Raw genomic sequence first — 57,671 nt, forward strand, 5'->3', positions numbered from 1 at the left:
GTAGGAGCAGGTTTGGCCGGATCAGCAGGATCGGGCTGTATTGGTTCGGTAGGAGTAGGTGGTACAGGATCGGGTTTTGGAGTTGCAGTTAATACCCATGCATAATTTGTTCCTGTACCATATGTATCAGAATCGATTTTTTTCAGTTCAGCTTTAACAGCATTCGGAGTATACGCATCACCCCGAAAAGCCTCGTCAGTGGTCGTTCCATCTACATGAATAACAGTAGCAGAATGACGGGATATTTCTTTTCGAGATACATCTCCATAGATACCGTTGTGGGTGGATACAGTGGTTGGAGTGCCACTGACATTACCCTTAATATTAATGTAGTCGCTATAACTCTCACCATTATCATTCCAGAATGTATTAACAATTATCTTACCGCCGCCGGTATAGTCGCCTTGTACGGTGATATAGTGGTAATTATTTTCATTATTTCTGTCATTAGTTATTTGCGGAAATTCAATCTTGCCGGTATTTTGCAGCGTAGATAGTGTGGAATTTCCATTATTTATCCATGTACCTGTATTGTTAAGATTTAGCGAACCCTTAGGTTTATTATTCTGGGTAGTACCAGTGAAAATCCCTTCATTTTTGGCTTGAATCTTACCGTTTTGTTTATTATTGAGGCTACCAGTAAATTGACCAGTAGGATAATTTTTAAAATTAATAAATTCCCCAACAGAATCGTTTTCTACAGAGTTTTCTACAGAGCCTGTTAACGTTCCTGAATTCATTAAGAGTATAGGTGCGCCAGAGTAATTAGTTAAATTAATCTGGCTCTTACCTTTATTTTCAAAAATAAAACCACCCCTTTTAATGTTGATGGTGCTGTCTAGTTGCCCATGGTTTGTAATGCTTATATGACTACCCATCACGCTTATATCACTTTCAGGAAGATCAGCGTTACCAGTTATATTATTTTTAATGATTCCAGTTTCCTTATTTATTACGAGAATTCGACTTCCCTCATTTGTAAAGTCACCATCAATTTTACCGGAGTTGTTAATCTCAATAGAAGAGTCATTATAAGTACTTTGATTAAGGAAAGTGTGAGGTAATGTTGCTCCTTGTTGATTCTCAATCGTGATATTACCAGTATCTGTATTCTTAATCTCCTTGTCAACAACAGTAGTGTTTTGGCCTTTATTGGTAAGATGGATATTACCTTTACCTTGGTTTATGATGTTGCTTAAATCACCATTGTTGATAATTTCAATATTATTGCGGATCTTTGTACTACCAACGATATCTATAACATCTATAACTCGATCACCAGCATTAGTAATATCTCCTGACACAGTACCAGTATTGGTAATCTTGATGATACCAGTACCCTCGTTACGGATATTACCTGATAAGTTTTTGGTGTTATTAATGTTAATATGAATTGTGGGCTTATTAGCTTCATCATTAGCTGTGTTGATGATGGCACCAGAGATTGTATTATTATTGTTGATGTCTATAATGCCACTTGGATTTTTAATCCCATGTGAAATCTGACCGTTATTCGTTAGTTTGATTGTACCCTGAGTTTTGTTTGAAATAATTCCTTCAATAGTACCCTCATTATTAATCGTTAGCGTACCATTGGAATTGTGGGCAATGCTGTTAACATTATCATTGCTTTTAATGGTGCCAGTGTTGTTGACTGTTGCTTTTTCCGAATCAGTATTAGTTGCAATAACAGTATTCTTCCCGCCATTTACTTTAACTTCGCCGTTATTAGTAAATGTTCCGCCACTACCTAAAATTATTCCTGTTGCTGCAGTATTTTCTCTTGGACCATCATCATCTTCAGTATTTATGGTAATTAGGGCGCCACCGCCTGCTTGATATTGACCATTTTTAATGTAGATTGCTGAATTTTCCTCGTTACCATCATCAGGGGTTGTGAAGGTGTTAATAAAGGTTTGACCACCAACACTTATACTTCCAGATTCGAGTTGAATAGCTGATTTACCGTCAATGGTTCCAGTTGTAATCTCAAGTTTTTCCTTTACATTAATAGATGGTTGCTTGGTCCCGCTTGTCGATGATATTTGCTGAATTGCAAAGTTTTTCGTACCTTGGTCTATTTTTATATTTTTGGCTTTAATTTCCCCGTTTTGATTATATATAGATCCATTTCCAGTGGATGTTCTTTTCTCTGTTCGTTTAATATTGATAGTGCCGTCAACAAATATTGTGCTATCTTGGTTTTTAATAGCATTAGTAGTTCTATCACTATCATCTTCAATTTCTAAATTGTTATTAACAATTAATATAGAATTGTCTGAAATATTAATAATATCCCCCGTTGAACCTGAATTGGTTGCTGTAAGATTGTTTTGAATCTTTGCTTTTGAATTGTCCTGAATGTTTAACGCACTGCTGCTACTGTTTTTTGTCTGATTAATCGTTCTCACGTTGTCTGCTATAAGGGTTGAGGAACCTTGTAACCAAATTGTATGACTATCACTTCCTGCAGGTCGTACACCTGTTGCGATAATGGTTTCTCCTTCGATTGTTGCATTATCATTTACTGAAATCAGGTTGTGTGGATCGGTAGTTAATTTACATATACTATCAGAACCTGATACTGTTACATTTGGCGGAGGGGGATTATCATCATGTTGACAAGGAACAGCATCTGCAGCGTACGAGCTGATACTGGTTAATGCTAAAGCGATAGCCGCAGCTATTTTGATACAATTGTTTTTAGTTTTGCCACGTACCAGCTCTGAGCAGGCAACCCACGTGCAGGTAGATTCGTTCCATTTGGATTTATAAATGGTGTTCATCAGTTTTCCTTGATTTTTGTAAATAGCTAAATTTTACTCAATTTACGAGTTGTATGGTATTGGTTAATGAATAGATAAGAAGATATACAGTTAGGTATAGGAAATTAGTTTTGTTCTATTCGAGTAAGGTTAACTTTATGTAAATTATGTGCTGCGGGTGTGGTAGTGCCAGTCAGGGCGGAAATGCTTAAATAAAGTTAATGTTTTCATAATGGTAATTATGATTTATCCCGTGGGTTTTGATGTGTAGTGAACAGTTATAGCTGTGCTCAGCATAGCAATACTTTTTCAGTTTAATGTAGCCTAGCAATTATTAACGCAATTATAAGTGTTAACAAAATTATTGGGTTATTTTCTGAATAATATTTTTTATGTAATTTAAATATTATTTATGTTAGAGCTTGTACAGACGGTATCGAGACTCTGTATGTTAAAATTAGAAAATATTATGTTTGGGTGTATTAATTTTGCAACTGTAAATATTAAGTTTGCTATTTAATTTTGGGCTTGTTGTTATTGGCTAGTTTTTTGGGGCGGTTTAGTTGTATATAGGGTTTGGCTGGATTGGGTGAAATAGGTTTATTGATATGCCTGATATAATTAAATTTTTATTTATATGGTATTTTTGTTGAATTTTGGGGGAATAAATATATAACGATACGGTAGATGTATGGATATAGTCATGCTGAATAGGTAGGTGTAAGTTTGTTGTGATGATAATTATGGTACAAAAGGGTTTCTGGTATGGGTGTAACTTTGGAAAGGCAGGTTATTATCTGGATTTTTGGGTTATGGCTGTATGGGTAGGATTTTTATATTTTGCTGGTTATTGGCTGCTTGCTAATATGGGCGGTTGGTTGTGGCGGGGAATATGATCTGTATTTATTTTGGATGTATATGCTGGTTTGTACGCTTCGTGGCGATAAAAAAAGCCGCTTTAAGCGGTTTGGGATAATAATTCTATCAGTTGAAGAAATTTTGTGAGGTTTTTTTGGTGGGTCCAGTGGGGATCGAACCCACGACCAAGGGATTATGAGTCCCCTGCTCTAACCCCTGAGCTACAGACCCGATGGATGTGTATTTTAGTGAGTACGGGTTGATATTGCAAGGCTGTTGTTAAAAAAATCATCCGCATGAAGCGGATGATTCTGGTTTTAAAGGATAAATATTTTACTGTTTGTTTTCGTCGCTGTCGAGAAAACTTTTCAGCCGATCGGAGCGGGTAGGGTGGCGCAGTTTACGCAGGGCTTTGGCCTCAATCTGGCGAATGCGTTCACGGGTTACATCAAACTGTTTGCCGACTTCTTCGAGGGTATGGTCGGTATTCATGTCGATGCCAAATCGCATACGCAGTACTTTGGCTTCGCGCGGGGTAAGGCTTTCGAGTACATCTTTGGTTACTTCGCGTAAGCTTGAGTACATGGCCGCATCTGCTGGTGCTACGTTATTTGCATCTTCGATAAAGTCGCCCAGATGGGAATCATCATCATCGCCGATAGGTGTTTCCATGGAAATCGGTTCTTTGGCAATTTTCATGATTTTGCGGATTTTGTCTTCCGGCATTTCCATCAGTTCGGCCAGTTTGGCGGAATCGGCTTCTTCTCCGTTTTCCTGTAGGTACTGGCGGGAAATCCGGTTCATTTTGTTGATGGTTTCGATCATGTGTACCGGTATGCGGATGGTACGTGCCTGATCTGCTATTGAGCGGGTTATGGCCTGACGAATCCACCATGTTGCATAGGTGGAAAATTTGTAGCCACGCCGGTATTCGAATTTATCTACAGCTTTCATGAGGCCGATGTTGCCTTCTTGAATCAGGTCGAGAAATTGCAGGCCTCGGTTGGTGTATTTTTTGGCTATGGAAATAACCAGACGCAGGTTGGCCTGAATCATTTCCTGTTTGGCGGCAGCTGTTTCCTGCTCGCTTTTGATCATGTTTTTGTTAATCTGTTTAAGTTCGTCCAGTGAAATCTGGGCGGTTTGTTCGAGATTGGCCAGTTCTGTCTGTTTTTCGACGATGGCATACTGAAAGCGGCTCAGGGCTTCGTTCCAGACGCGGTTTAGGGAGAGTTCTTCATCTACCCAGCCCAGATCGGTAGTACGGTTGGCAAAGCTTTTGATAAAGTATTCGCGTTCCATATGTACGCGGTTGAGGGCGATGTCGCGAATTTCGCGTTCGAGTTGGCGTACCTGATTGACGCGCATGCGCAGGTTATCGCACAGGCTTTCAATCTGGCGGGTAGCGAAACGTACCTGTAATAGCTGTTCGGCAATTTCCTGTTGCAGTTTGAGGTAGTCGGCATGGCGGCTGCCTTTTTCCTGTAATACGACAACCATGGCTTCGTAGAGGCTTTGAATTCCATCGAAATGTTCGAGGGTTTTCTGGCGCAGTTCTTCGAGATTAGCTGATGCTACCAGTGCTGCGCTTTCTTCGTCGCTTTCTTCTTCTGTGTCGTCAACTTCAACGCTGTCATCGCTGTCGTCAATGGTTTCTGTTTCGTCGTTTTTGCTGTTTAGGCCGATTCCAAGTTCATCCAGTAGTTCTTCATGTGGGTCGACGATGGCTTCGACTACTTCATCTACTTTGATTTCATCTTTGCGTATGGCGTCGATGAGGGTAAGTATTTCTGCTACGGAACCGGGACAGGCGGAAATTGCCTGAATCATGTTGCGCAGGGCGTTTTCGATTTTTTTGGCGATGATTATTTCATCTTCGCGGGTGAGCAGATCTACTTGCCCCATTTCGCGCATATACATGCGTACTGGGTCGGTAGTGCGGCCGAATTCGTTGTCTGCATTGGATAATGCTGCTTCTGCTTCGGCTACTGCATCGTCATCGGTCATGTTGGCGGTATTGTCGCCCATTAACAGGCTTTCGGCATCAGGTGCTTCTTCGGTAACCTGTATGCCGAGGCCGGAAATCATGGATACGATGTTATCAATCTGATCCGCATCTGACATTTCATCAGGCAGGGCGTCGTTAATTTCAGCGTAGGTGATGTAGCCGCGTTCTTTGCCCTGAATAATCAGCTGGCGCAAGCGGGCGCGCTGTTCTTCGGCAGTTAACGGGCGGCTGTCATCCTGTTCCTGACTGGTACCAATGGTGGTCTTTTTAGATGTTGAGTTTGCCATATTTTACTCGATGTATTTGTAGCGACTGATCGCTGCAAGCGGTTGCAATGGCCATCATTCTATACTGACGGCATTTTGGACGGGCTTAAGAGTAGTAGCAGTAACTGTTTTTCGTCGGCACTTAGTGTTCCATGCTGGAGTTTGCGCTTCAACGCATCAATCTGCTGTGTCTTAAGGTTGTCCAGTAATTTTTGCATACCCTGTTTGAACGTGGTGCAGTCATCTTCATTTCCTGGCTGCATGACGTCCGGTGAATCCAGATAGTCATGGATAATCTGCCGGATGACGGGTTCAAATTCTGTGTTACGCATCAGTTCCAGCACGGCACCGCTGTTTAGTGGTGTAACGGAGGCTTGTATGCGTTCAGCCAGCGCGGCGAGGCATGCATAATCGCCGTGCAGGTCCAGATATTCTGGTAGCTCTATATATACGGCCCATTGTGGATTTATCAATAGTGCACGTATCTGCTTTTGTGCAAGTGACATGACTGGAGGCTGCCGGAATGTGTTCTGGGGTAAGCGGTAACTTTTTTGTTTGATGGCCGGCTGTCGGGGCTGTTCCTGTCCCAGTAGCTGTGCCAGATTGTGTTCATCTATGCCTACTTTCTGGCTAAGTTCTTGACGAAGCAGGTATGATAATGCCGGCGCTCTGATCTGTGCCAGTAAGGGGCTGGCTGTTTTAATCAGTTCGGCTTTGCCTTCTTGGGTATCCAGATTGATGTTTTCTGTCAGTATCTGCCAGAAGTAGGCTGATAGTGGCAGGCTTTGATTGACTAATGCGTCTTCAAAGGGTTTTAAACCATTGCTGCGTACATAGCTGTCTGGGTCGTGTTCTGCTGGTAGAAACAGGAAGTGTAAAATTTTGTCGTCTTTGAGCTGGGGCAGGGCGTTTTCTAATGCACGCCAAGCGGCTTTTTTTCCGGCTGTGTCGCCATCAAAGCAGAAGTAGATGTGATCGCTTTGACGCATCAGCAGGCGTATGTGTTCGGCGGTGGTGGCTGTGCCCAGTGCTGCTACGGCATAACCGAGGCCAAACTGAGCCAGTGCAACTACGTCCATATATCCTTCTACTACCAGTACCCGTTGGGCTTCTTTGATTGCAGCGCGTGCTTCATACAAGCCATACAGGTTGCGGCCTTTGTCAAATAAGGGTGTTTCTGGTGAGTTGAGGTATTTGGGTTCGCCGTTTTCTATGATGCGCGCTCCGAATCCGATTATCTGGCCACGGGTACTGCGGATGGGAAACATGATGCGATCACGAAAGCGGTCGTAATGGCGCTCATCTTTGGCTATGACCATGCCGCTGTTTACTAGTGCATTGCTTGGGTAGGGCTGGAAGATTTTGGCTAGTGCCTGCCAGTCATCCGGTGCATAACCTAGGCCGTAATGGGTGATGATTTCGTCGCTGAGGCCGCGTTGCTGTAAATAGTTTTGGGCTCGCGATGAGATTTTTAGCTGCTGCTGGTAGTATGTGGCAGCGGCTGCGGTGGTTTGTTCAAGGGTTTGCTGTTGTTGTTTGTGTATTTTCTGTGCCTGTGGATTGCTGTTACCGGTTTGTTTTGGTACGGTTATGCCTATACGGTCAGCCAGAAATTGTACGGCCTCCTGAAAACTCAGTCCCTGATATTCCATTATGAAGCCGATGGCGGAGCCGTGCACGCCACAGCCAAAGCAGTGATAAAACTGTTTGGTGGGGCTAACGGAAAAGGAGGGTGATTTTTCTTTATGAAACGGGCAGCAGGCCATGTAGTTGGCGCCGCTTTTTTTTAGCGGGACAAACTCTTCGATTACGTCGACGATATCAATTTTATTCAATATTTCGTCTATAAATTCGCTTGGAATCATGCCAACTACGCCTGTTTTCTGCTATGGTAAAGGTTCTGGATCTGTTATCAGGGGTTTGTTTGTGCTGCTGTTATTGCTCATCAGCCTAAAAGCTGTTTGATTTTTTTGCTGACTTCACTCATGTCGGCTTTGCCTGCCAGTGTTTTTTTCAAAACGCCCATTACTTTGCCCATGTCACTTGGTTGTGTGGCGCCTACGCTGGCGATGGCTTCTTTGATTGCTGTTTCGATTTCGGCGGTGTCCAGCATTTTGGGCAGGTATTGTTGCAGCAGGTTGATTTCTGTCTGTTCTTTTTCGGCCAGATCGTTTCTGCCACCTTCGGTAAACATGCGTACTGATTCTTTGCGCTGTTTGACCATTTTGCTGATGATTGCTGTGAAGCGGTTGTCATCTACTTCGATTCGTTCGTCTACTTCGATTTGTTTGATTGCAGCCAGTGCCATGCGAATGGTAGAAAGGGCGGCTGCATCATGGTTGCGCATGGCTGTTTTCATGTCTTCTTGCAGTTGTTGTTTTAGGCTCATTATGGATACTCGCAATAAATAGTTGTTAAGTGAACTGATGATTAGGCGTTACTGCTGGTATTTTGGTTTGTTACGGTTTGTGTTTTTACCCGCTAAAATACAAATACCGCAAGCAATAGCCTGCGGTATTGTTTTTGTATGGTGTTTACCCGGCTATAAGATTTCAGAAGCCGGCGATAACCGATTAAAAGTATTTGGGTGGTAATTGCTGGCTGCGCAAGCGTTTCTGTAAACGTTTTACGGCTGCTGCTTTTTTGCGTTTACGTTCGGTAGTTGGTTTTTCGTAAGCTTCGCGTGCACGCAGTTCGGTCATCAGGCCGGTTTTTTCTACAGAGCGTTTGAAACGGCGCATTGCAACTTCAAAGGGTTCATTTTCTTTTACACGAATAGAAGGCATGTTATTTCCTGAGTAAATTAATTGGTTACTGAATTATTTATCAGTATGGTCAATACTGAATTACTGCCATGTATGGCAAAGGCGGTGTTTACGGTACCGCATAACCGTGTACAACATCACCTCCCAAGGTGTAAATGATGGTTATATCTGTTTGTATAAAATTCTAACAAATATAAGGTTATTTTAAATAAATAGATTTTAATTATCGCTGATTAAATTTGTTTCGTCAAGATGATGTTTGATAGTCTGATGCTGATGTTTGCTACAAATGTTTGTGTTAGAGGCGGTTTACTCGGCGAATCTGGGGTATGGAATGCAGATCACGGGTAATGAGGTTGAGCTGGTCTAAGTTTTTTACTTGCAGTACAAAACGCAATTCGATAAAACCTTCTACGCCTTCAAGTTTTTTTGATGTGGTTTCTACTGATTTGATGTTGCCGCCATTAGAAGATATGGCTGCGGCTATGGTGGCTAGCAGGCCATGACTATCGATAGCATTCAGACACAGGGTAGTCTGGTAGTTGCTGGCCTGTAGGATGTCCCAGTTGGCATCCAGTTGCAGTTCGGGATCGGTTTTCAGGATGGTGTTGCAGATATCACGGTGTATGATGATTCCCTGATCTTTAATCAATAGGGCTTTGATGGAGTCGCCGGGAATGGGGTGGCAGCATTTTGCCAGATGAATATGGGCTGATTCATTGCCGGTGAGGTTAATCGGTGCCAGTTTGATGGTGTTGTTAAAGTGTTCTCCGGCCAGTTCGGCGATGTGCATGGCTACTGAAACGGGTTGCAGCAGCCCCATGCCAACTTCGCACAGGATATTTTCAAATGAGGTGTTTTTGAGGTGTAAATCGGCCAGATATTTGTCTTTCAGGCTGTCTGACAGTAAAACATTTTCTGGTAGCAGGCTTGAGAGTGCCTTTTGCAATAGTTTTTCTCCCAGACGTATGGCATCACTACGATCCATTTTTTTTATTTGGCTGCGGATGGCTGTGCGTGCATGGCTGGATACGGTAAAGTCTAGCCATGCCGGTGTGGGATGGCTATTGCTTGATGTGATGATTTCTACTATGTCGCCTGTGTGTAAGCGGGTGCGTAACGGCATCAGGTTATGGTTGATGCGCGCTGAAACGGTTCGATTGCCAATATCAGTATGGACTGCATAGGCAAAATCCACTGGTGTGGCACCTTCTGGTAAGGTGATGATTTTACCTTTAGGGGTAAAAATATATACTTCATTTGGAAATAGATCTGTTTTGACATGCTCCAGGAATTCGATGGCGTTGGCGCTGTGTGCCTGAATGTCCAGTATGCTTTGCAGCCACTGGTTGGTACGCATCTGGGCTTGATCAAAACTGTTCTGTTCACTATCTTTGTGCATCCAGTAGCTGGCAATGCCACGTTCGGCTACGGTATCCATTTCATGGGTGCGTATCTGTACTTCTATGGGTAAGCCATAGGGACCGACAAGTATGGTATGCAGGCTTTGATAGCCATTGTTCTTGGGAATGGCAATATAATCTTTGATTCGACCCGGTTTGGGCTTGTATAGATTATGTAGGACGCCTAATGCGGTGTAGCAGGCTGGTATGTTGTTGACGATAACTCGGAATGCATAGATGTCCATTACATCGGCAAAGTGCAGATTTTTCCGGCGCATTTTTTCATAAATGCTGTACAGGTTTTTTTCTCTGCCTCTTACCTGAGCCTCAATATTGGCGCTGACTAAGCGCTGGCTGAAAGCGCGCAATACTTTGCCCACTACATCGCGCCGGTTACGTCGGGATGATTGTATGGCTTTTGCTAATACTTCATAGCGATGGGGGTATAGATGCTGGAAGGCTAAATCCTGCAATTCTCGATAAACGTGATTTAATCCGATGCGATTGGCCAGTTGCGCATAAATTTCCATGGTTTCTTGGGCAATACGCCTGCGGCTGTCTGGCTTTTTTGCCGACAGGGTGCGCATATTGTGTAATCGGTCGGATAATTTGACGATAATTACGCGTACATCTTGAGTCATCGCCATTATCAGTTTGCGAAAGCTTTCGGCCTGTGCTTCCTGCTGGCTGTTGTATTCCAGTTTTTCCAGCTTGGATAATCCATCTACCATGTTGGCGATGGTTTCGCCAAATTCGGCAATAATTTCTTCTTTGGTTGTGCCGGTGTCCTCCAGTACATCATGCAGTACGCCGGCGCATAAGGCCTGTATGTCTACGTGCCATTCTGCCAGCTGGGTGGCCACAGCCAGTGGATGGGTAATATATGGCAGGCCACTATTACGAAATTGTCCCTGATGTGCTACGGCACCAAATTCACATGCTTTATTGAGCAGATGCAGGTCTTCTTTGCTCAGGTAAGAAGCAACATGCAGAAGTTTCTTCTGTGCTTCAGCAATAATGGCTTGATAGCTGCTTTCTATTTGTTGCTGGCAGCATTTCAGCTGGGTGGCGATACTGGTGTGTGATGAGGTATTAATGCTATCAAATATTTTCATGCCTACAGGTCCCATCGCCTGACTGGGCATATGTTTATCTGTGGCGGTGATTGATAAGTCTTCAAAGGCTATTTTGATTAAGACTGCTGCAAGTGCCTGTATGCGTTGCTGGTGTTGCGCCAGTGATGTGGTGATGTCAAAGCTGCGTTTAAGTAGCGCGGTTTTGCCAGTATGCTCAGCTAGGGTGTAAATGTAGGCGCAAGCCTGTTCCAGTAATTGCCAGCGTTCCTGTTTGTTCAGATACTCTGTTTGTGCAAACAGGCTATCCCGCCACTGATTAACAGGTGGTTTATAGGGTAGGCTGGGTGGGAACATGGCTATTTGCCTGTGTTATTTTTGTTTTTTGAGTAGCTCTGTTCCAATTTGGCCGCTGGCAATTTCACGTAAGGCAATAACTGTGGGTTTGTCATGATCTTCTTCAACCAGTGCGGTAGCACCATTGGCTAGTTGTCGTGCACGCAAGGCGGCAGTCATGGTGAGGTCAAAGTGATTGGGAATACGTCCGATGCAATCTTCTACTGTAATACGAGCCATAATCTGAATTCCATTCCTGATATTAAGTAATTAAGAAATAGTTGAAATAAATTATTCTCCGGCTAAAATCCGGGTAACTGTTTGACTTTGTGCTTGTGCACGTAATCCGACCGAACGGATAATTGCCAGTAAATCTTGCTCTGCCTGAGTAAGCTCCTGATTAACAATTACATAATCAAATAGTATGCTTTGTGCAATTTCTTCGCGTGATTTTTCCAGCCGGTAGGCAATCACGTCTTCGCTATCTGTGCCTCGGTTTTGCAGGCGCTCGGTTAGTTCAGTCATTGAGGGGGGTAAGATAAAGATGCTGGTTGCATCTGGCAGTAAGCGACGGATCTGTTCTGCCCCCTGAACATCAATTTCTAGAATAACGTTGTAGCCCTGCTGGGTTAATGATTCTACGGCTTTTAAACTGGTGCCATAATAATTGCCATATACATTGGCATGCTCTATAAAGGCATTGTCGGCAATCATTTCCTCAAATTCACTACGGCTGACAAAATGATAATGTACACCATTTTGCTCTCCTGCACGTGGCATTCTGGTGGTGTGGGAAATTGAAATATGAATATCCGGCTGATTGGCACTCAGGCGCGATACCAGAGTGGTTTTGCCTGTTCCTGAAGCAGCAGAAACAATAAAAATATGTCCAGATTGCAACATAATATAAATTTAAGGATTACGGTGACTAATTATGCCACAGCCGTGGTTGTTACGCCAATGTGAATAAAGCATTATTGCATATTCTTGCATTGTGTGAAGCCAGTAGTATCTTTCTTTTAGGGTTATTTTCAGCTAAAATGCTAAATTCAATTTCCTGCTGATTGTCATGACCAAGTTTATTTTTGTGACTGGCGGTGTGGTCTCTTCTCTGGGTAAAGGCATTGCCGCTGCGTCTACTGCTGCTATTTTGGAATCTCGTGGTCTGAAAGTGACCATGCTTAAACTGGATCCTTATATCAATGTTGATCCGGGTACTATGAGCCCTTTTCAGCATGGTGAGGTGTTTGTTACTGATGACGGCGCCGAAACGGATCTGGATTTAGGGCATTATGAGCGCTTTATTAATGCTACTATGCAAAAGCGCAATAATTTCACATCCGGACAGGTTTATGAAAGTGTAATTCATAAAGAGCGCCGTGGTGATTATCTGGGCGGAACGGTTCAGGTGATTCCGCATATTACTGATGAAATCAAGCGTAAAATTCATGAAGGTGCGGCCGGCTATGATGTTGCTATTGTGGAAATCGGTGGAACTGTAGGTGATATTGAGTCTCTCCCTTTTCTGGAAGCAATCAGACAGATGCGTAGCCAGCTGGGAAGAGCTAATACGCTTTTCGTTCATTTGTCTTATGTTCCCTTTATTGCCGCTGCTGGTGAAATCAAAACTAAGCCAACGCAGCATTCTGTTAAGGAATTACGTGAAATCGGTATTCAGCCGGATGTGTTGATCTGTCGTATGGATCGGCCGATGCCGGAAGAGGAAAAACGTAAGATTGCTTTGTTCTGCAATGTTGAAGAGCGTGCTGTTATTAGCTGTTATGATGTAAGCAGTATTTATGAAGTGCCGAGAATGCTGCATGATCAGGGTATTGACAGTATTATCTGTGATCAGCTGCAATTGAATGTGCAGCAGGCTGATCTGACTGCATGGAATAAAATAGTATACTCAGTACAGCATCCGAAGCATAAAGTAAAAATTGCCATGGTAGGCAAATATGTGGATTTAACTGAGTCATATAAGTCTTTGTCTGAAGCTTTAAAGCATGCCGGGATTCAAACGGAAACTGAAGTAGATATTCACTATATTGATAGTGAGGTTCTGGAAACAGACGGGGTAGCCAGTTTGCAGGATATGGATGCCATTTTGGTTCCGGGAGGCTTTGGTACACGTGGTGTGGAGGGCAAAATTGCTGCCGTACGCTATGCACGTGAACAGAAAATACCTTATTTGGGTATTTGTCTGGGTATGCAGATTGCTCTGATTGAATATGCGCGTGATGTGGCTGATTTGGAAGGTGCCAATTCAACTGAATTCAATTTGAAAACTCAGCATCCTGTTGTTGCTCTGATTAGTGAGTGGCAGGATCGTGACGGTCAGATTGAAAAGCGTGATATCAATGCTAATCTTGGTGGCACAATGCGTTTGGGTGCGCAGGAAGTTAGGTTGGCAGCTGGTACGCTGGCCAGAACTATTTATGGTAATGAGTTAATTCGTGAACGTCATCGCCATCGTTATGAGGTTAATAACTACTATTTACCTCAGTTACAGCAGGCCGGTTTGGTAATTGGTGGGGTATCTACAGGACATGAACAATTGGTGGAAACAATTGAATTGCCGGATCATCCTTGGTTTTTTGCCTGTCAGTTTCATCCTGAATTTACGTCAACGCCTAAAAATGGTCATCCTTTGTTCACGGCTTTTATTAAGGCAGCATTGACTTTTAAAAAGTAATTTAATATTTTCTGCTATGCTAAATAGGCTACTCGTTTTCTCGGGTAGTCTATTTTTTTGTTTAGGATTAGTAATATTTTTGCTATCTGGGATGACATTTTGTATGATGGTTTGAATGTTTATGTATGCAGATATCAATCTTTCAATATGAAGAATATTATTTTATTAGTCATGGTGGCTATCGGTTTTTGGTGGTTGCAGTATGGCGCGGAGGAGGAACAGCAGCAGAAAAGTCAAGCGCATGAGCAGATAGTAGATGCTTTTAAGTCAATTCGGAATAATTTTACTGGATCGCCTTCGAATAATAGTGCTTTGGTGGGGGCTATTCCTGTTAGGCGGGCTCAAAGTGAAAATCTTGATAAGGTGCAGGTATATGGAGAGGGCAAGGTAATGAAAACTTTGCCTGATGATAATAAGGGTGTGCGTCATCAACGATTTATACTCAATACTGACGACGGTACTCTTTTAGTAGTGCATAATATTGATTTGGCTCCTAGATTAGATGGTTTACAGCGTGGGGATAAGGTTGCTTTTGCTGGTGAGTATATTAGTAATAAACGGGGTGGTCTGATACATTGGACACATCATGATCCTTCGCATCGCCATGCTAATGGCTGGTTGTTATATCAGGGAAAGCGTTACCAATAAATTTGCTGGGATGGTGCGTTTTAAAAATTTACCATTTGTATTTTATATATTTAAATAGAGGAAAATATTGTGAATAATCTTTCTTTTCGTAATCCATTGGTTGATTTATTGTCTGAAAATTGGTGGATGGTACTAATACGTGGTGGTGCAGCTTTAATTTTTGGCTTACTCACGTGGTTCTATCCATTTATTTCCATTCTAATTATGGTGATGTTCTTTGGTATTTATGCTTTGATTGATGGGGTGTTGGGCGTTGTTATTGCTATCAACGGCCGCCGGACACATCAGGATTGGTGGCTGATGCTGATTTGGGGTATGGTGAGTATCTTGGCTGGAATAATGACCTTTTTTGTTCCGGGTATAACTTGGCTGGTTTTGATTACATTTATTGCAATCTGGTCGCTAGTTAGTGGAATACTTCAGATAATCGCTGCTATTCGTTTACGTAAATCTATTCGTGGAGAGGGCTGGATGATTGTTGCGGGTATGTTATCTGTTTTGGTAGGTATTATTTTATTTGTCAATCCTGTGCAAGGGGGAATAGCGCTCACTTGGGTTATTGGTGTTTATGCAGCTTTGTTTGGTGTGATGAATATTGCTCTGGCTTTTCGGTTACGCCGGTTTGCTGCTTCTGGAAATGATTAAAATTAATGATTCTTTAATATTGCCTTCGTTTATTTGTTAAAAAGCTGGCTGGTAATAATTGAAACCAGCCAGCTTATGTCATTTAGGAAATGATTTTATTTCAATACTTCTGCCATCGCATTGGCCACATATTCTATATTGCTGGTATTTAAACCGGCCATACACATGCGACCATTTTCGACTAAATACACTCCGAATTCATTTTTTAAGCGATTTACCTGTTGGGGGCTTAAGCCGGTGAAGCTGAACATGCCACGTTGTTTTATAAAATAGCTGAAATCGCGTTCTGGAATTTTAGCCTGTAATACTTCATACAAACGAGAGCGCATAGCACGAATGCGATCGCGCATGATATAAACTTCTTGCTCCCATTGCTGAAATAATTGGCTATTATTCATTACACGGTCAACTACGTTGCCACCGTATGCGGGTGGGTTTGAATATAAACGGCGAATAGTAAATTTAAGCTGGCTTTGTACCAGACGCGCTTCTTCTGCTGTAGGGCAGACTATACTCAGACCACCGACGCGTTCACCATACATGGATAGATTTTTGGAAAATGAATTACTGACATATATACATAAGCCCATATCTACCGCTTTGCGAATTGCATAGGTATCTGTATCTATATCATCCCCAAATCCTTGATATGCTATGTCCATAAAAGGTATTAGCTGCTTTTGCTGGATAATATCCAGTATTTCATCCCATTGCTGCTGTGTGGGGTCGATACCTGTAGGATTGTGGCAGCACGGGTGTAATAATATGATGCTGCCTGCTTCTAGTTGCAGAAAAAATTGTTTTAGTTCTGTAAATTTGATGCCAATGGTTTCAGGATCATAATAGGGATATTTATGTACTTCTATTCCTGCTCCTTCAAATATACTAATATGATTGCCCCATGTAGGATCACTAACGTAAGTTTTTGCCTGTGGGAACCACTGGTGGATAAATTCTGCACCAATGCGTAAGGCACCAGAGCCACCAAGGCTGGCAATAGTTGCAATCCTATTTGTTTTAATGGCTTCGTGTTCACTGCCAAATAATAATTTCTGGCAGGCTTGTCTATAACCGGGGAACCCTTCCATAGGTAGATATTCATGTGGCAGATGTTTTTCTACCATCTGCGACTCTACAGTTTTGACGCATTCCAGTACAGGTACGTGACCAGTATCATCATAATAAACACCTACACCCAGATTCACTTTTTGGCTGCGCGAGTCCTGTTTGTATTGCTCCATCAGACCCAGAATAGGATCACCCGGATAGTATTTGACGTTCTGAAACATCTCAGTTCCTTAGAAGACAGCAATGTTATTTGAGGGAAAGTGAATTGCCATAATGCAATCCAATGTAATTGTACCTCAAATGTTTTTACTTTCTATTGATTTGAACTGTTATTTCTTAACAAAGACCAAATCCCACACATTATGTCCCAGACGTTTGCCACGTGCCTCAAATTTGGTTTCCGGCCGATAGGCAGGTGTGGGTGCAAAATCGGTTGCTGTATTTTGTAATTCGGAGAAGCTGGTTAGTACTTCAAGCATTTGTTCTGCATACTCTTGCCAGTCAGTAGCCAGATGGATATAGCCGTTTTTTTGCAATTTTGGTAGCAGTTGTTCAATAAACGGTATTTGAATCAGACGGCGTTTGTGATGGCGTTTTTTATGCCATGGATCAGGAAAAAAAATATGTATGCCATGCAGGCTGTTGTTGCTGAGCATATGATTGACTACTTCTACTGCATCATGGCGCATGACTTTTATATTCTGGATATTTTGTTCCTGAATCAGTTTTAATAAATTGCCTACGCCTGGTCCATGGACATCAATAGCCAGAAAGTCATATGCAGGAAGATTTTGGGCAATGGCAGCGCTTGCTACACCCATACCAAAGCCGATTTCGAGAATTTTAGGTGCATTTCGATTGAATATAGTGTTTAAATCTACTATATTTTTATGGTAATCAATACCATATTGCGCCCATTGTGTATCAATGGCACGTTGTTGTGCAGCAGTCATGTGGCCTTGGCGAAGAACAAAGCTGCGGATACTACGGGTATGATGTTCATTGCTTTCCACTAGCTGATCGGGTTTGTTGGTCATACTTTATCTTGCGTTTAATATTAAGGTTGATGATTGAGCTGATAGCGATTCTAACATGCTTCATGAAATGTATTGCTTTAATGTCGCTGCAAGGGTATCTGCTGTAATATTGTCAGCTAGCATAGCCTGCCCAAGGGTTTTGATCACTACAAAACGCAAGTTTCCATCAATTACTTTTTTATCATGGCTCATATGGGTAAGCCATGCACTCATTGGCATTGCCGGTGGGACAACTGGCAGGTTGGCTTTAGATAATATTGCAATTACGCGTGCAGTATCTTCCGGATGCAGATAACCAAGTTGTTCAGACAATCGACATGCCAGTACCATGCCCGCAGCGACAGCTTCTCCATGTAACCAGTTGCCATAGCCCATTTCTGCTTCGATGGCATGGCCAAAGGTGTGCCCAAGATTCAGATAAGCGCGTATGCCGGCTTCTTTTTCATCTTTGCCAACAATATCGGCTTTCATCTGACAGCAGCGATAAATAGCCTCAGCCAGTACAGAGGGGTTTTGATCAATTAATGCAACAATGTTGCTTTCAAGCCATTGTAAGAATTCAATATCACCTAATACTGCATATTTAATAACTTCTGCTAAACCTGCGGAGAGCTCGCGAGAAGGTAAGGTTTGTAAGCTGTTTATGTCGATAAATACGGCCTGTGGCTGATAGAATGCGCCAATCATATTTTTTCCTAAGGGATGATTGATTGCTGTTTTACCGCCGACAGATGAATCTACCTGACTAAGAAGTGTGGTGGGAATTTGAATAAAAGGTGCACCACGCTGGTAAGTTGCAGCTGCAAAGCCTACCATATCGCCAATGACTCCTCCGCCCAACGCTAATAAAGTGGTCTGGCGTTCTGCTCGATGTTGCATCAAGCCGTCATAAATAAGATTTAGTGTTTGCCAGTTTTTATATTGTTCACCATCGGGCAAAATGATGCTGAAATGCTCATAACCTGACTGGGTTAGAATTTGTTGCCATTGAGATAAGTATAATGCTGCAACTGTGTCATTACTAATAATTGCAATTTTATTATTAAGATAGGGAGCAAGGATATTTTGTGCTGATTCAAGTAAGTGACTACCAATAAAAATTGGATATTGATGTGAGGCGGTGGCAACGGAAAGAGTATACATAATGGCTTATAACAGAAACAATTGTTGGGGAGGTTTACGCAGTAATCGTATTATTCGAGTAATGGTATGGGTACTATCAGGACTATCTACATCTATTATTGTATGTGCTGTGGTGCGATAAATAGGATCACGTATAGTATATAATTCCTGTAGTTTGGCTAATGGATCTGATACCTGTAGCAGCGGGCGGTTTTTATCATGTGCAATTCTGCCCAATAAGACCTCTGGTTGGGCATGAAGATAAACTACGTGGCCATTTTGTTGCAGTTTAAGCCGGTTTTCAATTTGTAAAACTGTGCCGCCACCCGTAGCGATCACAATATTTTTTTGTTGTACCAGATCGCTGATGACCATTGCTTCTCGACAGCGAAATCCAGCTTCTCCTTCAAGCTCAAAAATGGTTGGTATGGAAACACCGGTACGTTCGCAGATTACCTGATCACTATCATAGAAGGTACGACGTAATTTATTTGCCAGTTGTTTACCAAGAGTAGTTTTACCTGCTCCCATCAAACCAATCAGAATTAGGTTGCCAGCTATATCATCCATGTCTGTTATTGTAGCTGAGTACCGCAATTTATGCATTACTAGACTTGCGATAGATAGTTAATGGCTAGTGCTGAATCTATTTATATTATTCTATGCAAATTTTGATTCGTTGTTAGTTTATTAATAAGGGAATTGTAAATATTCCAAATTCAGTACAGAATTAATGCAGAAAAATTATGTTGCTTGTTTTTAGTGTTTAGCTCAATCAATGTCATATTATATGCCTTATGAGGTTTTTGGTGTTTTAAGCCCTCAGTCATTATTCAGTTACGTTCCTTGCTTTTCCAGATTGTTAAAGAGATATAAATCCGGCATTTCTGTGCGCTACGTACGTTTGATCTTTCAATATAGCTATTTTGATTTGGCTGCTAGGGTATTGTATTTTATCGCTATATTAGGAAATTATGTTCGGTTAGAGGATGTATTCCCGGTAAACGCCTGTCCATTATCTTCGTGTATTTTTAGAGGATAATATGGTAGTCAGCTCGTTTATCTAAATAACCGATAATCTACCTGTTGATAAACGGATTGTAATATTGATACCTAACACTTCACATTTATAGCCATCTATTACTTTAAATGTTGTAGTGTGCCGTTGATTGTGATTGATGTCACTCATAAATCTATTTATTAGTATTCATTTAGTTTGTAGGGTAGCAATAATTTTTTAGCTTTCGTGAGAGAATTCGTTGTTTACGCTTTGTCCTGTGGTTAAGCTGTAATTAGCCTTATACCTGATAAATGCATGGTAATTCCAGTGGCTATGCTTTATGAACTGAAGTAGGCACTTGAACTTTGCTATGATTTCTTTCTTAAGTTGAGATTTTATCCTATGCTTGACAAACAATAGGCCTCAGCTTCTTTTAAGTAGATACGATTTGATACGGTGTTTGCTAGTTACAGGTTTACATAAGAAAAGCCAGTCTGTTTTTGCAGACTGGCTGAATTGATATTGCTGGGTATAACTTAATATTTCAGCGGCGTATTAGTGGATTCAACTATACGTGGTGTAATGAAGACCAGTACTTCACTACGGTCCTGTCTATTTTTCTTGTATTTGAATAAGTTGCCGATACCTGGAATATCACCTAATAAAGGTACTTTACTAGTGCCGTATTCATTGTTTTCATTATAAATACCACCAATAATTAATGTACCACCATTTTCTATCATGGTCTGGGTGTTAACGGTTCTTTTTTGCAAACAAATATCACCAGAGCGAGTAACATCAGCGGCAACATTTGAACAAGCAACTGGATGATCATTTTGTACGTTCAATGTCATGATAATGTTGCCATCTGGGGTGATTTGTGGCGTAACCGTTAATCCTAATACAGCATCCTTGAAGCTAACAGAGGTAGCTCCGCTAGAAGTAGCTTCCTGATAGGGAACTTCATAACCAGATTCAATTTTGGCTTCCTTGCGATCCTGAGTTAATACTCTTGGTGACGAAATAACTTTTGTTATACCTTCAGACTGGGATGCTGAAAGTTCAAGGAACAATGCACCTGAAGCAAAATTATGCACCCAAGACACAATTGAAGTTGGATTGGCTACACCAAGATTAATATTTGGAGAGTCAAATGTAGCTGAACTGGTACCACCACCAGCATTACTCCAACTATTTTCTGTCATATGTCCCCCAATTATATTTTTGTTTGTATGCCGGTTATAACCGAACTTAGTACCTAATTCACGGGCAAAACTATCGGTAGTTTCTACAATTCGTGCTTCAATCAGTACTTGTTGGGAGGGAACATCTACTTGTGCTATTAGTTTTTCAAATTTTTTAATGACACTACTGATATCGGTAATAATCAGGTTATTAGTAGCTGAATCCAGTAATACACTACCTCGAGGGCTTAATATACTATGTTCTGGATCCAAACTTTTTCCATCTTCTGAAAGTTTAAGAGTTTTTCTGAACTCTTCTACGCTACGGTATTTCAGCTGGAAAGTTTGAGAAAGCAGTGGACCTAAATCATCAACTTTCTTTTGCTGTTCAAGAGTGGCTGTATCACGGGACAACAATTCCTCGCGAGGTGCAACATTAATTACGTTGCCATTACGACGCATATCCAGATTACGTGATTCCATTACCAGATTTAGTGCCTGATCCCAAGGAACATCTTTTAATGAAATAGTCATTTTCCCCTGAACACTGTCGCTGGCGACAATATTCATACCCGATTCTTTTGCCAGAATTTGTAAGATGGTACGAACATCAATATCCTGAAAGTCTAAAGAAACGCGTTTACCTTTAAAAGATTTATTGGTTTTTAACCCTTCGCTGTCTAAATCAAACTTGTGGGATACCTCTACAATCAGATTATTACCGCTTTTAATCTGATTGTATTCCCAATTACCCTGCATCTGGATATTAACTTCAGTATCGCTACCTAGTCGACGTAAGCGAATAGAGCGTACCGGTGTACTAAAATCGGTAACATCTAGATTGCGTTGCAATTCGGTTAATAAAGGTACATTTTTATAGGTTAATGTCAAACTGGATGGATTACGTTTGATCACAGGTTGAACTTTGCCATTTAGTCCGATTATGGAGACTACGCCGCTACCATTTTTACCTTTTTGAAAATCTACACTAATAGGAGCAGCTGCATTAGATGTATTGTTATCTCCAATAACGGATCGTTGGTTGATCACCTGTTCTGTTATCTTGTTGCTTGCTGGATAGGATGGTGAGTTTAATACGGGAGTAGTGTTGACAAGCGGAGCCCGTTTGCCTTTTCCTTTATTTTTTGCAGGAAGTGATTCCTGTACATAAATCCAGACTTCGTTACCTTTAATGGTGGCATTGTACTGAGCTGCTTTGGCTAGAGAAAGCAAAACGCGTGTACGGGATGAGGTCTGACCAGCTTTAATTTGCTGTAAAACTGAGTCATTAAATTTTAGCAGATTTTGTGGGACTGTTAATCCAGTGTCATCAAAATCCAGTGCAATCCGTGCCGGATTTTCGGTAGTAAAGCCTCGTGGCAGTGCAGGATCTCTATCAAACTGAATTTTAATCAGCCGCTGTTGATTTTGCAAAGTGCCGACATTGATAGCGGTAATATTTCCCGCCAGTAGACTCTGACTCAGTAAACCCAGACCCAGAGTGGATAAAATAGATATGGTTTTAATTTTCATAATGATACCTTCTTAATTTTAAATGGGTTACTTTTTTTCAGTTCTGGCTGGCTGTGTCCGCAGCAGAGTTATCTGTTGCTTGTAGCGGTAAGCTGGCGCGTCGGCCTGACCAATTGCCATATGTGTCTTCAACTAACTCTGTAATGACGATTTCATCCGGTGTTATGGCTGTTATACGTCCATAATTCTGTCCCAGATAATTACCGAGATTAACGGTATATACATGACCTTCTACGGCAATGAAAGCTGAAGGTGCTTTACCGGCGGTCTTAATTAGGCCGACATAACGTAATTCATCCAAGGAATAATTCTCCAGAATTTGTCTAGGACGGTTTAAATCAGGGATATTGTTTCCCTGTAATCCGGCTTTTAAACGTGCTGGATTAAAGATATTCATTTGTGGCTGTACTGGAGGAGTATATTGGGTCTGAGCATTTAGTTCAGCCTGTTTATGATTAATGGGTTTGGATTTTGCCTGCTGGCTGGTATTTTGCATCCATTCATGCAAATCTTCATTTGCTGCCGAACATGCACCTAGTGTCAGAATACAAAGGCAGAGTAGATATTTATTCATGTTTAATCCGTTGCTTATATATTTAAAAGTTCCGTTATTACTGCGAAAATAAGCTTATTTCTTATCTTTTTTTATCATCAGTTTGTGCTTTAATTTCAGCATCGGTTAACGCTTTGTAAGTATTGGCAACTGCATTTAAGGTAAGCATATTATTTTTATCATTCTGTTTCAGAACAATGGAGTTTAATGTCACAATACGTGATAATTTTCCCACATCGCGTATAAACTGAATGATCTGATTGTAGTTACCCGTCAGGGTGATGTGGTAGGGTAATGTCTGGATAACCTGCTGTTCGGCATTATTTCCTGAATCAGTATTTTGAATACCTGCGGGTGTGATACTATCCATATTTAATCCGTTTTTGGTTGCACATTCATGCAACTCCTGAATCAAATTAGGAATTTCTGCCTGTGTTGGCAGCTGCTTCAGTAATAAATGAAATGAACCATTTATATTATTTAGCTCTTCTTTCAAAGCATCCAGATTAGCAGCCTGCTTACTTTTTTCTGTATAAGTCTGTTTGAGTTCTTCCTCTTGCTGTTGCAATTGGCTTAATTGTTCATTTAGACCACTGTAAACAAAGAAGTAGGCCAGAACGAGAATCACAACGATAATACCCCCAGCTACGCCTAGTTGCACAGGTTGGCCTTGCCGGTATAGGGAATTTAAATCTATTGCTTTAAGATCAATGTTTTTTGCCATATTCAACTACTCCTTCAATTTGATGCTTCTGATGCACCAGATGCAACTTGGTTTTGTGGTTTTTCTGTTGCCAAATTTTGTTCGGCAGGTGTTGGATTTGAGCTAATGGCTTGATTAATTTCAAACATGTCTTCCTGCAGACCAATATTGCTATTCAAGCGGATTCGGATGCTGAATTCTTGTGTATTATTAACGCGTTTAATATTTAACAATTCAGGAGTGCTGAAAAGTCTACCTGGTAATGCACTCATAAATGCAGCAGTTTTGGCATCACTGAATGCTTTGCCAGTAACTATGTATGTATTGGCATCTTGAGCTTCGATGCTGGTTACATATAATCCCATGGGAGCAACAGCATTCAGTGTATCCAGTATACGAGCAGCTTCAAAACGTTTATGAGACAGTTCTGAAACTTTTTCCTGACGCGTCATAAAGTTTTTTCGTTCTTCTTTCAGTTTGGCAATCTCGCCTATCTGTGTATCCAGTTTGCTTATGCCATCTTTTAAAACCTGATTACGGCGTTCCTGACTGCTTACTCGACTATCAAACGCTGTATAGCCTAGAAAGGCCAGTCCGAGACCAATTATGGCTGCTCCTGCCAATAATGTTTGAAACTGTTTCTTTTGTTTGGCCTGTAATGCTTCGCGATAAGGTAACAGGTTAATTTTTAATAAAGGTAACATATTATAATCCTCTTACGGCCAGACCAAAGGCGACGGTTAATAAGCTACTGTCCTGTTGCAGTTTTGCCTGTTCGATACTATTACTGGGTTGTGCTAATAGTATGGGGTTTATTTGTTGTGCCGGTATATGGGTTTGCTGTCTGATATTGTCAGTAAATCCATTGGCACTATTGTTGCCATAGCCAAAAATCAGAATTTCATCAATTTCACTTTCCTGACTGGCAGAAGTAAAGTAAAACTGTAAAACACGTTGAATTTCCTGAATAAACTGCTGCTGAAATGGCTGTGCTACGGTTAAGTTATAATCTTCAGGCTTAGATGGGTTATAAAGCATGTCCCAAGCTTCTTCTTCGGTAAGCTGATAGTTGCGTCGTAAAGACTGCATTAGGTGATCATAGCCCAGATTAATTTCCTGTTTGTATAACAGTTTGCCATGGCGCATGATAATTGCCTGTGTCTCGTTGTAATCAATATTGAATACAGCAATACATTTATTGGCTAGGTCTGGTTGTCTGATATTGATCCATGTAATGGCGCAATTCATCACTGCCAATATATCTACATCCATTTGTGTGGGTGTAATTTCAGCATCAGTATATACATCCAGCAGGGTGTTCACATCCTCCCGCTTACTGTTAACCAATAGCAGATTTTCCCTGCCTTGATTATCGGTGCTAACGTTCTGGTAATCATAACTGACGTCATCAAGGGAGTCATATTGACTTAGTTCAGCCATAACCTGTTCTTCTTCGGTATACTCTGTATCTTCATCCCGAGTGAGGAACTGAAGAGAGGCCTGTTTTTGAGAAATGGCGACTGTAATGTTGCGGCAATTGCTTTGCAGCTTCTGTTTTGCCTGTTGTAAATGAGCAACAAGTTCTTCATGATTTTCGACGTTGCCATTACCAATTGTATTTTTTGGCAGAGGGACAACAACGTATTTTTCGAGACGAAATTGATTTAAACTGCGTGCATTCAATAGCACCATGTTAATGCTTTTATCAGTAATACTGATACCAAGACTCTGTCCCGAGGAAGTTGTGGCCACCTTCTTATTCTTTGAATTTATTTTGAAATTATTCAGTTTCATGAAAGGGCTTTCTGTCAGTTTATTTAACGAGTGTTATCAAGCTTTAAAAACTGCTGTTGTGTATTGTTAACTAAATGAAGAACAAAGTTTACTTTATTTTGAATATGTTTCGCAGCCTTTAAATGAAAATTAGTTGATTATGATTAGAAAATTATTACTATCTACCGTAGGTTTGTTGGTTGGGCTGGGGCTTTTTGCTGCTGGTCTGGTGGCGATTGCAATTTTGGTTACGTATCCTAAATTGCCGTCTCTGGAAGCTGTGACACATTATCAACCCAAGATGCCACTAACAATCTACTCTGCCGATGGTAAGCTTATGGGGCAGTTTGGTGAGGAACGACGTGCTTTTACCCGAATCAATGACTTTCCTCAGGTGCTCAAGGATGCAGTTATAGCAGCTGAAGATAAACGGTTTTATGAGCATAGCGGGGTTGATTTTATCGGTATTACCCGTGCACTAATTTATAATATAACGGGTGGTGTACAGTCAGGTGCCAGTACGATTACCCAGCAGGTGGCGCGTAATTTTTACCTTACCAATGAGCGCACATATACACGTAAATTTAATGAGGCTCTTCTTGCCTATAAGATTGAGCAAAATTTAACTAAAGATCAAATTCTTGAGCTTTATTTTAATCAGATTTATCTGGGGCAGCGTGCCTATGGCTTTGCTGCTGCGTCTCTGATGTATTTTAATAAACCGGTTCAAAAACTGGATTTGGCAGAGGCAACGATTCTGGCCGGTTTACCCAAAGCACCTTCCACTTTTAATCCTGTTGTAAATCCGCAACGAGCTAAGATACGTCAGCGCTATATTCTGAATAATATGGTGGAAATGGGTAAGATTACTGCTGCTCAGGCTGACGCGGCCTTTACTGAGCCATTACAGTATGTGCATTATCATCAGTCTATAGACCAGAATTCTCTTTATGTTGCAGAAATGGTACGTCAGCAGATGTATGAGAAATATGGTGATGCAGCTTATACCCAAGGTTTCCGGGTTTATACGACTGTTAACTCACAGGATCAGGCTATTGCTACACAGGCGTTGCGTAAAGCGCTGACTAATTTTGATAAGGGTTCGGCCTACCGGGGAGCAGAAGGTTTTTTTGATCTGAGTAAGATTCCAGAAGATATTCGTGATGAGCAAATAGAACAGTATCTGGCTAATCGTTCCGCAGTGGATGGTATGGTGCCGGCTGTGGTAACTGCGCTGGATTCAAATTCTATGACGGTATATATAGCTGGCGTAGGTGAAAGTCGTATTAGTGGTAATGGTTATAACTGGATTAGGCGAGCTATTAATAATCCCAAATTAGGAGAGGCTTCAATCCGTATTGGTTCGGTGGTACATGTGCGCGATGACGGTAAAAGCTATCGTGTGGTGCAGCAGCCGGAACTTCAAGGCGCTATTGTTGCTTTGGATGCACAGACTGGTGCGGTAAGGGCTCTGGTTGGTGGTTATGATTTTTACCGGCGTAGTTTTAATCGTGCTACTCAGGCCAAGCGGCAGCCAGGTTCTTCTTTTAAACCATTTATTTATTCAGCGGCCATTGCAAAGGGTTTTACGCCTGCGACTGTGGTAAATGATGCTCCTTTAATTTTGCCGGGGATGGGCGCGGGTGGACGTGCTTGGACACCTAAAAATTCTGATGGACGTTATGCTGGATTTATTACGCTACGTCAGGCATTAACAGCATCCAAGAATATGGTTTCGATTCGTATATTGATGGCGATGGGTGTTGACTATGCCAGACAGTATATACGGCATTTCGGTTTTCGCCCGGATCAGATACCCAACAGTTTATCTATGGCTTTGGGTAGTGGTGAGGTGACACCTATGCAGATGGCGGAAGGTTATGCTATTTTTGCCAATGGTGGTTTTAAGGTTTCCAATTATGTGATTGACCGGATTTACGATGGCCATGGTAATTTGCGGGCGCAGATGCAGCCATTGGTAGCCAATCAGAATGCACCACTGGCTATTGATCCTCGTAATGCATTTATTATGTATAGCATGATGATGGATGTGGTTAATCGTGGCACGGCATATGGTGCCCGTGCACTGGGAAGAAATGATATTGCAGGTAAAACTGGTACAACCAATAATAATAAAGATGCATGGTTTGTTGGTTTTAATCAGAATGTGGTCAGTGCTGTGTTTATTGGCTTTGACCGACCTCGCAGTATGGGGCGTTCAGCCTTTGGTGGAACTATTGCTTTACCGGTGTGGGTAGAATATATGCGCTATGCCTTGAAAGGTAAACCGGTGGTTAAACTCTCGGTTCCAGCTGGTATTGTACAGAAGTCTGGCGAGTATTTTCTTAAAGAATATCAGTCAACTAATCCTAATTTGCCGCTGGATAATCGTGCAGATGGTCCGGTTACAGCCGGCACAAATAATACTACTACCAATGATAATGGTGGTACTGATGATACAGGTGAAATTCCAATAGCTCCTCAATCAGGTAATAATAGTCAGTTAGACTCTCTGTTTTAGTCATCTGTGGTATTGAAGTTTATTGAACGGGTAATCAGTTTTGATTATCCGTTTTTTATTGGTACGTTAGATAAGCATTTATGCTGACTAATCTGTTAGGCTTTATTGTGTAAATGGGAGCATTTGCAGGCAATTATGTTGTTGCTTAAGCAAAGAAGTTATGCTGTTATAGATTAGATATTCATTTAATTAATTATATTATAACGACTTATTTGGTATATAAGTACGAGTTTGGGTTACAATATTTATTCAGATTATCGGATTTCTTAGAAAAGAAAGTTTTGGTTTACTCGGAGCCAGAGAGGAAAGGAATAATATGAGTGCGCAGCAATTGCAATCTGATCAGGTTACTGAAAGTAACGTTCAGGATAAAGATGTTAAATTAAATGTTTTTGATGAAAGTGTGTTGAAGTATCAGGGCAAACATTCTGATGAAGATTCTTCTACTGCTCCTTTACCTGCAAGCTATCCTTATCGGACACGTATGCGACGTGCAACATATGAACGTGAAAAGGCTAGATTGCAAATTGAATTGCTAAAAGTGCAAAACTGGGTTAAGGAATCTGGTCAGAAAATTGTATCTTTGTTTGAGGGGCGTGATGCAGCGGGTAAGGGGGGCACGATTAAACGCTTTATGGAGCATCTTAATCCGCGTGGTGCCCGGGTTGTGGCACTGGAAAAGCCCAGTGAGACTGAAAAAGGTCAGTGGTATTTTCAGCGCTATATTGAACGTTTACCTACTAGTGGCGAGATGGTGTTTTTTGATCGTTCTTGGTATAACCGTGCTGGTGTGGAACGGGTAATGGGCTTTTGTCAGCCTCATGAATATTTACAGTTTATGCGTCAAACGCCAGAACTGGAACGTATGCTGGTGAACAGTGGTATTTATTTGTTTAAGTTTTGGTTTTCGGTATCAAGAGAGGAGCAGTTACGCCGGTTTATTTCCCGACGTGACGATCCGTTAAAACACTGGAAACTTTCTCCTGTTGATATTCAATCACTAGATCGCTGGGATGATTATACGGCAGCTAAAAATGATATGTTTTTTCATACGCATACTGGTGATGCACCGTGGACAGTGATTAAGTCTGATGATAAAAAGCGAGCTCGTCTTAATTGTATTCGCTATTTTCTGACGGAACTGGATTATCCAAATAAGGATATTAATGCGATTGGTGCTGTTGATAGTCTGATCGTATTAAAACCGCAAACTCAGTTTAAAGTTTCAACTGATACGCTTATTGATTAGTTTGGCAGTGCTTTGGTATTTTTTCTAAACGTAATAATGTTTACGTATAATTTGGATATTGGGTGATATGCAAGGATTATTGTAGTTGGGTAAATGTGTCTATTGTGATTTTATATGAGAATAAGAATGATTTTTGCGTTACTTGCTGGAAAGTAAATTTGCATGGGATTGACCAAATATATTACTGAGATGGCTAAAGCAGCTAAAGAGGCTTATTTTGCTTTAACTACTGTTTCTGCTGCCCAAAAGAATCAGGCCTTGTCTTTTATTGCTGAGGGCTTGGCTAAACAGCGGGAAGCAATTCTTGCTGCCAATGAAGTTGATATGAACTTAGCTCGTTTGCAGGGTCTAGATGCCGCATTGCTGGATCGGCTGCAATTAACTGGGCGTGGTATTGATGCCATGATTGATGGTGTGCATCAGGTAATTGCACTTGCTGATCCTGTGGGGGAGATGGATGAATTCCGTAGGCTTCCAAGTGGTATGATGCTAGGTAAAATGCGTGTGCCATTAGGGGTTATTGGCATGATTTATGAGTCGCGACCGAATGTTACGCTTGATGCTGCAATTTTATGTCTGAAATCTGGTAATAGTTGTATTTTACGTGGCGGATCTGAGGCGATTAATAGTAATCGGGCAATTGCGGCGGTTGTTACATCTTCGCTAATAAGAGCAGGGTTACCGGAAGCTGCGGTCAATCTGATTACTGAGACTGATCGTGCTGGTGTGGATATTTTGGTGAATTTGCCTGATTATGTGGATGTGATTATTCCCCGTGGTGGTAAAGGATTGGTGCAACGGGTAAATGAGAAAGCTCGTGTGCCTGTGATTAAGCATCTTGATGGAATATGTCATGTGTATATTGATGTATTTGCAGCAACAGATATGGCGATTAATATCGCTGTAAATGCTAAAACTTCTCGTTATGGTACCTGCAATACTATGGAAACTTTGTTGGTTCATGCAAATCGTGCAGCAGAGTTATTGCCTTTACTACAGCGAAAGTATGATGAAAAAAATGTTGAGCTACGCGGTTGTGAACGAACTCAGCAAATTTTAGGTGATAAAATTATTCCGGCAACGGAAGCAGATTGGTCAACTGAATATCTGGCTCCGATTCTTTCGATTAAAGTTGTGAATGATGTTAATGAGGCTATTAGTCACATCAATCACTATGGCAGTCATCATACTGATACTATTGTTACTGATAATTTACCTCATGCTCAGTTATTTTTACGTGCGATAGATTCAGCTAGTGTAATGGTTAATGCATCGACTCGCTTTGCTGATGGATATGAGTATGGTTTGGGCGCTGAGATTGGTATTTCTACTGATAAAATTCATGTGCGTGGCCCTGTAGGCTTACAAGGACTGACTAGCCAGAAATGGATTGTTTTGGGTCATGGTGAAGTGCGTCTATAAAGCTTGGCGGTTTTTGGTATTTTAGTATTATAAAGATATATGTGAATTGCTTGATATGGCTCAGTTGTGATGATTTGGATGGTTAAATTCAATATCTTTGGTCTTTTTTGATATTACTCAAATGAGAATTCTGCTTTGTTTTATACACCAGCCAGTGTGATTACAAATTGATTATTGATGATTAAATATGTCACTAATATTGTGCTGACTAAATTTTGCAGAAATTAAAAGGGCATAATGTGAAACGTATTATATTGTTTATTGTTACCAATTTTGCAGTCATCATTGTTATTAATGTTGTTCTGAATATTCTTTGTGCGCTTTTGGGAATTAAGGTTCATGGCAGTGCTCTGTGCAGTTTGTTATTGCTGGCCACTGTAGTTGGCTTTACTGGATCTGTTGTTTCTCTGATTATGTCCAAAACGTTGGCACTCAATTCGGTTAATGGTCAAATAATTGGCCAGCCAAAAACAGCTGCTGAAGCTTGGTTGTTGAATACGGTTGCGAATCTGTCCAGTCAATGGAATATTTCTATGCCGGAAGTGGCTATTTATGATTCGCCTGAACCAAATGCTTTTGCCACCGGTGCCACATGTAATAGTTCGCTGATTGCTGTCAGTACGGGTTTATTGCACGGTATGTCGCAGGATGAGGTAGAAGCAGTACTTGCCCATGAAATGGCTCATATTGGCAATGGTGATATGGTGACAATGACATTGTTGCAGGGTGTGGTTAATACTTTTGTTTTCTTCTGGGCTCGCCGTATTGCAGAAGCTGTGTCCAGAAATGATGATGGTGAGGTGTCCTATAATACTTATTACATGGCGAGTATGATTTTACAGATAACTTTTGGTTTTCTGGCCAGTCTGGTTGTGATGTGGTTTAGCCGCCATCGCGAATATCGTGCTGATGCTGGTGCAGCCCGACTGGTGGGGGCTCCGAAAATGATTGCTGCTTTACAGCGTTTGAAAGGTGAGGTAAGTCATCTGCCAGCCGGTATGTCTGCTATGGGAATTGCCAGCGAAGCTGCTGATTCACTTTTTAGTACTCATCCTACACTGGACAACCGGATTAATCACTTGCGTCATATGTGATTTATTGACTCACTTTACCAATGGGAGCGTGAGTCAATCCTATGAAAACAGCTATTTATGCAATAAGGAAAGCGGATTCACGAAGGTATTCAGTTCGAATCGGTAAACTTGTATAAATTTCATCTGGTGGTAAAACACGATACCGATGAGGTTTGTTAACGCTGATTTCATTTGCAGGCAAAATGTTTGATAACGTATTCTTGAATTAATTGGTCCATATTTTTCCAGATTTGCGATATTGGCAAAAAGTATTCCGATATTTTTTTATTAATATATTCAGCAATTTGAGTTTGGGTAACCGGCCGTTAGCTGAGTAATCTGGCTGAATATGGTGGTTATCCGTTAAACGTAAGAGTAGATTATGAATCGACGCTTAAGGAAATAGTGTATATCAACTGAGGAAGTTAAATGGTATACCTAATGATTATATTCAACTTTAGCAGCCCATAGCAAAACAGGCATATTAAACGGTTTAATTATACGGATTAGGTTATATCTTTTAACTGGTTTGCCATAAACAAGAACGGTAACTAATTAATGGGTTATAGTTCTGGAAGACCTTGTAAGGTATTAAATAATGTGACTCTGATTGGATATAAGGTGCTAAAACAGGTAGCATGTCTCACTAGGGCTATTTATACTATACGTTATTAAATATTAATAAATTTTTTATTTATCGGCGTGCTGTTGCATGTATTTTTGTACGGTGTCAACGATTGCTTGTGTTTGTGCGTCTAGTTCCAGATTAATGCAATCATTTACTTGGCAGCTTCCAAACAGAGTTCGGTTTATGGTTTCGGGAATGAGGTGTACATTAAATTCAGTTGCGGTTACTTCACCGATAGTAAGGCTGCAACCATTGAGGCCAATAAAGCCTTTGGTGAGGATATAGGGCTTGGTATTGTCGGGGAGGTTAAACCAGATGGTGCGGTTATTCTGGGTATCTTCAATCCGGCTGATGGTGGTGGTGGTGAAAATATGGCCGCTCATGATATGTCCACCGATTTCATCACCATAACGTGCGGCACGTTCAATGTTGACTGCATCGCCTACTTGCAGCAGCCCCAGATTGGTTTTAGCCAGACTTTCTGCCATGATATCGAAACATACTTCGTTTCCTTTGATAGCTGTGATGGTGAGGCAGCAGCCGTTGTTGGCGATGGAGGCGCCAATACTGAGGTTATCGCTGGCGTTTTCTGGCAGACGTACTTGTAAGGTACGTAGCTGGTGGTGCTCATTAATGGCGGTGACGATGCCTAAACCCTGAACGATGCCTGTAAACATTTATTTCAACTTTCAATAATAATCAGTGTATGGTTTGTGTTTGGTTTCCGCAGTTTTTAAACGCGCTTCTTTGCGAAAAATGCCTTTCTGAAAAAGACAAGCCTGTTTTTTACTGTTGATACATAGTAGGGGTACTACTGTGGGTTGCTATTTTTATCAATGGTTACGATATTGAAATAGCTGCTATTGGTATGGCGGACGGAGCATTGCAGACTATCCTGTGGTTGAACCCAGATGCCAGTGTCTATGCTGGTACGTTTGACATGGTTAACAGAGACGTAAAAGGTAAGGTGTTCGCTGGCGTGTATGGATACCTGTTCGACGAATAATGTTACTACAAATTTGCCAGAATAACGACTGGGACAGGCATAAACTACCTAAACCAGCAGTTTGTGTATATTGCTGCTATGTACGTCACTATAAAAATTTGCTCATGCTGAGGAATATAAGAACGGACATGGAGGGTGGATGTTGCCACTTTATGGTGGCAATGACGTTGTTATCATGAGATTACCTCTTGAGATTGCCTCTGATGTATGCGTTATTTAATGTCTCTCTGTGAATGCTGTTTGTTTTGATAGAATCCGTAGTTATAACCAATGTTTTCTATAAAAATATGTTAGTAGGCTAATGATTAAAGTTGCCATAAGGCTGAGTACTACATAGTAGCTATAGTGCCAGTGCAGCTCAGGCATGTTGTCAAAATTCATGCCATATATGCCGGTTAAGACATTCAGTGGCATGACGATTATGGTAAACACGGTGAGCATGCGCATTTGTTCATTAAGGTGGTTGGATTGATAAGACAGGTGAACATCCATCATGCCCATTACGGTGTCGCGCGCGCTGTCAAGGGTTTCCATTAGTTGCTGGGTGTGGTCGTAAACATCCAGTAAATAGACGTGTATGTCTTTGGTGAACAGTGGAAATTCATTATGTACGATACGGCCGACAATATCTCGAATGGGGGACAGGGTACGCCGTAAGTTGATGGCATCACGTTTCAGTTGATGGATGGAAACCAGCAGGTTTTTATTTTTGTTGCTAAATAGCTGTTTATCCAAACCTTCGACACGATTATCAAATTCATCTACTGTAACGAAGTAATCATCAACAATTCGATCCAATAATGAGTAAGCAAGAAAATCAATGCCTTTGTTATAGATTTCGCTGTAATTGTACTGGATATATTCGCGGATTACTTCTAGTAGTCCCAGGGGTTCGAACTGAAAGGTGATGATGTAGTTTTGGCCGATGATGATGTATATCTGGTTGTATTGCAGTTTCTGTTTTTTATAGGCAAAGACACGTGCAGCCACAAACAGATAATGTCCGTAATTTTCGATTTTAGGACGTTGTTTGCGACTAAGTATGTCTTCCATTGCCAGTTCATGGATGTTGAATGTCTGTAATAGCTGGTGTAGCTGTTCATTATCGGTAATGCCGATTAAATGAATCCATGTAAGGCTATCTTTTGTAGGAGCCGGGATATTTTTATTGGATATATCCGCGCCGGTATAGCTGTGACTATGCAGTTGTCTGGATGTAATCCTGATAATAGACAGTGATTGTGTTGGCATGCCGCTGACGTTGCTGCGATGTGCCAGACTGGGCAGACTGTGTGTCTGAGCTAGTTTATTACTGGAAGCATGTGGCGGTATATTCATAGGACATCCTTGACTAAATAGGGATCAAATAGCCCTGATTTCTAGCTGTAAGCCAATTTTGTGCCATAAAGCTGATTCCTGCAATAAGGCACTTGCGGTCAGGGGGTTGTGAGTGAGCCATTCTGTGCCTGTGCTGATTACTAATTGTTTGGCGCCTTTGTGATAGTAGATATTGCAATGGTTTATAGGTATCTGAATATTTTGCCGAGACCGGCAGAATAATGCAGCTAGCCGCAGTGAAAGTATGCTTAGCCACAACATTTCCTGCTGGATAAATTCGGCAATTTTACGTAGATCTCCACGTTGTCCCAGTACCATAGTAGCAAGTATGTGTTGTTCTTTACGAGAAAAGCCGGGCATATCAGCCTGCTCAAGGATATAGGCGGCATGTTTGTGAAAGCCGGTATGGGAAATGTCCAGACCGATTTCGTGTAGTTGGGCAGCCCAGCGTATATACTGTTGCCACTGTTCTGGATGATCCGGTGTCACGGTGGCAGTTAGATGGCTGAATATCATCTGCGCCAGAGTGGCTACTCTGTGTGCCTGAGCAGTATCAACATGGTAACGTTTCTGAAAATCGGTAATAGTTTGGTTGCGCATGTCGTCGCCAAGTTGGCGCCCGATCATGTCATAAAATACACCATCACGTAGTGCTGCATCAGTGATGGTCATTTCGCTGATGTTCAGTTCGGCAAAAGCTGCAATCATAACGGCCAGACCACCAGCAAAAACATCCATCCGGTCTGTTTTTAATCCTTCCAGTTTGGCTTTTTTGATGCTGCCTGCTGCTATGATGTGATTAGCGATTTTGTGCATTTGTGTGGCGGTGATGGCATCAGTGGATTCGTCACCAATAGCAATAACATCGCGAATGGAACGTGCCGAACCAGATGTACCGATAGCATATTTCCAGCCTATATTTTTTAGTGCAACAGAGATACGCTGAATTTCAGCACGGGCACTGTTAACTGCTGCCTGAAAATTCTTGTTATTTATTTTACTGCGAGGGAAGAAACGCATACTGTAGGATACGCAGCCTAGGTTGAGGCTTTCGGTGATGGCTGGCTGTAAGTCATGCCCGATGACAAATTCAGTTGAACCACCACCGATATCGATTACCAGCATGTTTTCATCTTTGGGTGGGAGGGTATGCACAACGCCGGTGTAAATCAGGCGTGCCTCTTCACGCCCGGCAATAATATCAATGGGAAAACCTAGTTTTGCTTCTGCCTGCGGGATAAACTGGCTGATATTTTTGGCCACACGAAAAGTGTTGGTTGCAACAACCCGTACCTGATCGGGTTTAAAGCCACGTAGCCTTTCTCCGAATCTGGCCAGACAGTTTAATGCACGTTGCTGAGAAGCCTGATCAAGATTTTTTTGCTCGTCTAGCCCGGCAGCTAAACGCACCATTTCTTTGATGGAATCTACTACTTGTAGGTGCCCGCTCTGATTATGGCAAATCTGGAGCCGAAAACTATTGGAACCAAGGTCTATAGTGGCGAGCATGTCTTGCGCTGTCATAATGAAAATGTTTTAGCTTCAGATAAGTATAATGTTACCGTATAGTAGACATCATCGCTATGAATCCCTGCGCTGTACTATGTCAATAAGAGAAAATACACAAGTAATAGTCTGCTATTGCGACGGTATGAATTGTTTTATTATTAAGAAGATTGATGATCAGTGATAGGGAAAATTGCTGAATTAAGCAAATAAAAGATTTTTGCAGGCGATATGTGGCTATAAAGTTATTTTATCGGCTGGCAGAATAAACAAATGTAAATAAGACCGTTACACTGGCAGGATAAACTTACCGGTTTGGCTTGTATCCTGAGTAACGGTCTTGATGAGTTAGCTTGATGCTACTATGGCTGATTACAGGCTGTAATACATTTCAAATTCAAGTGGGTGCGGAGCCATGCGTATACATTTTACATCTTCGCTCTTGAATTCGATGTAGCTATCGATCCAGTCTTGGCTGAATACTCCTCCACGGGTAAGAAATTCGTGGTCAGCTTTGAGGGCATCCAGTGCTTCTTCCAGAGATGCACATACGGTTGGTACTAAGGCATCTTCTTCTGGTGGCAGGTCGTACAGGTTTTTATCTGATGGGTCACCCGGATGAATTTTGTTCTGGATACCATCCAGACCGGCCATTAATAGTGCAGCGAAAGCCAGATAAGGATTAGCGGTAGGATCTGGAAAGCGTGCTTCGATACGGCGTGCTTTTGAGCTGGCTACATACGGAATGCGGATAGATGCCGAACGGTTTTTGGCAGAGTAAGCCAGTTTGGTTGGCGCTTCAAAATGCGGTACCAGACGTTTGTAGGAATTGGTTGATGGGTTGGTTAATGCATTCAGTGCTTTGGCATGTTTGATGATGCCACCAATGTAATATAACGCTAAGTCAGACAGACCTGCATAGCCATCGCCGGAAAACAAGTTCTGTCCGTCTTTCCAGATAGATTGATGCACATGCATTCCAGAACCATTATCTCCCATAATGGGTTTTGGCATAAAGGTAGCTGTTTTACCAAAGTTGTGCGCTACATTCTGAATGACGTATTTCATGTCCTGAGTCCAGTCAGCCCGACGCACCAAGGTATTGAAGCGGGTGCCGATTTCCATCTGACCAGCCGTTGCAACTTCATGGTGATGTACTTCAACGGGGATACCTATGGCTTCTAATGTCTGGGTGCAGGCGGAACGTAAATCCTGACCGGAATCAACTGGTGCAACTGGGAAATAACCACCTTTAACACCTGGGCGGTGGCCGGTATTCTGGCCATCATAAGATTCGCCACTAGACCATGCTGCTTCTTCGGAATGAATTTTGTAACGTGTGCCACTCATGTCGGTTTGCCACTCTATGCCGTCAAACACGAAAAATTCTGGTTCTGGGCCAAAGAAAGCGGTATCACCGATGCCGGTGGATTTCAGGTAGGCTTCAGCACGTTTGGCGATGGAGCGCGGATCGCGATCATAACCTTGTCCATTAGCTGGATCGATGACATCACAGGTTAAAACGACGGTAGTATCATCGTAAAATGGATCAATGAATGCTGTTGATGCATCTGGTTTCAGAGTCATATCAGAAGCCTGAATACCTTTCCAGCCACCGATAGATGAACCATCAAAAGCCTGACCGTTTTCAAACCATTCTTCAGGGTCTTCCAGTACAATCCGGGCAGGTACGGATACGTGTTGCTGTTTGCCTTTGGTATCGGTAAAACGCAAATCTATAAATTTGGCTTCGTTTTCTTCAATCAGGTTAACTACATTTTTTACTGACATTTCAGGACTCCCATTAAGGTCTGGAGAGTAGGGTACTCTCTTTTTAAGTTAATTTGATTCTGCCACAATCGCTTTGTAAAAAAAATGCACTGATGTAAAAAAAAAGCCTTTTTTTATCGTCTCTTAAATTATTTTTTTTAAAACAATTTGTTATATATCTTCACTCTGGTTTGTATCAGATTTCGTAAACTATCGGCTGATGTTATTAGGGGGTAGTGGCTGTCTGTCTGTTTTAAGTAGATGCGATAAATTATGGGCTGAGTTGGTTTGTTTCAGTTTTGATCTGTTGATGGAATGTGTCACTTTGTATTTGCTGATGAATGAGAAGCAGAATTAGTGAGTGATGTGACCGGATAGCAGTCATCATAGGAGGCTGCGCCACTATTTCAGCGATGAGCTGGTGGTGTTTGAAACGCTGCATCTGTGCAAGACAATACACTGGTTTGAATTTAATCTATACATCAAAATAATTGATTTTTCTTCGCGCTGTGCTGATTCTGATATTCTGAATCTTAGGTAATCAATTATTGTATGATAAAGATGGCTTTTTGCTATTCGTGAGCGTAGGCTGGATAATAGGGACAATTTTTACACATGAGGGGAGAAGAAAGGTGTTTGTCGTTTTTGGTAATCCAATAGCACATAGCCGTTCTCCGCAAATACATCAGGCTTTTGCTGCTCAGGAGAGACGTAAGTTAATTTATGAGCGATGTTTGGTTCCATTTGATGAATTTGCAAAAACTGCACGCGATTTTTTTGTTACAGGCGGAATTGGAGCCAATGTTACAGTGCCTTTTAAACACGAAGCTTTCGAATTGGCTGATATATTAACAGCACGGGCACAGGCGGCTAAAGCGGTTAACACGCTGTTTTGGCGCGACGGGCATTTATTAGGGGACAATACTGATGGTATCGGGCTGGTTCGGGCAATTGAGGAGTTAATGTCATTCTCGTTGCATGACAAGCATATCTTATTGCTAGGTGCCGGTGGGGCTGCCTGTGGGGTGATTCAGCCGCTTTTGCAGCAACAGCCTGCGTCGCTAACTATTGCCAACCGCTCTGTAGATAAAGCACAGGCATTGGCACAGGCGCATCAGGTGAACTGGTGTAAATTAAACCAGATTGAACCGCATTATGATGTGATAATTAATGCGACCTCTGGCAGTTTACATGGACAGGAATTACCTGTGCCGTCCGCTGTACTGGCGCGGGCACAACTGGTATTCGATATGATGTATGCGCGAAAGCTCACTCCTTTTTTGCTTCAGGCACAGGCCGCCGGATGTTCTCAGTTGGCTGATGGTCTTGGTATGTTGGTCGCACAGGCTGCGGCTTCGTATGAGTTGTGGCATGGATTCAGACCAGATATCAGATCGGTGACTAGTCAGATTCGTGTTGAGATGGAGCAGGCATGAGCATAGTGCGCAATTTGTTAATTATACTGGTAACGATATTTTTGCTATTTAATGCTTATGTGTATGGTAGTCTGTTGACATATCGTGCTGTGGCGCCACACCGTACTATGTTTATGCTATTGCGTATGCATGAGCTGGCTACAACTCATCCTGATACTCAATTAAATTATCAGTGGGTAGCTTATAACCGGATTTCGCCTAATCTGAAAAAAGCCCTGATTGCTTCGGAAGATGCTCGCTTTGCCGAGCATGATGGTTTTGACTGGAATGGTATTCGCACAGCAATTAAGAAAAATGAACATCAGGGCAGGATTAAGGCTGGTGGTTCAACAATCAGCCAGCAATTAGCAAAAAATCTGTTTTTGTCTGAAAGTCGACATTACTGGCGCAAGGCAGAAGAAGCGGTGATTACTTCTTTGCTGGAGGCTACGACTAATAAAGACCGAATTTTTACTTTATATCTGAATGTAATAGAATGGGGCTATGGGGTATTCGGAGCAGAAGCTGCGAGTGAAACCATATATGGGCGGACGGCAATGCAATTGTCTGCGCAACAGGCAGCGAAGCTGGCTGCACGTGTACCCAGACCACTTTATTACGTCGATCATCCACACGATCAGGAAATCCGTCGTAAAGCCAATGTGATTTTACGGCGGATGGGGTCAGCGCAATTACCGGATAACGATCAGTAATAAACGGTATATATAATAATAATTTGAACCGAATTAGCTGCGCCGGCGCAGATCTTCCAGCTCGTCGAGCAGTTGCAGGATAAGGGCTGTTGCACTGGCACTGGCATTGAAATCACGATGGATGCGCCATGCACGGCGGGCTATAGCCATGTGATAGCCGGTATAACGTGCCAATTGTGGTTCCTGTTCAACGGGAATAACGCTTTCGGCTATCAGGCTTAATATCCAGTTACTTTGATTGTCGCAGGCGCGAACCAGATCATCAAAGCTTAATTCTACATCTTGGTGGTTGTTATTCATTTTGCGCTCCTGCTATCAATCGTGGTTCTGTGGCTGAAAAGCAGCATAATGCGAGGCTAATGTCTGCCATGCGGCACGGTCGGCTTCGGTACTGGCTTGTGGCAGCACAATATTAATCAATAAATATAAATCACCTGCTTCTTTTGCTGGTATGCCTTTTCCTTTTAAACGCATTTTCTGACCGTTATGACTATTGGCAGGAATATTCACGCTTAACGCGCCGGCAGGAGTGGTTATATCGGTTTTGCCGCCCAGAGCAGCTGTCCACGGCGCAACATTGATGCGTTGGTAAACATCTTTGCGATTCTGGACATAGAGATTTTCTTCATTACGAAAGCTGATTTTCAGGTATAAATCTCCGGCTGTTCCGCCATTAAAGCCGGGTAGTCCTTGACCACTAAGCCGAATCTGCTGTCCTTCGGTAATGCCTGCTGGAATTTTTACATTCAGGGTTTTGCGTGCATATGTCATTTGCCCTTGAGCATTCAGTGTGGGCATATCCAGTGACAGGTTACGCTGCGCACCCTGATAGGCCGCAGCAATATCAATTACCAGCTCGGCATGCTGGTCTTCACCGCGCATCGGGTCGGTATGATTCTGCTGAAAGCCATGCCGGTTACTGCTGCCAAAAGCAGAAAACAAATCATCAAAGCGAAAGTCTCCGCTGCCAAACGCTCCGTTCTGACTAAAATGGCTTGGATCAAAATCGTATTGCTGATATTCATAGCCATTACGGCCTGCACCATTTTGCTGGCCGCCCTGCCGGAAAGGGTTAGCCAGCATATCATCGTACTCTGCGCGTTTTTCCTTATTGTGCAGGGTTTCATAGGCGATGTTGATTTCGCTGGTTTTGGCTACGGCATCCGGGTCTTTGCTGACATCGGGATGATATTTGCGTACCAATTTGCGATAGGCTTTTTTGATATCGTCATCACTGGCTTTGCGGTCTACACCCAGAATTTCATAATAGTTACGTTCAGCCATGTCCTGTCCTTTGCGGAAATTTCTTTAAATTTTAAATTACTATTTAATTTAAATTAAGGGCATACAGTTAAAATTTAAAGGGTAAGTATCGTAGCTATAGTAGATGAATTTGGTGATTTATGCTGCTGTCTCTTACTTTTCATTCACAGGTAACGCCATTTATATTGCTAAGTTTTGGGTTGATTAGCCATAGTCAGAATATGCGCAGGAATAATGTTTTTTACAGTTAGCTTATGTAAGACCTTGTATTGCAATACTGGGCTGATTTTTCTAAGAAAAACATCAATTAGTGATAGATTTTATTAATGATGAATATGTATTGGCTTAAATTATATTATTTATATTTACTTTTATTTGATTCAATTATCGATATTTTTCATTTAAAAAAAATGGTAAACGGTTGATATGGCTTAATTTGTGACAATCCATTGATTTGTTTTAAATCAGAAAATTGGTGTAAAAAAACATTGCTGTTTACGTCTCACACTGGTACGATTTGAAAGTAAATACAGTATGTTGCGCCACAATAATATATGCTTTTGTTCAATTAAGATTATGCAGATTTATTGTAAGTTGTTTGAATTTTATGTATTTTTTCTAATTAATTTGGTAAAGCAATTGATTAAAAAAAATAATAGATGAAATAACAACAACATAAAGTGTTTTGTTCATGACTCAATCCCATATGAAAGAGGATATTGCTATGTCTGCTGACTTCCATGATCAAGATATCGATCCGATTGAAACCCAGGAATGGCTGGATTCGCTCAGCTCGGTGCTGAAAGAAGAGGGACCTGAACGCGCTCATTATTTGATGGAAAATCTGGTGCGTTATATACGTCGCAGGGGCATTTATATGCCGTTCAGTGCCACTACCGCTTATTTAAATACTATTCCTGTTGGTAAAGAAAAGAAATCACCGGGTAATCATGAATTAGAACATCGCATTCGTTCACTGGTGCGCTGGAATGCAGCAGCACTGGTATTAAATGCCAGCAAAAAAAATCTAGAGCTTGGCGGACATATTGCTAGCTTCCAGTCTTGCGCTACTTTGTATGATGTTGGTTTTAATCATTTCTGGCATGGTAAAACAGAGAATCAGGAAGGTGATTTGGTTTTCTTCCAAGGTCATAGTGCTCCAGGCTTTTATGCCCGTGCTTTTGTTGAGGGACGCCTGACTGAAGAACAAATGCGTAATTTCCGTCAGGAAGTTAATGGCAATGGTCTGTCTTCATATCCTCATCCATGGCTGATGCCTGATTTCTGGCAATTCCCGACTGTATCTATGGGACTAGGTCCAATACAGGGTATTTATCAGGCACGTTTGCTGAAATATCTGGAATCCCGCGGTCTGGCCAAGACTCAGGGGCGTAAGGTATGGGTGTTCTGTGGCGATGGCGAAATGGACGAACCAGAAAGTCAGGGTGCTATAGCATTGGCTGCCCGCGATGGTCTGGATAATCTGATTTTTGTCGTCAACTGTAATCTGCAACGTCTGGATGGTCCAGTACGTGGTAACGGAAAAATTATTCAGGAACTGGAAGGCAACTTCCGTGGTGCGGGCTGGAATGTACTGAAAGTAATCTGGGGCAGCAAATGGGATGCTTTGCTGGCACAGGACAAGGATAATCTGCTGAAGAAACGCATGGAAGAGTGTGTTGATGGCGATTATCAGATGTATAAATCACAAAATGGCGCTTATGTGCGCGAACACTTCTTCAATACGCCTGAGCTGAAAGCTATGGTGGCAAATATGTCAGATGATGAGATCTGGTCACTGAATCGTGGTGGTCATGATCCGCATAAGGTGTATGCGGCATACTATGAAGCAGTAAATAATCCAGATGGTCGTCCCACAGTGATTCTGGCTAAAACCATTAAAGGTTATGGTATGGGTGCGTCTGGTGAAGCACAGAACACTGCCCATCAGGCCAAGAAAATGGATATGAAGTCTTTGAAACAGTTCCGTGATCGTTTCCAGATTCCGGTAACTGATGAAGAGATGGAGCATACGCTGCCATTTTTCCGTCTGCCTGAAGACAGTGAAGAAATGAAGTATATGAAAGAGCGCCGTGCTCAGCTCGGTGGTTATCTGCCATATCGTCATCCTGATTCTGAACAATTACCGATTCCTCCGCTAAGTGAATTTGCTCCACAGTTGCAGGATAGTGGTGATCGTGAATTTTCTACTACAATGGCATTTGTGCGTATTCTGAGCACACTGTTGAAAGATAAGAATATTGGTAAACGGGTAGTACCAATTGTTCCGGATGAAAGCCGTACTTTTGGTATGGAAGGTCTATTCCGTCAGTATGCTATCTGGAATCCAAAAGGCCAGATTTATACGCCTCAGGATCATGATCAACTGATGTTCTATAAAGAATCTAAAAATGGTCAGATTTTTCAGGAAGGCATTAACGAACCCGGTGCTATGAGCTCGTGGATTGCAGCAGCTACAAGCTATTCCAATAATGATTATCCGCTGATTCCGTTTTATATTTACTATTCAATGTTTGGCTTCCAGCGTATTGGCGATCTGGCTTGGGCTGCTGGTGATCAGCGAGCACGTGGCTTTATGCTGGGTGGTACTTCTGGCCGTACAACCTTGAATGGTGAGGGTTTACAGCATCAGGACGGTCATAGCCATATTCAGGCTGAGCTGATTCCTAACTGTATTTCTTATGATCCGTCTTTCTCTTATGAAGTGGCCGTGATTATTCAGCACGGTATGCACCGTATGTATGTAGAACGTGAAGATGTGTTCTACTACATCACGCTAATGAATCAAAATTACAAACATCCGACCATGCCACAGCGAGAAGGTATTGAGCAGCAGATTCTGAAAGGTATGTATCTGTTACAGGAAGGAACTGGTGGCAAGCACAAAGTTCAGCTGATGGGCTGTGGTGTGATTTTGCAGGAAGTGATTGCTGCTGCCACACTGCTGAAACAGGATTTTGATGTAGATGCGAACATCTGGAGTGTAACTTCATTTAATGAACTGTATCGCGATGGTATCAATATTGAGCGCTATAATCGTCTGCATCCTACTGATACGCAGAAGGTGCCTTATGTGACTCAACTGCTTTCTGGTCACGAAGGTCCGATTGTGGCGTCAACTGATTATGTACGTCACTTTGCAGACCGTATCCGCGCCTATGTACCACAGGATATATTTACGGTGCTGGGTACTGATGGCTTTGGTCGCAGTGATTCCCGTGACAATTTGCGTGAGTTCTTTGAAATCAACCGTTACCACGTGGCGGTGGCTGCCCTGAATGGTCTGGCTGATGAAGGCAAAATCAGCAAACAGGTTGTACAGGATGCCATCAATAAATATGGTATCAAAGCTGATGTAGAACCGAGCTGGACACGCTAATGAACCGACTGCCTGAATGCATATGTCTTTCAGGCAGGTTTGGCTATAGCAGCTAACGATTGTCAGACGCAGGTATATGCCTGCTGTCACCAAAGGACATAATGATGAGTCAGATTGTAGAAATAAAAGTGCCTGATATTGGTAATTATACTGGTGTCGATGTTATTGATGTGGCGGTCAAGGTTGGCGATAGTATTGCGGTAGATGATACGCTGATTACGCTCGAAACCGATAAAGCCACTATGGATGTACCTGCTGACCATGCTGGTGTGGTTAAAGAAGTGCTGGTTAAGGTGGGTGATAAGGTTTCAGAAGGCAATGTAATTGTAAAAGTGGAAGCTACTGATGCTGCCAGTGCTGCTGCGCCGGCAGCTGAAGCACCAGTCACACCAGCCATTGCCACGACCAACACATCTGCACAATCTGTTGCAGTGAAAGTGCCTGATATTGGTAATTTCTCTAATGTAGATGTGATTGAGGTGGATATTAAAGTCGGTGATGAAGTGGTTGTTGATCAGACACTGGTTACACTTGAAACCGACAAGGCTACTATGGATGTACCGTCTACAGTTGCCGGCAAGGTTACTGCGGTGCATGTGAAAGTAGGTGACAAGGTTTCTGAAGGCAGTGCCCTAATTGAAGTGGCTGCTGCATCTGCCAGCACTGCTGCGGATACTTCAGCAACACCAGCACAAAACGAGGTGGCAGAAATCAAAAAACAGGTTGCTGCAACGCCATCTGCAGAGAACAATGATTTGCGTGCTGAAATCAAGAGCCAAGTTCCACAAGCTTTTGGTAGCTCTGATATTGATGAAAAAGGCTTTGCAAAAGCCCATGCCAGCCCGTCTGTACGCAAACTGGCTCGTGAACTGGGTGTAGATCTGGCACGGGTAACCGGCAGTGGCCGTAAAGGGCGTATTACACCGGTAGACCTGCGTAGCTTTGTTAAATCTGTGATGCAGAAAGTTGAACAGGGTGGTGCAGGTGCTTCTCTTGGCGGTGGGCTGGATTTATTGCCGTGGCCTAAGGTGGATTTCAGTAAATTTGGTGAGATCGAAGTCAAAGAGCTGTCGCGTATCAAGAAAATATCCGGTCAGAATCTGGCGCGTAACTGGGTAATGATTCCTCATGTTACTTTGCATGAAGATGCTGACATGACTGATCTGGAGGTATTCCGCAAACAATTGAATAAAGAATGGGAACGAGCTGGTATTAAAGTATCTCCGTTGGCGTTCATTATTCTGGCCTGTGTGAAAGCTTTACAGGAATTTCCGGAATTCAATTCTTCTCTCGATGGCGATAACCTGATTCTGAAGAAATACATTCATATTGGCTTTGCTGCTGATACGCCGAATGGTTTGGTGGTACCGGTTATCAAGAATGCCGACCAGAAAGGCTTGAAGGAAATCACGCAGGAACTGTCCGACATGAGTAAACGGGCTCGCGAGGGTAAACTCAAGCCACAGGAAATGCAGGGCGCTTCCTTTACCATTTCTTCTTTGGGCGGCATTGGTGGTACTGGCTTTACGCCAATTATTAATGCACCGGAAGTGGCTATTCTGGGCGTATGCAAATCTCAGGTTAAACCGAGCTGGAATGGGAAAGAATTTGAACCGCGCTTGCAGTGCCCGCTGTCTCTGTCTTTTGATCACCGTGTGATTGATGGTGCAGCCGGTATGCGTTTTCTGGTATTTATCAGTCAGTTGTTGGCTGATTTCCGCCGCGTATCTCTGTAAGTCTTCAATTAGAGGCTGCCTGAAAACAGATAGGTTTCTGGCAGCCTGAATGCATGAAATACAGGTAATTGCTGTTGTATTGATTGCAACAGTCAGGCAAAGGGTTAGACCATGAGCTTAATTGAATTAAAAGTACCGGATATTGGCAATTATCAAAATGTCGATATTATTGCAGTAGAAATCAAACCGGGCGATACCGTTGCGGTAGATGATACGCTGATTACGCTGGAAACAGATAAGGCTACTATGGATGTACCGGCTGAGGTAGCCGGGGTGGTGAAAGACGTTAAAGTTAAAGTTGGCGATAAAATTTCTGAAGGTGGTGTGATTGCGGTGATAGAAGCTGCAACCAAAGCAGAAGTATCCGCAGCTACGGCAACAGAAAGTGCGCCAGCAGCCGCGCCACAGGCCGCCAGTTACAGTGGCAGCAGTGATGCTGAATATGATGTAGTTGTGCTTGGTGGAGGCCCGGGTGGCTATTCTGCTGCTTTTGCTGCGGCTGATGAAGGATTGAAAGTTGCCATCGTAGAACGTTATGCTACTTTGGGAGGCGTGTGTCTGAATGTGGGTTGTATCCCTTCCAAAGCTTTGCTGCATAATGCTGCGGTAATTGATGAAGTCAAAGAGCTTAAAGCCAATGGTATAGAATATCCGGCACCGAAAATCGATATTGATCAGTTACGCAGCTATAAGGAAAAAGTTGTAGCCAGAATGACTGGTGGGTTGGCGGGTATGGCTAAAACCCGTAAAGTAGATATTATCCGTGGTAATGGCCGTTATATTGACCCGCATCACATTGAAGTTAAATTGACTTCAGGTGAAGGCAAGGTTGAAACTGGTGAAACGACAACACTGGCTTTCAAAAATACCATCATTGCTGCCGGTAGCCGTGTGGTTAATTTGCCATTTATTCCTGAAGATCCTCGAATTGTCGATTCAACTGGTGCGCTGGCATTGAAATTTGTGCCTGAGAAAATGCTGATTATCGGCGGTGGCATCATCGGTCTGGAAATGGGTACCGTGTACAGTACGCTTGGCGCACGTCTGGATGTGGTTGAAATGATGGATGGCCTGATGCAAGGTGCTGACCGGGATATGGTTAGAATCTGGCAGAAGAAAAACGAACATCGTTTTGATAATATTATGCTGAATACCAAAACCACGGCTGTTGAAGCCAGAGAAGATGGTATTTATGTTACGTTTGAAGGAGCCAAGGCGCCAACTGAACCACAGCGCTATGATTTGGTACTGGTAGCTGCTGGTCGTGCCCCTAACGGTAAACTGATCGGGGCTGAAAATGCCGGTGTAGCTGTAACTGATCGTGGCTTTATTAATGTTGACAAGCAGATGCGTACCAATGTGCCACATATATATGCTATTGGTGATATTGTCGGTCAGCCGATGTTAGCGCATAAAGCTGTGCATGAAGCTCATGTGGCCGCAGAAAACTGTGCCGGCCATCAGGCTTACTTTGATGCGCGCGTGATTCCGGGTGTGGCTTATACCAATCCGGAAGTAGCGTGGGTAGGTATGACGGAAGATCAGGCTAAAAAAGAAGGTGTGAAAATCAACAAAGCAGTATTTCCGTGGGCAGCTTCCGGCCGTGCTGTAGCCAATGGATGCAGTGAGGGTGCTACCAAACTGATTTTTGATGCAGACAGTGGCTTGATTATTGGTGGCGCTATTGTTGGCCCGAGTGCTGGTGATATGATTGGCGAAATCTGTCTGGCCATTGAAATGGGTTGTGATGCAGACGATATTGGCCGCACAATTCATCCGCATCCGACATTGGGTGAATCCATAGGAATGGCTGCTGAAGTGGCAATGGGTACTTGTACTGATTTGCCACCCCAGCGTAAAAAATAAACAGTAAATGCTTTTATTGCCGGCTGTTCGAGTATTTTCGAACAGCCTTTTTTCTGGCTAGAAATGAGCTATAGCTGGAGATTAACTTTTATTTTCTTATGGGTAATTATATTTGCAAATAATATATAATTTTAACCTAATAGCGGCACTTTACCATTCCAGTACTGTATTTATTCAGTTATTATCAGAATTAATGTGTCACTAAATTATTGGCAACAGGTTCTGTAAGCTTAAATTTTTATTGATAAGTTTGAGTGCAAAATTAATGAATATCAACAGCAAGAAGCCTTCAAATATTACGCCGTGGGTTATTGGCGGACTGATTCTACTGGTAACCATCGGTCTATTCATCGGGCTGAAACCCATTTTGATGCCCTTTGCAGCCGCCGGCGTGCTGGCTTATATTCTGAATCCGCTGGTAGAAAAACTGCATCGTCTGAAAATTTCCCGTTCGGTAGCAGCTATGCTGGTCATGTTGCTCGGGCTGAGTGTAATTGTGATGCTACTGCTAATTGTGGTACCGATGCTGATTAATTTGTTTGACAGTATTTATGCTAAATTGCCTGATTTTCTTAACTGGGTTCATCATAAGCTTCTTCCTTGGCTGAATCAGACTTTTCATATCCGCATTCGCTGGGATATGGATTATATGTCCAGATATGTAGGAGAATGGATTCAAACTCATAATGCCAGCATTAAGGATGCTGCATCGAAAGTCTTGCCCATGGTGTGGGAGCATGGCAGTGGCATGGTAGAATGGATTACCAATCTGCTGTTATTGCCTTTTCTACTGTATTATTTTCTACTGGACTGGAATCGCTGGACATCAGGTATCCGCCATCTGATTCCTCGCCGTGCTTTACCCACCTATAACCGTATAGCCACCAATATGGACACCGTACTGGGCGCATTTCTGCGCGGTGAGTTACTGGTTATGGTAATCATGGGGCTGGTATACGGGTTGGGACTGGCGCTGGTAGGGCTGGAATCTGGATTCGCAATCGGTATGGTTGCAGGTTTGCTGGTGTTTGTACCTTATCTGGGAGCTTTTACCGGTCTGTTGCTGGCAACGCTTGCTGCTTTATTGCAGTTTGATGGCTGGACAGGATTATTAATGGTGTGGGGCGTTTTTGCAGTTGGTCAGTTTCTGGAAAGTTTCTTTGTTACCCCGAAAATTGTGGGTGACCGGATTGGGCTGTCTCCATTCTGGGTGATTTTTTCATTAATGGCATTTGGGCAATTACTTGGTTTTGTCGGTATGCTGCTGGCGCTGCCGTTGGCGGCGGTGTGTCTGGTGCTGATTCAGGAGGGGACACAGGCATACTGGCGCAGTGATTACTTTTGCCGGCTACCAGAAAATGCCATTATTAAAGATGATAAACAAGACTAAGACAAGTATTCTTAATTACTTGTCTGCATTGATTACCAGCTAAAAAACAACAAGGGCACTTGCTTTTATGCTGCGAAGTCATTAAAATTCTGCGTTTCATGATTTGTATATGTATGTTAGGAGATATTGATGGCCAATAGTGCACAATCTCGTAAGCGCGCTCGTCAGGCACTGAAACAACGTGCTCACAACGCCAGCTTGCGTACCGCTTTTCGCACTGCGGTTAAAAAAGTATTGAAAGCCGTTGAAGCAGGAGATAAAGCTGCTGCTCAAGTGACTTACAGCGAAAGCGTTAAAGTGATTGATCGCATTGCTGATAAAGGTGTTTTCCATAAAAACAAAGCAGCACGTCATAAAAGCCGTCTGGCTGCCAAAATCAAGGCTATGGCTGCCTAAGCTGACTTCTGTCATCGCTTGAGACGATTCTCGTGATTGCAATCATTACAAGGCTGTTCCCATTGTGGGCAGCCTTATGTTCTATTTTCGCCTATTATAATCCTACCGTTTTTATTCCGTTAAAACCCTATATTTCTGAAATGTTAATGCTGGTGATGTTATCCATGGGCATGACACTGAGAATTGAGGATTTTACGCGAGTATTGAAGCGTCCGGCTCCTATAGTGGCTGGTATTGGCTTGCATTACCTGATTATGCCACTAGCAGCATGGCTGATTGCCATGTTGTTAAATATGTCGCCTGAATTGCAGGCAGGTATGGTGTTGGTTGGGTGTGTGGCCAGCGGTACAGCTTCCAATGTGATGGTGTTTTTGTCTAGAGGTGATGTGGCACTATCAGTAACGATCAGTGCTTTGTCTACCATTGTGGGTATTTTTGCGACACCACTACTGGCAAAAATGTATATTTCTGCCTCCATTGCCGTGCCTGTGGTAAATATGCTGAAAGAAATTTTGCTGATCGTGGCTTTACCTATTGCTTTTGGGGTAACAATTAACTATCTCGTGCCTCAACTGGTAAAAAGAGTTGTGCCTTCACTACCATTGATTACTATGTGTCTGATTATCTTAGTTTTGTCTACTGTGGTGTCGTTAAGCAGTGATAAAATCGGGATTGAAACAGCCATTGTTGTTATCGGTGTGATTCTGCATAATGCCTTGGGTCTTATTGGCGGCTATTGGGGTGGTCGTTTATTTGGTTTTGACAAATCTATCTGCCGCACGTTGGCATTGGAAGTAGGTATGCAGAATTCTGGTCTGGCCGCCGTACTGGGTTCTAATTTCTTTGGGCCGATGGCAGCCTTGCCCGGTGCAATATTTTCATTGTGGCATAATATTTCCGGTTCATTTCTGGCCAGTTACTGGTCTGGTAAGCCCACAGGCACCAGTAACGACCATCTGAAACGCGAAGATGTCAGTTTGCATTGAGGTTAGGTATTGATAAAAAAGCCCGGTTATTTAACCGGGCTTTTTAGATAATGATTTCCTGAATCAAAGATGCATGTCTGATTCATCATGGGTATACATGAAGTCTGAGATATCTTGTATTTATCCTGCTGCTATTGCCAGTATTCATCTTCATCGGGCAGGGAAATATCTGTCCATGCCTGCTGGATTGCCGCATGAATAATATCCATACTAAAACCACGATAGGCAAGAAAATGCATATATTTATGTTTTTCTTTCAAATCAGCCGGTGGTTTACGATATTTTTTCTGCAATACAATCACAGCATTACTTATTTGCGTGTCTTTGTCTGGTAAATAGTCTGCAATCAGCTCAGCATCCACTCCTTTTTGTTTCAGGCTTTGTTGCAAACGCAGATTGCCATGCAGCCTGCTTTTACTGTTGATATAAGTTTCTGTATAACGTGCATCTGACTGCCAGTGCCGCTGTTCTAGCTCATCCAGCAAGGCTTCCAGATTATCACCCTCGCCAACATGGGGACGCAGTTTACGTGCCAGTTCGGCACGGCTGATTTCCTGCCGTGCCAGTATGGTGATGGCACGGGCGCGTAAACTGATTTTTTGCTTCATGCACGGATATCACTATTACCGTGATGACGCATACCATCATCTATTTGTGGCAGGTTATCGATAATAATGTCTGGTTTGGTTTGGGCATTTTGTGCTAGCTGCCCCATGTCGGCATAGCCCCAAGTTACTCCACAGCTTAATGCGCCGGCAGCCTTGGCAGCCAGAATATCATTAGCTGAGTCGCCCACCATCAATAAATTCCCGATTGGTACGCCTAATACTTCCGCTGTGTGTAATAAAGGCATGGGAGAGGGTTTCTTTTCAGCCAGTGTGTCGCCACCTACAATCAGGCTGAAAGCATCGGCTAGACCGAGCTGGCACAATAATTCGACGGCCAGAATTTCATTTTTATTGGTAATTACCGCTAAAGGTAAGCCCCGGGTTCGGAACAAAGCCAGCGCAGTTTCAACCTGCGGATACGGACGAGTATGCACGCTTAAGTGATTGCGGTAATAGGCAATAAAGGTTGTAAAGCCCTGCGTCCAGCTTGCTTCATCTACTTGACCATCTTTACTGCCACTAAGGGTACGGTGTACCAGACTGGACAGACCATCACCTACGTAGGTGGTGAGTTCGGCAGCAGGCAGCGGCGATAAGTTTAATGAAGCTCGCATATGGTTGGCAGCCGTACATAAATCGGCAATTGAATCGACCAGAGTGCCATCCAGATCGAATGCTATGGCATGAATATCATTCCATTTCATGATAGGCAGTATTGATTGAGTAAAAGAAGTACCTATTTTATCATGTTCATACTACAGATATGGTTGACAGCTACAATACATTTACCCTGTTTGGCAATCGTTTCTGCTTTGTATCTGAAACTGTTGCGGCAAAATGTCTGCCTGAAACATTAACTGGTAACGGGCTGGATAGGGTCGCGGCTGAATATGTAAGTGATATGCTGTTTAAACACTACGCCTGCACGCAGAATATTATTGGGGAATGTCGGTTGGTTAGGTGCATCTGTAAAGCCTTGCGGCTCGAAGCAGATGGCAGCAAATGGTCTAAGAGATTTACGTTGTGGTATCTGCTGTTCGGGCAGATGCTGGGCATTATAAACCACCATCACTGGTGCATCGGTTTTCACAGCCATGGATAGGCCTGTATCCGGCGCACTTATGCGTGCACTGATGTTATTGACTGAATATGGTGGTAAAACATAGGCGCTATCAATAATACTGTTAGCGATTGGACGAGCAGAATAAAAATCTAGTGCTGCCGGTACTTTGCTAATGGCACCGGTTGGCATCATGTCCTTATCGGTAACAATAATTTCCTGTGGTAACAGCCACAGCTGATGCTGACTGATGGTTTGTTCATGCAAGGCCAGATTAAAATAACTATGCTGGGTAAGATTGATAAAGGTATCCCGATCAGATTGAGCATCAAAATTAACATTTAATTCATTGTTTGCAGTGAGGGTATAACATACCTGTACATTCAGATTGCCGGGGTAGCCTTCTTCGCCATCTGGGCTGAATAATTGCAGGGTGATGGAAGCCGCGTGTTCATCGGCGTGGGTGGCTTTGACAGTCCACCATTTCTGATCAAAGCCGGTATAACCACCGTGCATATGATGTTCCCCCAGATTGGGCGTAAGCTGAACAAGTCCGTGATTGAGTGGTGCTCGGGCATAGCTCATACGGCCGGCATGACGGCCGATTACTGCACCCAGATGCGGATTGCTGTTACGATAGCTATTGCTGGCATAGCTCTCAGCATTATCGAAACCCAGCACACATTCAACGGGTTGGTTATTTCTGTCGGACATTACAATCGAAGTAATAATGGCACCGAAATCCATAATGGATACCTGCATGCCATCATTATTTGCCAATGTCCATAGAGTAGTACTCTCACCATCTATCAAGCCGAATGGTTGTGTTGTAATCGTACACAAGGATTGTTTATTTTGTTTCATTCTGTTTTCCGGCCTCTACGTCAAGATTATGTAAAAAAGCCAGTTTATCCGCAATTTTAATTTCCAGTCCGCGTATTGCTGGCTGATAGAATGCTGGTTCATCCATTCCTTCCGGCATGTAAGTTTCACCGGCTGCATAAGCATGGGGTTCATCATGGGCATATCGGTATTCACGACCGTAACCCAGTTCTTTCATGAGTTTGGTAGGTGCGTTGCGCAAGTGTACCGGTACTTCACTGGTAGGATGTTTTTTGACAAATGCGCGTGCCTCATTATAAGCCACATAACCTGCATTACTTTTGGCAGCACAGGCCAGATACAATACTGCCTGAGCTAAAGCCAGTTCGCCTTCTGGGCTGCCAAGTCGTTCATAGGTTTGCGCCGCATCATTGGCAATCTGCATCGCCCGAGGGTCAGCCAGACCGATATCTTCCCACGCCATGCGGATAATCCGTCGCGCCAGATAGCGCGGGTCTGCGCCACCATCCAGCATGCGGCTAAACCAGTATAGGGCAGCGTTGGGGTGAGAACCACGCACAGATTTATGTAATGCTGAAATCTGTTCGTAAAAGCTATCACCACCTTTATCAAAACGGCGTAACTGTGTGCCTAGACTGCTGGCTGCTAAGGTTGCGCTGATTTTAGTTTGTTGTTGTGCCTGTGCAGTATGAATCAGCTGTTCGAGCAAATTAAGAAAACGTCGACCGTCACCATCGGCACTGTTAAGGATTAATGTTTGCGCATCGTCATCTATGCTGAATGATTTGAATTCAGGTAGGCTGAAAACTTTTAGCTGTAGCTGCTGAAGTTCTTCAATGCTGAGTGAGTGGAGGGTATAGACTTGCGAGCGGCTCAAAAGTGCCGGATTAACTTCAAAAGAAGGGTTCTCCGTCGTGGCACCGATAAAGGTAAATACGCCGTTTTCTACATAGGGTAAAAATGCATCCTGTTGTGATTTGTTGAAGCGATGCACTTCATCTACAAACAGAATAGTACGCTGGCCATGCTGTAAAGCCAGTTGGGCTTTCTCCACAGCTAAGCGGATTTCTTTTACGCCGGAAAAAACCGCAGACAGTGGAATAAACTGGGCATTGAAGCTCTGTGCCAGAATACGTGCCAGTGTAGTTTTGCCTACGCCGGGAGGCCCCCAAAGGAGCATGGAGTGCAGATGTCCGGTTTCTACAGCAACCCGTAAAGGTTTTCCTGTACCAATCAGATGCTGTTGGCCAATTACTTGATCAAGACTCTGCGGACGCAGTTGTTCTGCCAGCGGAGGTAAAGGTTTCTGATTAAATAAGTCCATATCGTGTCATTCAATACACGGTAGTTAATGTATTATATTGTACCTGATTGTATGCGTTTTGCCCGACGAATAACTTTTGCATTATGTGTATAATCAATATACCGAGACATCTAAAGAGGATAGTTGTGTTTTAGTCTGTATTTCATGCAACTGAAAAGATCAATGATTAGATTATTATTTTTGATGTGCTTTATATTAGCGATAGCAGGTGCTTATATTAAATATGACCAGAAGTCAGAATACGGATTAATTTCTGGCATTGCCGGCTATATGATTAATCAGGAATGTCAGCGTCAGTTGAGCAAGCCACTGCGTATCAGAGGATTAGGAACAATTGATCTTTCAGACGTACGTAAGCAATATTGTAGTTGTGTTGCTGAACGCACTAAACACCAGCTCAATATCAAAGATGTGGCAAAGATGGTTGATCCTCAGGTTCGCCAGCAAAGGGTAGCTGTATTTTTTTCATCTCAGGCTGAGACATGCAGCTTAAACATACAGCATTATTAATTTGACTCAGATATGATTGAATAATCATACAGGAGAAATAATGAAATACATTAGTACCAGAGGTCAGACCGTACCCAAAAGCTTCAGTCAGGCATTAATGGCCGGTCTAGCCGATGATGGTGGCTTATTATTACCACAAAACTATCCACAGATTGATGCAATTACCCTGCATGAGTGGCGCTCCTTAAGTTATGCGGAGTTGGCTATGCAGATTATCAGTCTGTTTGCTACCGATATTCCTAAAGCAGATTTGCAGGCAATCATTAATAAAACCTATAGCGCAGAAGTGTTTGGTCATGCTGAAATTACCCCGTTGAGAATATTACATGATGGTATCTGCATTGAGGCACTTTCGAATGGGCCAACACTCGCATTTAAAGACATGGCCATGCAGTTGTTAGGAAATCTGTTTGAATATGTGCTGGAGCGAGAAAACCGTTATCTGAATATTATTGGCGCCACCAGCGGTGATACGGGTTCTGCCGCTGAGTATGCCTTGCGTGGCAAGGAGCGGGTAAATGTATTCATGTTATCGCCATTTGGCAAGATGAGCGATTTTCAACGTGCGCAGATGTACAGTTTGCAGGACAGCAATATTTTTAATATTGCGATTAAAGGGATGTTTGATGATTGTCAGGATATTGTAAAAGCATTGCAGAATGATCATGCATTCAAGGCGCATTATCACCTGAGTACGGTCAACTCCATTAACTGGGGGAGAATTGTGGCTCAGGTGGTGTATTACTTTAAAGGTTATTTTGCTGCTACAAATTCCAATGAACAAAAAGTATCATTTTGCGTACCCAGTGGTAATTTTGGCAATGTGCTGGCCGGTCATATTGCACGTAGTATGGGGCTGCCTGTTCACCGTTTGCTTGTCGCTACTAATGAAAACGATGTATTGAACGAATTTTTCAATACCGGCCATTACCGCCCTCGTGATGCTGCACATACTTTTGTGACTTCCAGTCCATCGATGGATATTTCCAAAGCCTCTAATTTTGAACGCTTTGTTTATGACTTGCTTGATCATGATGGCGAACAGATTCAGCAGCTGTGGCAGCAGGTTGCATCTGGTCAAGGATTTGATTTAAGCCATCTCATGGATAAAATTCAGCATCAGTATGGTTTTGCTGCCGGTAAAAGTACCCATGCTGACCGTATGCAAACCATTGCTCAGGTCTATGCAGAAGATAATCAACTAATTGATCCGCATACCGCAGATGGGGTAAAGGTGGCACGGCAGTTACGAGAAGCCGGCGAAATCATTATCTGTCTGGAAACCGCGCAGGCAGCTAAATTTGCTCAAACCATTCACGAGGCAGTTGGGAATAGCGTAAAAATTCCACGCCCTGATAATCTGGCCGGACTGGAGGATTTACCACAACATGTTACCGTGATGGATAATGATCCCGCAGCAGTTAAACAGTTTGTTGAAGCTCAACTGGGTGAGTAAAGCAGCCAGCCAGAATTTGTTTTGAAATGATGCATCATAAAGTAAGGCCAGCATGTTTATGCTGGCCTTTACTGGTTCAACTAGAAATTATCTGGATTTTCCAGTTTATCTACTTTCTGCTTTAACTCTTCAGGAGTCAATGCAATTTCTTCACTTGGATCAGCGGCCGCTGTCGCCACAGCTATCGGGTTATATACAGAAATGTATTCTGAACCGTCAGAACGCTCTTCAATAGTATACATAACACCACTGCGGTTAAAACGATGGCACTGGCGCTGATACCAGCCACGAAAACCGCTTTTTGGTTCATTTGGATTGTGATAAAACGCATTGAGCACTTCAGGCAAACCAAGACCACATACTACACCGGAAAGCAGAACGCAGATAAAGGTATATCCGACCAGAATATCACTGTATTTGGCCAGTGCCGGCATATTGGCTACGGCCAGAATCAGAGCCAGTGAAATACCGCCACGTACGCCGCCCCATGACAGAATAGTTAGGCTGCCATGATAGCTTTTTTTGTAGACTTTCGGAAACAGCATAAATGCCAGTATATTGCCAATGAAACGGCTCAGATGGAGCAATATAAACGCCACAATACCGCCGATAACCAGCGTTTTGCTCATATCAACGATAAAGAGCTCCAGACCGATCAGAGTAAACAAAAATGAATTGATAATACCTTCTACTGCATGCCAGAAATTGTTGACGTCATCAATTTCTTTCTTCTGTAATATTTCCTGCCATTTGTTGC

General features: G+C 42.6%; 45 protein-coding genes and 1 tRNA gene (1 of these 46 cut by a window edge). 17 read left to right on the forward strand and 29 right to left on the reverse strand.

All coding sequences use genetic code 11. From position 1 onward, the window contains the following. The 9 genes from J6578_RS08070 to gmk form a co-directional block, all read right to left on the reverse strand. The coding region (locus tag J6578_RS08070) for an ESPR-type extended signal peptide-containing protein (protein WP_287954321.1) at nucleotides 1-2,786 on the reverse strand (2,786 nt) is incomplete at its 3' end. 992 nt (nucleotides 2,787-3,778) lie between these two features. Then, nucleotides 3,779-3,854, reverse strand: a tRNA-Ile gene (locus J6578_RS08075). A gap of 102 nt (nucleotides 3,855-3,956) precedes the next feature. Then, nucleotides 3,957-5,918: an RNA polymerase sigma factor RpoD gene (gene rpoD / locus J6578_RS08080; RefSeq protein ID WP_093091497.1), complete on the reverse strand. Its 1,962-nt coding sequence runs from the start codon at nucleotides 5,916-5,918 to the stop codon at nucleotides 3,957-3,959. A 59-nt stretch (nucleotides 5,919-5,977) separates the two neighbouring features. Beyond that, on the reverse strand, nucleotides 5,978-7,762 hold the full coding sequence (gene dnaG, locus J6578_RS08085; RefSeq protein ID WP_287954322.1) for a DNA primase: 1,785 nt from the start codon (nucleotides 7,760-7,762) through the stop codon (nucleotides 5,978-5,980). Between the two features lie 80 nt (nucleotides 7,763-7,842). Then, nucleotides 7,843-8,286 carry a GatB/YqeY domain-containing protein gene (locus J6578_RS08090; protein WP_239364548.1) on the reverse strand — a complete coding sequence of 148 codons (444 nt, stop codon included), beginning with the start codon at nucleotides 8,284-8,286 and terminating at the stop codon, nucleotides 7,843-7,845. Nucleotides 8,287-8,470: 184 nt separating this feature from the next. Next, the gene (rpsU, locus tag J6578_RS08095; protein ID WP_037405146.1) at nucleotides 8,471-8,683 is read right to left on the reverse strand and encodes a 30S ribosomal protein S21; all 213 of its coding nucleotides are present in this window, start codon (nucleotides 8,681-8,683) and stop codon (nucleotides 8,471-8,473) included. Nucleotides 8,684-8,960: 277 nt separating this feature from the next. Next, the gene (locus J6578_RS08100) at nucleotides 8,961-11,495 is read right to left on the reverse strand and encodes a RelA/SpoT family protein (protein WP_287954324.1); all 2,535 of its coding nucleotides are present in this window, start codon (nucleotides 11,493-11,495) and stop codon (nucleotides 8,961-8,963) included. 15 nt (nucleotides 11,496-11,510) lie between these two features. Further along, nucleotides 11,511-11,714: a DNA-directed RNA polymerase subunit omega gene (gene rpoZ / locus J6578_RS08105; RefSeq protein WP_093091503.1), complete on the reverse strand. Its 204-nt coding sequence runs from the start codon at nucleotides 11,712-11,714 to the stop codon at nucleotides 11,511-11,513. Between the two features lie 51 nt (nucleotides 11,715-11,765). Beyond that, entirely contained in the window at nucleotides 11,766-12,377 is a 612-nt protein-coding gene (gene gmk / locus J6578_RS08110; protein WP_093091505.1) for a guanylate kinase, read from the reverse strand. A gap of 166 nt (nucleotides 12,378-12,543) precedes the next feature. On the opposite strand from gmk, the gene pyrG reads away from it, so the two are divergent. From pyrG to J6578_RS08125, 3 genes are all read left to right on the forward strand, one after another. After that, the gene (gene pyrG / locus J6578_RS08115) at nucleotides 12,544-14,169 is read left to right on the forward strand and encodes a CTP synthase (protein WP_093091507.1); all 1,626 of its coding nucleotides are present in this window, start codon (nucleotides 12,544-12,546) and stop codon (nucleotides 14,167-14,169) included. A gap of 57 nt (nucleotides 14,170-14,226) precedes the next feature. Then, a complete protein-coding gene (locus J6578_RS08120; RefSeq protein WP_287954325.1) occupies nucleotides 14,227-14,817 on the forward strand; it encodes a DUF3465 domain-containing protein in 591 nt (196 codons plus the stop codon). A gap of 69 nt (nucleotides 14,818-14,886) precedes the next feature. Then, nucleotides 14,887-15,462, forward strand: a complete 576-nt coding sequence (locus J6578_RS08125) for an HdeD family acid-resistance protein (protein WP_239364552.1) — start codon at nucleotides 14,887-14,889, stop codon at nucleotides 15,460-15,462. A gap of 95 nt (nucleotides 15,463-15,557) precedes the next feature. Here the strand turns inward: J6578_RS08125 and J6578_RS08130 are convergent, their stop codons facing one another. The 9 genes from J6578_RS08130 to pilM form a co-directional block, all read right to left on the reverse strand. Next, nucleotides 15,558-16,751 (reverse strand): amino acid aminotransferase, encoded by a 1,194-nt coding sequence (locus tag J6578_RS08130; RefSeq protein WP_239364553.1) that lies wholly within the window; start codon nucleotides 16,749-16,751, stop codon nucleotides 15,558-15,560. 108 nt (nucleotides 16,752-16,859) lie between these two features. Further along, nucleotides 16,860-17,567, reverse strand: coding sequence for a tRNA (guanosine(46)-N7)-methyltransferase TrmB (gene trmB, locus J6578_RS08135; RefSeq protein WP_093091513.1), 708 nt, complete (start codon nucleotides 17,565-17,567; stop codon nucleotides 16,860-16,862). 60 nt (nucleotides 17,568-17,627) lie between these two features. Further along, entirely contained in the window at nucleotides 17,628-18,710 is a 1,083-nt protein-coding gene (gene aroB, locus J6578_RS08140; protein ID WP_287952320.1) for a 3-dehydroquinate synthase, read from the reverse strand. Nucleotides 18,711-18,716: 6 nt separating this feature from the next. Beyond that, a complete protein-coding gene (locus J6578_RS08145) occupies nucleotides 18,717-19,259 on the reverse strand; it encodes a shikimate kinase (RefSeq protein ID WP_287954328.1) in 543 nt (180 codons plus the stop codon). Nucleotides 19,260-20,225: 966 nt separating this feature from the next. Further along, nucleotides 20,226-22,406: a type IV pilus secretin PilQ gene (locus J6578_RS08150; RefSeq protein WP_287954330.1), complete on the reverse strand. Its 2,181-nt coding sequence runs from the start codon at nucleotides 22,404-22,406 to the stop codon at nucleotides 20,226-20,228. Between the two features lie 37 nt (nucleotides 22,407-22,443). Beyond that, complete coding sequence (locus J6578_RS08155; protein WP_100150604.1) at nucleotides 22,444-22,980, reverse strand: pilus assembly protein PilP; 537 nt, start codon at nucleotides 22,978-22,980, stop codon at nucleotides 22,444-22,446. Nucleotides 22,981-23,041: 61 nt separating this feature from the next. Then, nucleotides 23,042-23,683 carry a type IV pilus inner membrane component PilO gene (locus J6578_RS08160; protein WP_100150603.1) on the reverse strand — a complete coding sequence of 214 codons (642 nt, stop codon included), beginning with the start codon at nucleotides 23,681-23,683 and terminating at the stop codon, nucleotides 23,042-23,044. Between the two features lie 14 nt (nucleotides 23,684-23,697). Next, a complete protein-coding gene (locus J6578_RS08165; RefSeq protein WP_239427632.1) occupies nucleotides 23,698-24,366 on the reverse strand; it encodes a PilN domain-containing protein in 669 nt (222 codons plus the stop codon). A 1-nt stretch (nucleotide 24,367) separates the two neighbouring features. Then, nucleotides 24,368-25,414: a type IV pilus biogenesis protein PilM gene (pilM, locus tag J6578_RS08170; RefSeq protein WP_176715050.1), complete on the reverse strand. Its 1,047-nt coding sequence runs from the start codon at nucleotides 25,412-25,414 to the stop codon at nucleotides 24,368-24,370. A 181-nt stretch (nucleotides 25,415-25,595) separates the two neighbouring features. Between pilM and J6578_RS08175 the strand changes: the two genes are divergently transcribed. From J6578_RS08175 to htpX, 4 genes are all read left to right on the forward strand, one after another. Then, nucleotides 25,596-27,956 carry a penicillin-binding protein 1A gene (locus J6578_RS08175; protein WP_287954333.1) on the forward strand — a complete coding sequence of 787 codons (2,361 nt, stop codon included), beginning with the start codon at nucleotides 25,596-25,598 and terminating at the stop codon, nucleotides 27,954-27,956. Between the two features lie 316 nt (nucleotides 27,957-28,272). Then, the gene (gene ppk2 / locus J6578_RS08180; protein ID WP_093091531.1) at nucleotides 28,273-29,205 is read left to right on the forward strand and encodes a polyphosphate kinase 2; all 933 of its coding nucleotides are present in this window, start codon (nucleotides 28,273-28,275) and stop codon (nucleotides 29,203-29,205) included. A 162-nt stretch (nucleotides 29,206-29,367) separates the two neighbouring features. Beyond that, nucleotides 29,368-30,627: a glutamate-5-semialdehyde dehydrogenase gene (locus tag J6578_RS08185; protein ID WP_287950734.1), complete on the forward strand. Its 1,260-nt coding sequence runs from the start codon at nucleotides 29,368-29,370 to the stop codon at nucleotides 30,625-30,627. Between the two features lie 239 nt (nucleotides 30,628-30,866). After that, nucleotides 30,867-31,721 carry a protease HtpX gene (htpX, locus tag J6578_RS08190; RefSeq protein WP_287954335.1) on the forward strand — a complete coding sequence of 285 codons (855 nt, stop codon included), beginning with the start codon at nucleotides 30,867-30,869 and terminating at the stop codon, nucleotides 31,719-31,721. Nucleotides 31,722-32,390: 669 nt separating this feature from the next. Here the strand turns inward: htpX and J6578_RS08195 are convergent. The 4 genes from J6578_RS08195 to glnA form a co-directional block, all read right to left on the reverse strand. Beyond that, on the reverse strand, nucleotides 32,391-33,005 hold the full coding sequence (locus J6578_RS08195) for a riboflavin synthase subunit alpha (RefSeq protein WP_239364571.1): 615 nt from the start codon (nucleotides 33,003-33,005) through the stop codon (nucleotides 32,391-32,393). Nucleotides 33,006-33,595: 590 nt separating this feature from the next. Continuing rightward, a complete protein-coding gene (gene corA / locus J6578_RS08200; RefSeq protein ID WP_287954337.1) occupies nucleotides 33,596-34,672 on the reverse strand; it encodes a magnesium/cobalt transporter CorA in 1,077 nt (358 codons plus the stop codon). A 24-nt stretch (nucleotides 34,673-34,696) separates the two neighbouring features. Then, nucleotides 34,697-36,196 carry an exopolyphosphatase gene (gene ppx, locus J6578_RS08205; RefSeq protein ID WP_287954339.1) on the reverse strand — a complete coding sequence of 500 codons (1,500 nt, stop codon included), beginning with the start codon at nucleotides 36,194-36,196 and terminating at the stop codon, nucleotides 34,697-34,699. A gap of 354 nt (nucleotides 36,197-36,550) precedes the next feature. Continuing rightward, nucleotides 36,551-37,969: a type I glutamate--ammonia ligase gene (gene glnA / locus J6578_RS08210; protein ID WP_037405175.1), complete on the reverse strand. Its 1,419-nt coding sequence runs from the start codon at nucleotides 37,967-37,969 to the stop codon at nucleotides 36,551-36,553. 611 nt (nucleotides 37,970-38,580) lie between these two features. Here glnA and aroE point away from each other — a divergent pair. Together aroE and mtgA are read left to right on the forward strand one after the other, a co-directional pair. After that, the gene (aroE, locus tag J6578_RS08215; protein WP_218965907.1) at nucleotides 38,581-39,384 is read left to right on the forward strand and encodes a shikimate dehydrogenase; all 804 of its coding nucleotides are present in this window, start codon (nucleotides 38,581-38,583) and stop codon (nucleotides 39,382-39,384) included. Further along, a complete protein-coding gene (mtgA, locus tag J6578_RS08220; RefSeq protein WP_037490339.1) occupies nucleotides 39,381-40,076 on the forward strand; it encodes a monofunctional biosynthetic peptidoglycan transglycosylase in 696 nt (231 codons plus the stop codon). The genes aroE and mtgA overlap by 4 nt, the downstream gene beginning before the upstream one ends. A 33-nt stretch (nucleotides 40,077-40,109) precedes the next feature. Here the strand turns inward: mtgA and J6578_RS08225 are convergent, their stop codons facing one another. Next, on the reverse strand, nucleotides 40,110-40,376 hold the full coding sequence (locus tag J6578_RS08225; protein ID WP_287954341.1) for a chaperone modulator CbpM: 267 nt from the start codon (nucleotides 40,374-40,376) through the stop codon (nucleotides 40,110-40,112). Between the two features lie 15 nt (nucleotides 40,377-40,391). Then, the gene (locus tag J6578_RS08230) at nucleotides 40,392-41,360 is read right to left on the reverse strand and encodes a DnaJ C-terminal domain-containing protein (protein WP_093091545.1); all 969 of its coding nucleotides are present in this window, start codon (nucleotides 41,358-41,360) and stop codon (nucleotides 40,392-40,394) included. A gap of 670 nt (nucleotides 41,361-42,030) precedes the next feature. On the opposite strand from J6578_RS08230, the gene aceE reads away from it, so the two are divergent. From aceE to panS, 6 genes are all read left to right on the forward strand, one after another. Further along, complete coding sequence (aceE, locus tag J6578_RS08235) at nucleotides 42,031-44,739, forward strand: pyruvate dehydrogenase (acetyl-transferring), homodimeric type (RefSeq protein WP_502957995.1); 2,709 nt, start codon at nucleotides 42,031-42,033, stop codon at nucleotides 44,737-44,739. A gap of 104 nt (nucleotides 44,740-44,843) precedes the next feature. Next, nucleotides 44,844-46,475 (forward strand): dihydrolipoyllysine-residue acetyltransferase, encoded by a 1,632-nt coding sequence (gene aceF, locus J6578_RS08240; RefSeq protein WP_287954342.1) that lies wholly within the window; start codon nucleotides 44,844-44,846, stop codon nucleotides 46,473-46,475. Nucleotides 46,476-46,586: 111 nt separating this feature from the next. Then, on the forward strand, nucleotides 46,587-48,341 hold the full coding sequence (gene lpdA / locus J6578_RS08245; protein WP_287950718.1) for a dihydrolipoyl dehydrogenase: 1,755 nt from the start codon (nucleotides 46,587-46,589) through the stop codon (nucleotides 48,339-48,341). A gap of 271 nt (nucleotides 48,342-48,612) precedes the next feature. Continuing rightward, nucleotides 48,613-49,731: an AI-2E family transporter gene (locus J6578_RS08250; RefSeq protein WP_371807102.1), complete on the forward strand. Its 1,119-nt coding sequence runs from the start codon at nucleotides 48,613-48,615 to the stop codon at nucleotides 49,729-49,731. Between the two features lie 129 nt (nucleotides 49,732-49,860). Beyond that, on the forward strand, nucleotides 49,861-50,127 hold the full coding sequence (gene rpsT, locus J6578_RS08255; protein ID WP_025330392.1) for a 30S ribosomal protein S20: 267 nt from the start codon (nucleotides 49,861-49,863) through the stop codon (nucleotides 50,125-50,127). 32 nt (nucleotides 50,128-50,159) lie between these two features. After that, the gene (gene panS, locus J6578_RS08260) at nucleotides 50,160-51,113 is read left to right on the forward strand and encodes a ketopantoate/pantoate/pantothenate transporter PanS (protein ID WP_093091555.1); all 954 of its coding nucleotides are present in this window, start codon (nucleotides 50,160-50,162) and stop codon (nucleotides 51,111-51,113) included. A 131-nt stretch (nucleotides 51,114-51,244) separates the two neighbouring features. On the opposite strand, the gene recX is transcribed toward panS, so the two are convergent. From recX to J6578_RS08280, 4 genes are all read right to left on the reverse strand, one after another. After that, entirely contained in the window at nucleotides 51,245-51,721 is a 477-nt protein-coding gene (gene recX / locus J6578_RS08265; RefSeq protein WP_093091557.1) for a recombination regulator RecX, read from the reverse strand. Next, nucleotides 51,718-52,425 (reverse strand): phosphoglycolate phosphatase, encoded by a 708-nt coding sequence (locus tag J6578_RS08270; protein ID WP_093091559.1) that lies wholly within the window; start codon nucleotides 52,423-52,425, stop codon nucleotides 51,718-51,720. The genes recX and J6578_RS08270 overlap by 4 nt, the downstream gene beginning before the upstream one ends. A gap of 149 nt (nucleotides 52,426-52,574) precedes the next feature. Continuing rightward, entirely contained in the window at nucleotides 52,575-53,645 is a 1,071-nt protein-coding gene (locus tag J6578_RS08275) for an aldose epimerase family protein (RefSeq protein ID WP_093091561.1), read from the reverse strand. Next, entirely contained in the window at nucleotides 53,632-54,948 is a 1,317-nt protein-coding gene (locus tag J6578_RS08280) for a replication-associated recombination protein A (protein ID WP_287954343.1), read from the reverse strand. The genes J6578_RS08275 and J6578_RS08280 overlap by 14 nt, the downstream gene beginning before the upstream one ends. 144 nt (nucleotides 54,949-55,092) lie before the next feature. On the opposite strand from J6578_RS08280, the gene J6578_RS08285 reads away from it, so the two are divergent. Together J6578_RS08285 and thrC are read left to right on the forward strand one after the other, a co-directional pair. Next, complete coding sequence (locus J6578_RS08285) at nucleotides 55,093-55,458, forward strand: hypothetical protein (protein ID WP_144362299.1); 366 nt, start codon at nucleotides 55,093-55,095, stop codon at nucleotides 55,456-55,458. Nucleotides 55,459-55,498: 40 nt separating this feature from the next. Then, entirely contained in the window at nucleotides 55,499-56,914 is a 1,416-nt protein-coding gene (thrC, locus tag J6578_RS08290; RefSeq protein WP_287954347.1) for a threonine synthase, read from the forward strand. A gap of 80 nt (nucleotides 56,915-56,994) precedes the next feature. Here the strand turns inward: thrC and J6578_RS08295 are convergent, their stop codons facing one another. Further along, nucleotides 56,995-57,671, reverse strand: the end of a protein-coding gene (locus J6578_RS08295; protein ID WP_093091569.1) for a cation:proton antiporter. 826 nt of this gene lie beyond the right edge of the window; only the last 677 of its 1,503 coding nucleotides appear in the window; its start codon lies beyond the right edge, outside the window — the gene reads right to left on this strand; the stop codon is at nucleotides 56,995-56,997.

Source organism: Snodgrassella sp., from assembly GCF_024103505.1.
Taxonomy (GTDB): Bacteria; Pseudomonadota; Gammaproteobacteria; order Burkholderiales; family Neisseriaceae; genus Snodgrassella; species Snodgrassella communis.

Coding starts and splice junctions, on each gene's coding strand:
- thrC (WP_287954347.1), top strand. CDS start 55,499: ATGAAATACATTAGTACCAGAGGTCAGACCGTACCCAAAAGCTTCAGT.
- J6578_RS08230 (WP_093091545.1), bottom strand. CDS start 41,360: ATGGCTGAACGTAACTATTATGAAATTCTGGGTGTAGACCGCAAAGCC.
- rpoZ (WP_093091503.1), bottom strand. CDS start 11,714: ATGGCTCGTATTACAGTAGAAGATTGCATCGGACGTATTCCCAATCAC.
- corA (WP_287954337.1), bottom strand. CDS start 34,672: ATGAATATACCGCCACATGCTTCCAGTAATAAACTAGCTCAGACACAC.
- J6578_RS08090 (WP_239364548.1), bottom strand. CDS start 8,286: ATGAGCCTAAAACAACAACTGCAAGAAGACATGAAAACAGCCATGCGC.
- trmB (WP_093091513.1), bottom strand. CDS start 17,567: ATGACCAACAAACCCGATCAGCTAGTGGAAAGCAATGAACATCATACC.
- aroB (WP_287952320.1), bottom strand. CDS start 18,710: ATGTATACTCTTTCCGTTGCCACCGCCTCACATCAATATCCAATTTTT.
- J6578_RS08185 (WP_287950734.1), top strand. CDS start 29,368: ATGGGATTGACCAAATATATTACTGAGATGGCTAAAGCAGCTAAAGAG.
- J6578_RS08285 (WP_144362299.1), top strand. CDS start 55,093: ATGCAACTGAAAAGATCAATGATTAGATTATTATTTTTGATGTGCTTT.
- gmk (WP_093091505.1), bottom strand. CDS start 12,377: ATGTTGCAATCTGGACATATTTTTATTGTTTCTGCTGCTTCAGGAACA.
- rpsT (WP_025330392.1), top strand. CDS start 49,861: ATGGCCAATAGTGCACAATCTCGTAAGCGCGCTCGTCAGGCACTGAAA.
- pyrG (WP_093091507.1), top strand. CDS start 12,544: ATGACCAAGTTTATTTTTGTGACTGGCGGTGTGGTCTCTTCTCTGGGT.
- J6578_RS08165 (WP_239427632.1), bottom strand. CDS start 24,366: ATGTTACCTTTATTAAAAATTAACCTGTTACCTTATCGCGAAGCATTA.
- ppk2 (WP_093091531.1), top strand. CDS start 28,273: ATGAGTGCGCAGCAATTGCAATCTGATCAGGTTACTGAAAGTAACGTT.
- recX (WP_093091557.1), bottom strand. CDS start 51,721: ATGAAGCAAAAAATCAGTTTACGCGCCCGTGCCATCACCATACTGGCA.
- J6578_RS08280 (WP_287954343.1), bottom strand. CDS start 54,948: ATGGACTTATTTAATCAGAAACCTTTACCTCCGCTGGCAGAACAACTG.
- J6578_RS08145 (WP_287954328.1), bottom strand. CDS start 19,259: ATGGATGATATAGCTGGCAACCTAATTCTGATTGGTTTGATGGGAGCA.
- rpsU (WP_037405146.1), bottom strand. CDS start 8,683: ATGCCTTCTATTCGTGTAAAAGAAAATGAACCCTTTGAAGTTGCAATG.
- J6578_RS08155 (WP_100150604.1), bottom strand. CDS start 22,980: ATGAATAAATATCTACTCTGCCTTTGTATTCTGACACTAGGTGCATGT.
- J6578_RS08195 (WP_239364571.1), bottom strand. CDS start 33,005: ATGTTTACAGGCATCGTTCAGGGTTTAGGCATCGTCACCGCCATTAAT.
- J6578_RS08130 (WP_239364553.1), bottom strand. CDS start 16,751: ATGTTTCAGAACGTCAAATACTATCCGGGTGATCCTATTCTGGGTCTG.
- mtgA (WP_037490339.1), top strand. CDS start 39,381: ATGAGCATAGTGCGCAATTTGTTAATTATACTGGTAACGATATTTTTG.
- J6578_RS08175 (WP_287954333.1), top strand. CDS start 25,596: ATGATTAGAAAATTATTACTATCTACCGTAGGTTTGTTGGTTGGGCTG.
- J6578_RS08275 (WP_093091561.1), bottom strand. CDS start 53,645: ATGAAACAAAATAAACAATCCTTGTGTACGATTACAACACAACCATTC.
- J6578_RS08225 (WP_287954341.1), bottom strand. CDS start 40,376: ATGAATAACAACCACCAAGATGTAGAATTAAGCTTTGATGATCTGGTT.
- J6578_RS08270 (WP_093091559.1), bottom strand. CDS start 52,425: ATGAAATGGAATGATATTCATGCCATAGCATTCGATCTGGATGGCACT.
- rpoD (WP_093091497.1), bottom strand. CDS start 5,918: ATGGCAAACTCAACATCTAAAAAGACCACCATTGGTACCAGTCAGGAA.
- J6578_RS08100 (WP_287954324.1), bottom strand. CDS start 11,495: ATGTTCCCACCCAGCCTACCCTATAAACCACCTGTTAATCAGTGGCGG.
- aceF (WP_287954342.1), top strand. CDS start 44,844: ATGAGTCAGATTGTAGAAATAAAAGTGCCTGATATTGGTAATTATACT.
- ppx (WP_287954339.1), bottom strand. CDS start 36,196: ATGACAGCGCAAGACATGCTCGCCACTATAGACCTTGGTTCCAATAGT.
- glnA (WP_037405175.1), bottom strand. CDS start 37,969: ATGTCAGTAAAAAATGTAGTTAACCTGATTGAAGAAAACGAAGCCAAA.
- dnaG (WP_287954322.1), bottom strand. CDS start 7,762: ATGATTCCAAGCGAATTTATAGACGAAATATTGAATAAAATTGATATC.
- J6578_RS08150 (WP_287954330.1), bottom strand. CDS start 22,406: ATGAAAATTAAAACCATATCTATTTTATCCACTCTGGGTCTGGGTTTA.
- J6578_RS08160 (WP_100150603.1), bottom strand. CDS start 23,683: ATGGCAAAAAACATTGATCTTAAAGCAATAGATTTAAATTCCCTATAC.
- lpdA (WP_287950718.1), top strand. CDS start 46,587: ATGAGCTTAATTGAATTAAAAGTACCGGATATTGGCAATTATCAAAAT.
- aceE (WP_502957995.1), top strand. CDS start 42,031: ATGACTCAATCCCATATGAAAGAGGATATTGCTATGTCTGCTGACTTC.